The following is a 57,671-nucleotide window of genomic DNA, read 5'->3' as shown; positions in this document are numbered from 1 at the left end:
TTCACCCCAGGAAGTGGTTCCCCGGTTCCCGCGGACGGGATTCGGCAAGCGCACGGCGCCGCCCTGGCGGGCGACGGGTGACCGCGCTGCGTTATCGAACGTTAATAGAGGCGGCACCCAATTCCAAGCCGCTTCGGCGAGTTCACAGCGGGAATCTATGCGGATGGAACGGGCATTTCTCCACATTCCACTGTGACTGCCGTGACCTACGGGAGATGTGAGTGTGCATCAGTCGTTATGCGGAAGGGAGTGCTCTGCTCACGAGGAGTGAGGGTCGCCCCGGACCCCGAGCGCCCAACACCCCCTCCCGGCGGGCGCCGAGACCCCGCGCCAGGTCCTCCGCGGTGCCGTCCGCCACGAGTCTGCGGTGCACTTCACGCCACTGGGCGCGGCCGAAAGCGGGTCGGCGGACGGCGGCCGCGGGGGCCGTGGCGGAGCGCGGTGCGCGCGACGGCGGGACACGGCGGACGGCGACAGCACGGAGGGCTTCGGCACCGCGGCCCCTCACGCACCCCCCGCACCACTCGACGGCGGGGTGAGGATCGTCACCCTTGACACCCGCGGCTGCCGCGTGCTGGCTTCGGGGCAGGTGCCAAAACCCAAGCGAAGCAGGGCAAGTCGGTCGCCCGGCGGGCCGCATGCTGATGCGCCGTCAACCGCAGGGCCTTCGAGGGGCCGTTGTCACGGTCGCCGGCCACCGTCCCGCAGGGCGGCCCGGGGCGTACGGCCGGAACCGGCCGGGAGCGGCGGGGAGCCCCCATGCCCCCTGTGCGACGGCCGCGAGGGTGCGTCATCATGCCCGAGTACGGCGGATTCGCCCGATCTTGGAGGCTGGCATGAAGCTGGGTAAGGCACTGGCCAAGGGCTACGCGGAGGAGACCGGCGAGGAGCCGGCCGGGGTCGCGAAGGAGATCGACGTCGCGACGGCCGTGACGGCCCGGACGGCCTCCGGCGCGGACGAGGCGGCCATGGGGGAGCCCGAGAGCGCCGAGGCCGCGGTCCGGTGAGGTACGGGCGCCGCTTGCCGGAGGAGCGGCCGGCGGTGCCGCCGACCGGCTGGAAGCTGGCGTTCCCGATGCTCTCCGCGGACGGCACACGCGTCGGCTTCCGGGGCGTGTCCCTCGGCGGGCGCATCGTGTACGGCGTCCTGGACGACGCCCGGTGCGGCTACGGCAGGCGGCACGCCAGCCCCGCCAAGGGCTGTGACTGCGGCTTCTACTGCCTGCACACGGCGGCCGAGGCGCAGGCGCTGACCTGCGCCACGGACTGCGGTGACGCGGTGATCCTGCAGGTCGGGGTGCTGGGTGCGTACACCCGGTACGAACGCGGCATGCGCTACGCCCGGCAGCGGGTGCGCACCGTCCGTATGGCGGCCTGCCGCTGCGGCCGCCCGGCACGGGTCTTCGTGCGCGACGGGACGGGCCTGCCGGGCTGGCGCGGGCTCCAGGCCAACTGCCACGTCTGCGCGGCGGGCCTGAGGGTGCTGACCCCGGCGGAATTCGGCCGTCTCGCGGGCCCCGGCGTCCACGTCACCGGCGAGGCGCCGCACCCTGCCGACAGCACCCCTCCGCTCCGTCAGGAGCTCGCCGCCGAGGCCGCCGCCCTGCGCGCCCGCCTCGACCACTTCCAGGAACGCCTCCGCCGCCTGGAGGAGGGCGCCCAGTGACTCCTGAGGGGCTGCCCCGCCCCGCATCGGCGGCCCCGCGGGCCCGCGACCCGGGCGGGGACGCGGGGCCGGGCGGAGGTATGACCGGCCGCCCATACTGGAGGACATGGAGCACAACGCCGAGCTCAGGGAGTTCCTGCGGACCCGCAGGGCCCGGCTGAGCCCTCAGGACGCGGGGGTGGCGGTCAGCGGCACGGCGCGCCGGGTGCCGGGGCTGCGGCGGGAGGAACTGGCGCGGCTCGCCGGTGTGAGCACCGACTCCTACACCCGTTTGGAGCAGGGCCGGCACCAGAATGTCTCCGACGCGGTGCTGGACGCCGTGGCCCGGGCCCTGCGGCTGGACGCGGACGAACGGGCGAACCTCTTCGAGCTGGCGCGGCCGCGCCGCGCCGCCCGCCGACGCCCGCCGCACCGGCCGCAGCGGGTCCGGCCGGAGGTGCACCGCGTGCTGAATCTGCTGGACGGCCGCTCACCGGCCCTCGTACTGGGACGCCACGCCGACGTCCTGGCGTCCAACCGGCTGGCCCGGGCGCTGATCACCGACTTCGACGCGCTCCCGCACCGGGACCGCAATCTGGCGCGCTTCCTGTTCCTCGACGAGGCCGCGCGGGACCTGTACCGGCAGTGGGCCGCCTACGCCGCCGAACTCGTCGGCGCCCTGCGGGCACAGGCCGCGCGGTATCCCGACGACCCCGGCCTGACCGAGCTGGTCGGCGAACTGACGATAAAGAGCACGGAGTTCCGCGACTGGTGGGCCGACCAGGGCGTCCGGGAGCGGACCCACGGCGTCCAGCACTACCACCACCCGGTCGTCGGCGACCTGACGCTGGCCTACGAGAACGTCGTCTTCCCCGCCGACGCCGACCAGTCCATGTGCATCCACACCGCCGAGCCCGGCTCCTCCTCCGAGGCCGCGCTGCAGCTGCTGGCCACCTGGACCGGCGACGAGGCGCTCCGCAACGGCGTCCCGCACCACGAGCGCGACCACCGCTGACACGTCCGGTACGCGCAAGGGGGGCGGTGCCGGCCGGCACCGCCCCCCTTCCACGTGATCACACGACCGTCGGGGACCGTCAGTCGTCGGCCTGGGCGCCGCTCAGGCGCATCCGGACGATCTGCGGGTCGTGGTCGCTGGCCTGGTCGGCGAACTCGGCGTTGATGTGCACGACGTCGTAGTCGTAGCGCCGCAGGTCGGGGCTGAGCAGGATGTGGTCGAGGGACTGGGAGTTGCCCTCGTACACGTAGGTGTAGCGCTGCTCGGCGGGGAGCGTGGTGAGCAGGTCGGTCAGCACACCGCCGGAGGTGAGCGTGGACAGGGCGTCGGAGAACTCGTAGTCGTTGAGGTCGCCGAGGACCACGACGCGCGCGTTCTTGTCGACGTCCAGCAGCGACTTCACGAACGAGTTGACCTCGGTGGCCTGCTGCTTGCGCTGCGCCTCGGAGGTGCGGTTGGGCTGCTGGTCCTTGCTGTGCAGGGGCTCGTCGCCGCCCTTGGAGTTGAAGTGGTTCGCGACGACGATGACCTGCTTGTCGTTGAACTCGAACTCGCCGACCAGCGGCTTGCGGCTGCTGGTCCACGCCGTGCTTGCCGGGTCGATCCGGCCGGGCGAGACCGAGAGCCGGACGCCCTTCTTGGTCGCGACCGGCGCGACCGCGGTGGAGGCGTCGCCGCCCGGGCGGTCCTTGAAGACCACGCGGTCGGGGTTGAAGAGGAAGACCTGACGGATGTTGCCGCCGGGCTCGCCGCCGTCGGTGTCGTTCGTCGGGTCGACCGAGCGCCAGTCGTAGCGCGGGCCGCCGGCGGCGACGATCGCGTCGATGAACTTGCGCACCGTCTGGTCGGCGGCCACGGTGCCGTCGTCGACGGCGCCGTTGTTGTCCTGGATCTCCTCCAGCGCCACGATGTCCGGCGAGGAGAGGTTGGTGACGACGCCCTCGGCGAGCCGCGCGAACTTGTCGGCCGGGTCGGAGGGGTCGAGGTTCTCCACGTTGTACGTGGCGACCGCGAGCTCGGCGTCCTTCTGCTTGCGGGTGACCTCGCGCTTCAGGCCCATGTCGACCCGGGTGCCCACGGTGGTGGCCTGGAGGTTGTAGCCGCCGTAGCTGTCGTAGTCGACGGGGCCGGTCGTGTCGCCGGTGAACGTGTCGCCGACGTTGGCGACCGGGACCGGGGCGCCGCTGTTCAGCGACATCACCTTGATGCGGCCGGTGTTGGGCTGCGCGTAGGAGCCGTACACGGTGCCGCCGCGCTCGGAGGGGTTCTCGTTCGGCTTCAGCGTCAGCCACACCTCGCCGAACTCGTTGGTGCCGCCGACGACCCTGCCGCCGGTGAAGCGGGCGAGCTCGCCCTCGTGGGCCTCGTAGAAGTCCAGGGCGTAGACGTCGGGCTGCAGCGGCAGGTTCTCGATGCTGCCGCCGGCGGCGTCCGGCCCGTAGGTGTCCGGGATGGTGGTCTGGTCGAGGCGGACCGCGGCGGGCAGGGTGTTGCCGCTGGAGAGCACGGTGGCGGTCGGGCCGGTGATCTCGGTGACCGACTGCGAGCCGGTGCCGGGGTAGTACTCGGAGACCTTGCCGGTCACCAGCACCTTGTCGCCGACCGCGACGGTCGGGTTGGCCGAGCCGGTGTAGACGAAGACGGCCTCGCTGGTGCGCGGGTCGGCGTCGACGTCGGTCCCGGTGGACTGGATCCAGTAGCCCTTGGAGCCGGTGGTGCGCACGCCGGTGACGATGCCGGGCACGCCGGTGACGGTCTGGCCCTTGAGCGGGGAGACCCGGGTGGTGCCCTGGATGTCGTGGATGCGGGTGGTGCCGGGCTCCGTGGGGCCGCCGTCGCCCGGGTCGCCTCCGGGGCCGCCGGGGGTCTGGCCCGCCGTGTTGACCGGGCTCGGGGTGCCGGCGGTCAGGTCGGCCGCGTTGTTGTCGGTGTCGGCGAGGGAGGAGCCGCGCGACACGGAGGCGGTGTTGCTCGCGCCGGAGACCGGGCTGCCCTCGCGGACGGTGGCGGTGCCGTAGCCGACCACGTCGACGATGCGCGTGTCGGCGGCGCAGTCCGCGGCGCTGAGGCAGGTCAGCGGGGTGGTGCCGGAGACCAGGGCGATGGTGCCGGTGGTGCCGCTCATCGCGATGTTTCCGCTGGCGTCGGCGGCCGGGAGGGCGGTCGTACCGCCGGTGCCGGCGGCCTCGGAGACCAGGTAGCGGCCGCCGGGGGCGATGGACCCGGTCAGCGGCGTCACGCCCCACTTGGAGGAGGCGGAGGGCGAACCGGGCAGGTACTGCACGCTGTAGCCGGAGAGGTTGTACGCGGCCGTCCCGGCGTTCGCGAGCTCGACGAAGTCGTTCGTCAGCGTCGCACCCGAGTTGCCGCCACCGCCGTACACCTCGGCGACGACCGCGGACGAGGACGGGGCCGCGTGGGCGGCGGGCAGTCCGGTCAGGGCGACGGAAGTGGCGATTCCGGTCGATATCAGAGCGAATGCCGCGGTGCGGCTGCGGTTTCGGCTCGGTCTTGCGATCGGCACGAGGTTCTCCTTCAACGGCCGTCGGCCCGTCGGATTCGGGCCAACGTACGGCGGCCTGCGTCAAGTTACGCGCGTAGAAAGGGGCAAGGCAAGAGAGTTCAGGTGAAATCTGGAAGTCGCCCCCCAATCCGATCACGTCGCTGAACGCACATACAGACATGCGAACATGGCGCGGTTGTTCGACGTACGGCACGACGTTTCCACCGCGGGGGGCACCTTGACGATGATCCCGACGGAGCACGCGGGCGGCGGCGAAGCCCTCCGGACCGAGCGGGACCGGCAGCCGCGCCGGGACCGCCGACGGCGGAGGAGACCCCACGCCCGCGATCTCGAACTGCTCGTCGGCGGCATGCTCCTGGTGCTGGCCGCCCAGGGCCCGCTGGCCGGCCGCCTCGACGCGCCCTGGCTGCGCGCCTGGGCCTCGGTCTTCCTGGCCGTCTGCGTGCAGGCGCTGCCGTTCCTGGTGCTGGGCACCGTGATCTCGGCCGCCATCGCCGTCTACGTGCCGGCCTCCTTCCTGGAGCGGGCGTTACCGAAGCGGGAGGCGCTCGCGGTGCCCTTGGCCGGGGTCGCCGGGGCGGTGCTGCCGGGCTGCGAGTGCGCCTCGGTACCCGTCGCCGGGCGGCTGATGGCCCGCGGGGTGGCGCCCTCGGCGGCGCTCGCCTTCCTGCTGTCGGCGCCCGCCGTGAACCCCGTCGTGCTCACGGCGACCGCGGTCGCCTTCCCGGGCCGGCCCATGGTGGTCCTCGCGCGCTTCGCCGCCTCCCTGGCAACGGCCGCTGCCATGGGCTGGCTGTGGGCCCGCTTCGGACGGCCGGAATGGCTGCGCCCGAAGGCCCGTGGTGAACTGCCGGGCGGCACCGGGCGGGAGAGCCGTCGGCAGCGGTACCGGGAAACCCTGGAGCACGACTTCCTGCACGCGGGCGGCTGGCTCGTGGTCGGCGGGCTGACCGCAGCCACGCTCAATGTGCTGGTGCCGCGCGGCTTCCTGGAAGGCCTCGGCGGGGTGCCCGTGGTCTCCGTCCTCGTCATGGCGGTGCTCGCGGTGCTGCTCGCGGTCTGCTCCGAGGCCGACGCCTTCGTCGCGGCGAGCCTGACCGCCTTCCCCATGACGGCCCGGCTGGCCTTCATGGTCGTCGGCCCGATGGTCGACGTGAAGCTCTTCGCCCTGCAAACGGGCACCTTCGGTCGTGATTTCGCGTGGCGCTTCTCGGCGGCCACCTTGGTGACGGGAGTAGTGATGGCGTCGCTCGTGGGGTGGTGGCTGCTGTGAGGCGCGAGACCAGAGCCCTGCTGCTCGTCCTCTTCGGCGCGTGCGTGCTGCGCATCTCCCTGCTCGGCACCTCCTACCTGCGGTACGTACGGGAGTCCATGCGGCCGTACCTGGTCGCCTCCGGTCTGCTGCTGGTCGCCCTCGGGGTGACGGGTGTGGTCCTGGCCCTCCACGCGCAGCTGCGCAGCCGGGCCGCCCCGGGCGCCGGTGCGGACGGCGGGCAGGACGGGGGGACACCGGAACAGGGGCCGGCGCGGGACCACGCGCAGGTCGGGCCCCGTAGCGCGTGGCTGCTGACCCTTCCCGTACTGGCCGTCCTCCTCATCGCGCCGCCCGCCCTGGGCTCGTACACCGCGCAGCGCTCGGAGAGCACCGCCGTCGAGCCGTCGCGCGCCGGCAACGCCGCCTTCCCCCCGCTCCCCGCGACGGACCCGCTGACGATGACCCTGGCCGACTTCACCGTGCGGGCGGTGCGGGACGACTCCGGGTCGCTGGCCGGACGGCGGGTGGTGCTCACCGGCTTCGCGACCCCGGCCAAGGGCGGCGGCTGGTACCTGACCCGGCTGACCATCAGCTGCTGCGCCGCGGACGCCCTCACGCACAAGGTCCTGATCCGCGGCACCATCTCGGCGCCCGCGGCGGACACCTGGCTGCGGGTCGAGGGCACATGGCACCCCAACGGGCAGACCGGGCGGGAGGACGCGATCCCCGCCCTCGACGCGAAGAAGGTGACCCGTGTGACGCAACCTCTCGACCCCTACGCGTAGTCAGTAAGGCGTAGGGCTCTTGGGGGCGTGGGGTTCGGGGCGTGAGGCGGTCGTGCTGGCATGGCGAAAACCGGACGCGGCACGGCCGTGCTCACGGCTGTGGGGACCGTCGCGGCGCTGTTAGTCGGGCTGTCCGGGGTGAGCCGGGGGCCGGACACCGGCGGCGGCACGTCGCCCGCGGGCGCGGCGGAGTACCCCACGATCCCGGGCATCAAGGACCGCGCCAAGAAGGACCGCGCCAAGAAGACCGTGAAGCCCTGGGACGGCAGGACCCGGGTGATCGGCGACGGCTCCACCGCCTACACCGGCCCGCAGCCCGGCCAGCTCAAGCCCGAGAAGCTCGAACCCGGCGAGAAACCGCCGCAGTTCGTCGTCTTCTCCTGGGACGGCGCCCTGCAGAACCAGGACCACCTCTTCTCCCACTTCCGGAGGGTGGCCCAGGACACCCACGCCCACATGAGTTTCTTCCTCACCGGCATCTACCTGGTACCCGAGTCGAAGCGGGCGCTGTACCACCCTCCGCAGCACGGCGTCGGCAGCGCCGCCATCTCCTTCCCCACCGACGAGCACATCCGGCAGACCCTGGAGCAGCTGCGCGGTGCCTGGGAGGACGGCGACGAGATCGGCACCCACTTCAACGGGCACTTCTGCGGCGCCAAGGGCGGCGGCGACTGGAGCGTCGAGGAGTGGAAGAGCGAGATCAGGCAGGCCTACTCCTTCGTGGAGCGTTGGAAGACCAACACCGGTTACAAGGACATCGCCCCGCTCCCCTTCGACTACGCCAAGGACCTCGCCGGCGGCCGCGCCCCCTGCCTGGAGGGCCAGAAGAACCTGCTGAAGGCCGCGAAGTCCTTCGGCTGGCGGTACGACGCCAGCTCCCCCGGCGACTTCCAGATATGGCCCGCGAAGAAGAACGGCATCTGGGACTTCCCGCTGCAGCTGGTGCCCTACGCCGACAGCGACTTCCAGGTGCTGTCCATGGACTTCAACTTCCTCGCCAACCAGTCCGGCGACAGCACCGAGGGCGACCCGGCCGAGTACCCGGAGTGGGAGGAGAAGACCCGCCGGGGCTACCTCAACGGCTTCCAGCGTGTGTACAACGGCAGCCGGGCCCCGCTGTTCATAGGCAACCACTTCGAGACCTGGAACGGCGGGGCGTACATGAAGGCCGTCGAGGACGTCATGCGCGACGTCTGTGTCCGCAGGGACGTGCGCTGCGTCTCCTTCAAGGAGCTCGCGGACTGGATGGACGCGCAGGACCCCGAGGTGCTGTACAAACTGCGGCTCCTGGACCCCGCCCAGGCACCGGACTGGACGACGTACCTCAAGTGACGCGCGGGGTCCCCCGTCCGGCCCCGGGTCCCCGTGGGCTCACCCCCTGGAGGACATGACCCGCGTCCAGACCCGCGTCGGGCTGATCCCGGAGACCCCCGGACCCTTCAGCGCGACCAGTTCCTGCTTCTTCGGGTCCACCCGGAAGAACGCCACCGCCGTCGACACCTCGCCGCGGTAACCCGCGAACCAGGACGCGACGGGGGCGCCGATCACCTCGTCCTCCGCGACACCCGGCTTCCCCGCGGCACCCGGCCCGGCCGCCGCGGCGGCGTGCCCCGCGCCGTGCTCGACCGAGTCGCGCAACCCCTCGGTCACGGTGGCCGCGGTCGCGGCCGCCATCACGCGCGTGCCCTTCACCTCTTGGTGGAAGACCGTCGCGCCGTGCCGGTCGATCCGGTCCACGGAGAACGGCTCGACGTGGACACCGCGGTCGGCGAAGGTCCCGTACGCGCTCGCCAGGCGGATCGGGCTCGGAGTGGAGTTGCCGAGCGAGAACGCGGGCACCCGCGCCCCCATGCCGGCGGGCCGCAGGCCCGCGCGGGTCGCGGTCGCCGTCACCCGGTCCAGCCCCACGTCCATGCCGAGCTGCATGAAGGGGGCGTTGACGGACTCGGCCAGCGCGTCCCGCAGGGAGATCTGCCCCCAAGACCGGCCCCCGTCGTTGGCGCCCTTGACCACCCGGCCGCCCCGGTCCCAGTACGGCCCTTCAGGGGTGCGGATCGCCACCTTGTCGTCGCCGTCGTAGAGGGTCGAACCGTCGACCGGCGTACGGGGCTCGCCTCGCTGCTTCAGGACGCCGTTCTCCATGCCCGAGGCCAGCACGAAGGGCAGGAAGGTCGTGCCCGCGGGGACGATCGTGATGTTGGCGTCGTTGAAGCCCTGCTCCACATAACCCGGTCCCCCGTACAGCGCGAGGATGCGCCCGCCGGTACTCACCGACGCCGCCCCGGCCCGCACGCCGGCCGTGCCCCGGACGCCCTTCAGCTCCTTCTTCACCGCGCCCGCCATGGCGGCCACCCTCGGCTTCTCGAAGGTGGTGTGGACCTGGTACCCGCCGAGGTCGAACTCCTTGTCCGAGATGGGCGAGTGGGCGCTGACGTACGCCCGCGCCGTGTCCACGAGGTAGCCCGTCTGACCGTCCAGGCCGGCCGACTTGGGCGGGTCGTGCGGCTCGGGGAAGGTGCGGTACGCCGCGCGTTCCCGCTGCGACAGATGACCGGTGGCCACCATCCGGTCCAGGACCCAGCCCCACCGCTCCACGGCACGCCGGTGGTTGGCCCTGCTCACCGCCGGGTCGTAGAGGCCGGCGCCCTTGAGCAGGGAGGCGATGAACGCGCCCTCGCTCGGGGTCAGTTCCGACGCGTCCTTGCCGTAGTACGCCCAGGAGGCCCGCTCGATGCCGTAGGCGCCGCGGCCGAACCAGCTGGTGTTCAGATACCGCTGCAGGATCTCCTTCTTGCTCATCTTGTTGTCGAGCTTGATCGCGATGAACATCTCGGAGAACTTGCGGGTGAACGTCTGGTTCTGGTTAGGCGTTCTTCACGTACTGCTGGGTGATCGTGGAGCCGCCCTGCGTGTCACCGCCGCCCGCCATGTTCAGCGCCGCGCGGCCGATACCGCTCATCGACACACCCGAGTCGGAGTAGAAGGTGGCGTTCTCCGCGGACAGCACGGCCCACTGCACCTTCTCCGGGATCGTGTCGAGCGGCATGTCCTGGCGGTTGACCGGGCCGGTCCTCGCCATCTCGGAGCCGTCGGCCCAGAAGTAGACGTTGTCCTGCTGCGTGGCGAAGTCGTTGAGGTGCTCGGGGATGTCGGTGGCCGCATAGGCCACGCCCACCACGGTGGAGACCCCTGACAGGCCGAGGAGCACCAGCCCCAGCACCTGCCGCCACGACGGCACCCAGCGGCGCGGCCCCGTCCGCCCCGGACGCGGGTACGCCGGGCGCATCCGCGACACGAGACGGCGCGCGGTCGCCACGCCCACCGGGCGCGACGGCTGCCTCGCCGCCGCCCCCGGACGCTCCGGCGGATTACGGCGGTCTCTGCTCATGGGTCCCCCCGCGCGGGTCGGGGCGTGCTTCTTCCCGCGGTCCTCGGCTCTGCCCCCAGGGGAACGTACATCGCACGGATGTGTGTGCGACGAAGGCACGCACGTGGCGCTCGCCCCGTCCGGAAAACGCCCGTGGGGGCACTTTCCCTGGCTGGAAAGTGCCCCCACGGAGCGGCATGCGCCGCCGTGTCCCGCCTTCGCGGCGCGGTCAGGCCCGCGCTGTGGCGACCGCCGCGCCCAGCGCCTCCTTGATGCGCGGCCCGAGCCGGGCGAACCCGAGCTCCTTCATCGCCGCGCGCAGCAACTCGTCGTCCGTGCGCTTCACGCCGTCCGTGTCGATCCAGCGCACGAGCGCGGCCAGTTCCTCCGGCGCGTACGCCGTCACGGCCTTCCCGGCCACGATCGCCGGCTTCGCCAGCCGCCCCACGCCGGGCTCCTCGGGCGCCTCGGACCGGACCGCTTCGACCGCTTCCGCGGCCGCCGCCTCGGGCTCCGGGGCTTCCGCCACCGGCTGCGCTGGGGCGAGCCGGGGCTCAACTTCCGCCGGAGCCGGGGGAGCCTCGGCCGCCGGCTCGGGCTCGGCAGGGGTCAGGGTCTCCGGCTCGGCCGGGGCTGCCACCTCGGCCTCGGGCTCCGACGTCACCGCCTCGGCGGCGGGCTCAGCAGCAGCCACGGGCTGGGGCTCGGGCTCGGATACCGCCTCGGCCGCCGGCTCGGGCTCGACAGCCGCTTCCGGCTCACCTGCCGCAGGGACAGCGGCATCCGCCACGGGCTCGGCCTCAACCTCCGCCGGAGCGACGGGCTCCGACTCCGCAACAGCCTCGGGTTCCGGCGCGGGGGCCTCCGCCACGGGCTCGTGCTCGGGCTCAACATCCGCCGAAATCACGGGAGCCTCGGGCTCCGCAAGCGTCAGGGCCTCCGGCTCAGGCTCGGCCTCAACCTCCGCCGGGGCCACGGGCTCCGACTCCGCGACAACCTCAGGCTCCGGCGCGGGGGCCTCCGCCACGGGCTCGGGCTCGGGCTCGGGCTCGGGCTCGACAGCCGCTTCCGGCTCAGCTACCGCAGGGACAGCGGCATCCGGCTCCGGCTCCGCTTCCACGCTCACCTGCGACCGCGGTTCGACCACCTCGACGTCGGCCACGGGCGCGACGACCGGCTCGTCGGCAGCAGGCTCCGCCTCGACACCGGACTCGACGGCCGGGTCCGCCGACGACCGGGGCGCGGGCACGGACGCCGTACCGGTGGCCGCGGTCTCGCCCAGGAGGGCCGCAAGTGCGGCGGAGTCCGTGCGGTGCTCCGTGAGGTCCGCGAGGAGATCGGTGAGGCCACCCTCGGTGAGGCGGTCACGGGTGGCGCGGAGGGTGGGGAGGCGGAAGAGTGTGCCCTCGTCCGCGGCGAGGCGATCGAGGAGTTCGGTCAGCTCCGTGAACGGGAGGGCCGCGAGGTCGCCCTCGGCCCCCAGAAGGCGGCCGAGTTCGCGCAGGCCCTCGACGGCCGCCTGCGATGCGCGGGCGCCCTCGTCGAGGAAGTCCGCGTCGGCTGGGAGGGTCGGGCGGCCGGGGACCTCGAGCGCGGCCCATTCGGCGCGGTCGGCGGAGGTGGCGGTCAGCGCGGCGTGGAGGGCGTCGCGCCGGGCCCGGCCGGCAGCGAGGGCACGGGCCCGCTTGCCGGGGGCGCGGCGGCGCAGCCAGGACACCTTGAGGCCGCGCTCGCGCCGCCACGCGCCGTTCGCGGTGGCGGCGATCAGTTCGTCGAGGTCCTCGTCGGACAGCCCGTACGCCTCGGGGCTCAGCGTCCGCAGCGTGGACCGCACGCGCAGCAGCAGCGCGACGATCCGTTCGGTCTCCTCCACGGTGCCGGGGGCGACGAAGTCCGTGCCCTCGCCGATGCGGCTCGCGGCCTTGGTGACCGCGGGCAGGTCACGGACACGCAGTTCCGTGAGAACGGTGGAGGCGGCGCGCGCCTCCTCGGGGCCGCCGACGGTCTCCGCGGCGGCGTACCAGGCGTGGGTGGCGGCGGTCAGCGTGAAACCGCCGAGGTCCGCGTAGCCGCGCAGGTCGTCCCGGAGTTCGGGGCTGAGGGAGGCGAGGTCGGCGGAGCTGTGCAAGGAGGGTGCGGTCATATGAGGTCCGGTTCCTGGCAAGTGCGATGGGCGTCGGCGGCGCGAGCGTCGCGGGACGAGCCGCGCGGCGGCGCTCGCGGTGCCCCACGATACGGGCGCGCCGTACTCCGGCGCACACGCCCCATCCGTTACGGAGCCCCGCCCCGCGCCCTGGACCCGCGCCCAGCGGCCCGGCCGTCCGCTTCCAACTGACCGGCGTACGGCGGACGATCCGTCTCGTACGCCCGACAATGAGCGATCCGTCCCCATACGGTCACGGCCGCGTCACGGAGTTCGTGGTGGCATGCCCCGTCATACGCCGCTCTGCCACGTTTGCACCCACACGCACCACGACTCAGGGGGACGCCATGTCGCAACCTCAGTACCCGCCGCCGTCCGGACCTCCGCAGCCCGGATGGGGCGCGCCGCCGCCGGCCCCGGCCCCGGCCCCGAGGAAGTCCGGCGCGGGGAAGATCGTCGGCTTCGGATGCCTCGGCATCGTGCTGCTCTCCGTCCTCTTCGCGATCATCGCGGTCGCGGCGAGCGGGGGCGGGGGCGGGGGTGACGACCCCAAGCCGGGGGCGGGCATGGCGTCGGCCGACGCGCCCGCGACGCACGGAGACGACGGCGCGCGGGAGGCGGCGGCAGGCCCGACTGGCGACGTGAGACTCACCGCGTGCGAGATCGAGGCCTTCACCACGTGGCCGAGCGCGAAGCTCACCATCACCAACCGCAGTTCGAAGACGTCGAACTACATGGTGCAGGTCGAGTTCGTCGACGCGAAGGGCACGCGGATCAGCGAGGGTTTCGCCGCGACGAACAACCTGCGCCCCGGCCAGATCGCGGAGGAGGAGGCGCAGGGCACGGCGGAGGCCACGGGGAAGGTGACGTGCCGGGTGACCGACGTGACCCGCTACGCGTCCTGACCCGGGCGGCCGCCGTCCGCCAGATCCCGGGGTCACCGATTCGGGGCGGCATGGCCCTTCCGTGCCTTGCCTATGGCGTGGCCCACGGCCAAACCGCTGAGGATCAGGTGCCCGGCACCGATGACCACGTCACCGAACCCGCTCCGGAACCCGGTGACGATCTCGACCAAGCTGGACACGGCGAGAGCTCCGAAGAAGAGTCCGGCCAGCGTCCAGAGCACGGTTCTCATGGGGGAACGGTAGGGCCACTCGAGTCGCGTCGTCACCCCTTCAACCGCTCGACGGCGGGAGCGCTCATCGCTTGGGATCCGCCGCTGACGGCGGGCCCAGGAAAACGCGGCGCAGTCGCGCCAGCAGTTCAGGTGACGGCGGTGCGGTCCCGATCGCGCGGCGGGCCGGGGCCCGGACGGTTTCGGCACCCCCTCCGCCAAGGAGGGCGCGGGCGTCTGCGGTGTTCATGGCTGCACCTCCAGGACTGGGCTCTGCTGCCCTGGCTCTTGTCCGGCCCCGCGCCGGGCAAGCAGGTGCGCACGGCAGCACCGCGGGATCGCCACTTCTGGCGGAAACGGTGAAGGCCGTGCTTCTGGGGCGGGGGCGCGGCTCGCCGAGCACGTCGGGGAGGCCGGCGCCCGGTGGCCACGCACTCGCCGCAGGTCAGCGGGGGGCAACCCGCGTCCAGCGGGCCCCGGCGTCGCGGGCGCGCACCTGGTCGAACCGAACCATGCCGGCGCCGGGCCCCGCGTCCTGAGACTGCCGGGCGCCCGACGGCGAGGGCCACGGACGGACGGCACGGGCACCCACCGCGCACCCGCGGTGGGTGCCCGCACTTGTCGGACGGACCTCGGCCCCCGCCGCTTCGCCGCGACGGAGGCCGACCAATGGCGCGAGGACCTGGCGGGTTCCGGACCGTGGCCCTCGGGCTCGCACCGCCATCCTGCCCCGCCTTGGCCGCAGGCGCGCGCGTGGCACGCTCAATGGGTGACGGCGTCCGGCGTGGCCCTAGCGTGGAGGATGAGAGCCGCGCCGGACCGCTTCCCCGGGCGACCCCGCCGCGCGGGCAAGTGCCTGCCGGGGTGTGCGAGCGGGGCCGCACTTCCAGGATGCGACCGTTCCTGCCCCGGGTCATCCCGGCCAGGTGGCATGCCGAGTGGCCGGCTGCCCGCCGACGGGCACCGGGGGCCGCGGCGTCCGCATCGACGGCACGATCCTCGGCATCGCCCACAGCCCGATCGATCTGCCGGGGTTCCTGCGCCGCGAGGCCCTCTTCGGCCGGCGCGGAGCGGGCCGGGCGTCTGGCTGTGACGAAGGACCGCCGCGTCCGCCTCGAGCGCGCTTTCGCACGCCCGTACCATGGTTTGCGGGTGAGGCCGGACCGTGCCGCACACAGGCGGGCACGTGCCCCTGGCAAACGAGGTGGCCGGATGTCGTCGCTGCTGGTCTACGCGATCTACCTGATAGTCGCGGCGCTGTACGTGTCCGCTGTGGTCGACTGCATCAGGACGCCCGAGGCGCGCATCCGCATACTGCCCAAGGCGGGCTGGCTGGCCGTCCTGATCCTCTTCCCCGTGCTCGGCGCTGTCGGCTGGCAGAACCTGGGCAAGCGACCCGCCCAGGCCGCGGGACAGCCGTCCGCGGTCTGAGTCCGGCTCACCCGCGGAGAGGACCGGCCCCGCACGAGGACCGGCACCCGCGCGTGATCTGAGGCACAGTCGGCCGTCCCGCTCCGCAACAGGCAGGCTGTCCCGGGGGATTCGACGCCCGGCGGGCGGGACGTGATCGCCGGACTCCCGGGCCGGCAGCGGGCCGGCCCTCGGTCCCCGCGCCCCGCGAACGGGCTGCGGCCCCACCGGTCGGAACCGGTGGGGCCGCATTCACGCAGGACAGCGGTGGCGAGACCAACCGCCTGCGGGTAGGCCGTGTGGGACTCGAACCCACAACCAATGGATTAAAAGTCCACTGCTCTGCCAATTGAGCTAACGGCCCGCACACCGCAGCATAGCCGGACGTCGGCCGTCGCTCCGAGCGCATTGGGCCTGTTGGACGCGGTCGCCGTCGCGGAGGGGACGACGACGACCGCCGGCGGCGTCAGCCCGGGGTGTCCGTGGGGGCCGGAGCGTGGTCGCGGAGGAACCAGTGCCGGGCGGACGCGAACCACCAGGCGGCGGCGAAACCGAGCACGACCAGGACGGCGATGGGCGCGTAGTTGAAGGTGTCGACGGTGACGGGACTCACCTGGGGGAGCATGAACAGGACCGTGATGAAGCCCACCCACACGACGGCGACGACGCCGATGGGCCGGGACCAGCGGCCCAGGTGCCAGGGTCCGCGGTCGAAGGCGTCGCCCTTGCGGATGCGCAGCAGCGTGGGGATGACGTACGCGATGTACAGGCCGATGACGGCGATGGACGTCACGGCGGCGTACGCGGTGAGGTTGATCAGGTAGGGCAGGCCGAGGACGAGTGCGCCCAGGGCGGCGAGCCAGACCGCGTTCGTAGGGGTCTTGGTGCGGGGGTTGATGCGCCGCCAGGTGGCGGAGAAGGGCAGGGCGCCGTCGCGCGAGAAGGCGTAGATCATGCGGCTGTTGGCGGTGACGGAGGCCATGCCGCAGAAGAGCTGGGCGCCTATGACGACGAGCAGCAGCAGCTTGCCCCCGACCGCGCCGGCGCCGTCGATGAGGATCTGGGCGGGCGGCACACCGGTGGCCGTGCCGAGGGTCTTGTCGTACGACTGGATGGCGTACGTGAAGCCGAGCAGCAGCACGAAGCCGGCGATCCACGAGATCCAGATGGAGCGGACGATGCCGCGCGGGCCGGCGGTGGCCGCGTCGTGGGTCTCCTCGGTCATGTGGGCGGAGGCGTCGTAGCCGGTGAAGGTGTACTGCGCCATGAGCAGGCCCAGCAGCACGACGTACACGCCGCTGCCCCAGCCGGTGTTGTTGACGAAGTGCGTGAAGACGAACGAGGTCGACTGGTGCCGGTCGGGCACGAGGGCGAGCACGCCGACGATCAGTGCGACGCCGAGCACGTGCCACCAGACGCTGATGTCGTTGAGGAGCGCGACGACGCGCACGCCGAAGGTGTTGAGCAGCCCGTGCAGCAGCAGGATCGCCGCGAACAGCACGATGGTGTGGCCGGGGGTGCTGGCGAATCCGAACTGCAGGTCCAGGTACGCGTTGAGGAAGCTCGCCGCACCGAAGTCGATGCCCGCGGTCACGGCGACCTGGCCCAGCACGTTGAACCAGCCCGCGAACCACGCCCAGGCGGCGGCGCTGCGCGCCGGGGCGAGCTTGTGGGCCCAGTAGTACAGGCCCGCGGAGGTCGGGTAGGCGGAGCAGATCTCGGCCATGGCCAGACCGACGACCAGGGTCATCAGCCCCACGCCGACCCAGCCCCAGGTGATGACCGCGGGGCCGCCGGTGTTCATGCCGAACGCGTAGAGCGTCAGGCAGCCGGAGAGCACCGAGATGATCGTGAAGGAGACCGCGAAGTTGGAGAACGCGGACATGCGGCGGGCCAGTACCTGCGTGTAGCCCAGCTGGGCGAGGCGTTCCTCGTCGGTGACCGGGGCGGCGGGCCCTTCGGCCGCGTCCGTTCCTTTTGGAATTGTCATGCCCCCAGCGATTCCCTCGCCGGGGGCACGGCATGCGTCGGCCGCTGGCTGAAATTGACCGTATTCGCCCCGTGGACGACTGGGGTGTTGCCGCCACGTTTCCGCCAGTCGCCGAGCGGCACGGAGACCGCCCGGTCCCGTACGTCAGGAACACCGCACGCCGCGCGCCTTCGAGGCGGCGGACCGGGAGTTCGAGGACGAACCGCCACGCCGGCGCAACCGGTGAGCGTCGGCAGGGCGGCCCCCCACGACCACGTTCCTCATCGTCTCCCCTCCATCAGGAGACTGCGCCGTAGCCCGTCATGGCGGACCAGATCAGCACCCGTCCGCCGAAGGTGCCCTTGCCGGTCCCGCCGTAGCGGTAGAGGTTGTGGGAGTTGTCGCGGGCGACCAGGTCGGCGTTGCCGTCGCCCGAGATGTCCCCGACCCCGACGACCGCGTTGTACTGGGCCCCCCAGTTCTTCGCCAGCAGGACACGGGGCTTGAAGTGGCCCTTGCCGTCCCCGGAGAAGCGCCACAATTCGTTCGACTTGTCCTGCGCCAGCAGGTCGCCGAACCCGTCACCGTTGAGATCACCCACGCCGACAAGCTTCTTGAACACGCTCCACTTGGACGCGATCCGCTTGCCCGCCGCCAGCTTTCCGCTGCTCGTCGCGGCGAAGAGGTAGATGTCGCCGGTGGAGGACCTGCGGGCAATGAGGTCCGCGCGGCCGTCACCGGTGAGGTCTCCGGGCGAGGTCAGCACGTTGTAGGCCTGGAAACCCTTCCCCAGCAGGATTCGGGGGCTGGTCGTGGTGATGGGGCCCTTGCACCGGCCGCTGTAGCGGTAGAGCTCGCCAGCCGTGTTGCGCATCAGGGTGTCCATGCAGCGGTCGCCGTCGAGGTCGCCGAAGGGGACGAAGCGGTTTGTGGGGTTCCAGCCCTTGGAGTAACTGGTCAGCACGACGCTCTGCCCGCCGGGCGCGAAGCCGTCGTAGTCCAGCACGCCCTGCGGCCGCAGGCCCAGCATCTCCCCCATGCCGTCGCCGTCGCTGTCGCGCCACGCGCTCTTGGCGCCGGCCAGTTGCATCGCGCCCGAGGCGACCGTGCGGAAGCCGGTGCCGTCGCCCGGGTCCGTGGCCAGCGTCCAGGTGTGGAAGCCCCCGACCGCCACCGCGCCATGGTCGTCAGTGCCGTTCCAGGTGGTGCTGACCTGCGCACCCTGGTGCGCCGTGCCGCGAATGGTCCGCACGGCCTTGCCCGCCCGGTTCCGGAAGGTCAGGGCCCAGACCACGGGCGGGCGGGACAGCAGCCAGGTGCCGTGCCAGGTGTTGTCGCCCACGTCGGGAAGGCGCAGGTTCGTGAAGGTGTCCGCCCGCGAATCGAGGAGGGCGACGGGGGAACGCGGCACGGTGACCGGCTTGATGTGGATGCGTTGGGCGGAATCCACGTAGGCCACGTTGCCGGCGTACTTGTCGACGGTCCACGTGATCCGGCGATCCGCCTGCGGATCGCCGGCCGGCAGATCGGCGAAGGCGGCCGTGACCGCCGCCGTCCCCCCGCCCTTGTGGAAGTCGGTCAGCAGCAGCTCGCCCGCGGCCCGGTCGTGACGGACGAGGTATCCGTCGCCGAGCAGCGCCTCGCCGGACGGGACCGGGATGTTCTTCCTCGCCGTCAGGTCCCACACACCCGCCTTGGCCGTGGGACCGCAGGACCAGTACAGCCAGCGGCTTACGGCCTGCAGTTCCTGGGGGACGCAGCCGGAGCCGAGGGCGATGTCGGCGGAGGTCTTCTTCGTCTTCAGGTCGTAGGAGTTGACGCTGCCTTTCGCCGCCGCGGGCTTCCACAGCTTGCTGCCCCAGACCGCGACCGCGGTGACCGGGCGCGTGAGGATCGGCCGAAGGTTGCTGTGGACAGCGAGGTCGCCGACGACTTGCTTGGTGGGCGACGTGCCGTTGACGATCGCGTAGCGGCCCGAGACGTCGACGAGAGTCGCGGAACCGGAGTAGGTGTAGAAGAAACCGGCGTCGTCGTCCTCGTCGATCGACTGCACAGAGGAACCGGGATCACCCCACGGATCGTCGGTGACCCGGACCGCACGGCCGTCCCCGGTGGCAACCGGGCCGTCGGAGTCCGGAAACGACCAGTCCCTCAGGACCGGGGCACTCACCGAGAGCGACCCGTCCCCGCTGACGCGACGGACGACGTCTTCGGCCATGAAGCTGCTGTCCTCCTCGTCCGTGGCCAGGGTGCCGTTGGCGAGGGAGAGGCGATTGATCCTCGCGGCCACGGGAGCGAGGGCGGTCACCTCGGTGGTCTCCGGTGCTGCCGCACCCTTGGCGGTCAGCTTGCGCACCGACCAATGGGCCGAGTCCGCTCCTCCCGCCACCAGAAGACCGCCGTCCGGAAGGGGGACCAACCCGGTGCCCGCGTGACGCAGCACGGTCACCGGATCGCCGCCGGAAAGAGGCACGGCGCGCAGCGGCTGGCCGGAGGCGTCCGCCATGTCCCCGTGACCGTCGTAGGAACGCGCCACGATCAGCCAGTCGCCCGAAAGCCCGAGGAACGGGACGCCCGAGGTACCGGGCAACCCCACCGGCTTCTCGGGTGCCGTCAAGTCGTTCCGCCACAGGACATGAGCCGTGTTCCCGGCAGTGAACCAGGCGAACCGGTCGTCGCTCAGCGCCACGGCGGTCGGCATGGCGGAAAGGGCCAGATCACGGGTGACCTTACCGGCGACGAGGTCCACCAGCGCCAGATGGTAGGAGCGGGCCTGAAGGTACCGGACGACGGCCGTACCTTCGTCGCCGCCCATGACCACGGGGAGGGACGTGACACCGGACGGCCACCCGGCGACCGGCCTGCCCTCGGCGGGCGCGTCGCCGCCGTACACCCGCAGTGCCCTGCTGCCGCCGGCTTCACTGACCTGGCCGAGCACGTGGCCGCCGAAGGCGCCGAGGTAGGAGCCCCCGGTGATCGGCACCTCAGTGGTGGTGCCGGCGGCCATGTCATGGAGGACCACGGCCTCGTCGGGGGACGTGACGTGCTCGACCACGATGTCCGAGGACGAGCCGAGAAAAACCGCGGAAGAACCCTCCGCCCACTGCCCCAATTCCGTCGTCGCGCCCGTGTCATAGCGCGTCCACAGAAGGCCCTCACGGCCCTCCTGGATGTGCAGGTACCCCGTCGGGCCCGCACTCAGCAGGCTGTCCGAACGCGGGTAGTAGCGATCCGCCTGGAAGACCGTTTCCGCGGATCCGACGGGATCGGCGGCTGCCAGGGGCATGAGCGAACCGAGGGCCACGGCGGTGGCGACTGCGGTGACGGCGGCCGCGCCGCCACGGACGAGGGCACGTCTGGCCACCCGTTCCTCCTGGAAGTCACGAAGAAGCGGAGCGGCACAGCGGTCACTGGTGTCGCGGCGTCCGGCGCCGCGGAATCCCCCAAGCCCCCCGGCTTGTACCCCCCACGCAATTACCACGGACCCTAACAGCCGCCTCTCAGGCCCCGGAAGCCCAGGTGGCAACGCGAAGGGGCCCGGCAGGTGGTGTCCACCTGCCGGGCCCCTTTACGTTCAGGCGCGGTTCACACGGCGTCAGCCGTTGCGCTTCCAGCGCGGCTTGTCGTCACGACGGCCGAAGGAGCCGGTTCCCGTGCCGGTACCGGTGGTGCCGGGGCGGTGGTCGTCACGACGGCCGTACGGACGGCGGTCGTTGTTGTCGCGGTCGCGGCCGAAGGACGACGGGCGGTCGTCACGACGGTCACGGTTGAACGGACGGTCGTAGGAGCGGGCCGCCGGGCGCTCGTCGCGGTTGTACGCGGGGCGGTCGTCACGGCGCTCGTAGGACGGGCGGGCCGGGCGGTCGTCGCGGCGGTCACGGCTGTTGTACGACGGGCGGTCGTCACGACGGTCGCGGTTGCCGTACGCGGGACGGTCGTCGCGGCGGTCACGGTTGCCGTAGGACGGACGGTCGTCACGGCGGTCGTGGGACGGGCGGGCCGGGCGGTCGTCGCGGCGGTCGCGGTTGCCGTAGGACGGGCGGTCGTCACGACGGTCGTCGCGGCGCTCGTAACCGCGGTCGCGGTCACGGTTGCCGTACGACGGGCGGTCGTCACGGCGGCGCTCGTAGTTGCCCCGGTCGTCGCGGCGCTGGAAGGTGCGCTGCTCGGCCGGCTCGGCGGGGGCCTCGGCCTGCGCCGGGACGGCGGCAGCGGCGGCGACCGCCTCGGCGGCCTCGGCCTGGGCGGCGGCGACGGCCGCCTCGGGGTCGTCACCGCGCTCGCGGGCGGCGCGGGCGGTGAGGCGGTCGGCCTCGTCGCGCAGTTCGGCGGCCCGACGCTGCGCGCGCTCCAGGGACTTGGTGAGGTCGGCGACCTCACGCTCGGCCTGCTGGGCGGCGTTGCCGGCCGCGTCCGCCTGGACCTCGGTCAGCGAACGGGCGCCGGTGATCTTGGCGACGTCCTCGTCGAACGCGCCGGCGCCGCCGACGATGTGGCGCGAGGCGTCGACGCCCGCGTCCTCCATCAGCCGGAAGATCTGCTTGCGCTGGTGCGGCAGGGCCAGGGAGACGACCGTGCCGGACTCGCCCGCGCGGGCGGTGCGGCCCGAGCGGTGCAGGTAGTCCTTGTGGTCGGCGGCCGGGTCCACGTTCAGCACCAGGCCGATGCCGTCGACGTGGATGCCGCGCGCCGCGACGTCCGTGGCGACCAGGACGTTGACGTAACCGTCCTTGAAGTCGGCCAGCGTGCGGGTGCGCGCGCCCTGGGTCATACCGCCGTGCAGGGCGTCGGCCTTGACGCCCGACTCGCGCAGCTGCTCGGCGACGCGGTCCGCGCCCATCTGGGTGCGGACGAAGATGATGGTACGGCCCTTGCGGGCGGCGATGGCCGCGGTGACCGGCGCCTTGTCCTTGGGCTTCACGATCAGCACGTGGTGGGTCATGGTGGTGACCGCGCCCGCCGAGGGGTCGACCTCGTGCGTGACCGGGTCCTTCAGGTAGCGCTTGACCAGCGTGTCGATCTCGTTCTCCAGCGTGGCGGAGAACAGCAGCCGCTGACCGCCCTTGGGAACCAGGTCGAGGATCTCGGTGACCTCGGGCAGGAAGCCCATGTCGGCCATCTGGTCGGCCTCGTCGAGGACGGCGATCTGCACCTGGTCCAGCGCGCAGGCGCCGCGGTCGATCAGGTCGCGCAGCCGGCCCGGGGTGGCGACGAGGATGTCGACGCCGCGCTCCAGGGCGTAGATCTGGTTCTGCATCGACGTACCGCCGCAGACGACCTTCATCTTCAGGCCGAGCACGTCGCCGTACGGCTGCAGGGCGTCGGCGACCTGCATCGCCAGCTCGCGGGTCGGGGTGAGGATCACACCGCGCGGACGCTTGCGTTCGGTGTGGCCGCCGGAGAGCTGCGTGAGCAGCGGCAGGCCGAACGAGAGCGTCTTGCCGGAGCCGGTGCGGCCGCGGCCGAGGATGTCCTTGCCGGCCAGGGCGTCCGGGATGGTCGCGGCCTGGATCGGGAAGGGGGTGGCGACACCGTTCTGCGCCAGCTTGCGGACGATGGCCTCGGCCAGGCCCAGGTCGCCGAAGGTGGTCCCGGGGGCCTCGGCCTCGACGGCCTCGGGAGCGGTGTGCTCCTCGATGACGGCCTCGTCGATGACGTCGGTGGTGTCGTTGCTGTCGAAGGGCATGGCGGAACGGTCGGCAGTGTCAATAGACATGCTGAAGCTAAAACCTCTCGGAGATTTCGGCACGCGCCAGCTCCGGAGGTTGCTTACAACCGCCTCTATGCGGTCAGCCACAGGAGAAAAGGAACGCGCCAACGCGGCGCGTCTCGGTTCGGCGCCGGGCAATGGGATCAAACGATCTACCAGCATACGCATAGGTGGCCGCTTTGGCCAATTCGGTCCGGGAGGCCTCAGGCGGCCCCGTTGGCGGACGGTGCGCTGGAGGGCGACGGCTCGGGCGAGGAGCCGCCGGAGGGCGGCGCGGACGACTCGCCGCCACCGGGCGACGACGAGGGCGAGGGCCGGTCGGAGGGGGACGCGGGCGTCGAGGGCCGGGGCGAGGACGACGGCCGTCCCGACGGCTTGCCGCTGTGCGGGGCGCCCGGACCCTGGGTCGGCCCCGGCACCGATTCCTGCGCGCTCGCCGACGGCGACCGCGAGGCCGACGGGGAGTGCCCCGGCCGGCCCGGCCGGCCGCCGGGGACGCCCGGGGCGACGCGGGGCATGCCCAGACCGCCGTCCGAGCCGGCGCCGCCGGCCCCGCCGTCCTCACCGGAGATCCCCGAGGAGATCCCGTCGGGCTTGGCGTCGCTGCCCGTGCCGCCGACGGTCATGCAGCCGGTCAGGGACCCCAGGGCGAGTACGGGGAGAAGCAGTGCGGCCGCCGTGCGCGCGCGGGCTGTGGCAGGGGTCACGGGAGCACCTCGGAAGGTCTGAGGACGTCTGAAGAAGGTCCGGAGATGATCAGGAATGGGTCTGCGGGCGGGTCGTCCCGCTGAGCGGGTTCCGCGCTGCCCAACGGGCCCGCGGCCCCCGGGGACACGCCCGCGGCCGCACGCCGCCCGGCCGGCCCTCCCCCGGCCCCTCTCGGATACCGCCCAGGGCATGGGCAGTCGGCGGGCACGGGCAGCGGGCGACCCGCCGCGCTCCCGGTGGAGGGCACCGCTGCGCGACCAGGGTCCGGTGGTCGCCGTCGTCGCACTCGGCGGGGTCGCCGGGGCGTTCGCCCGCTACGGCGCGGGGCTGCTCCACGCCACCGCGGCCGTGACCTTCCCGAGGACGACCTTCCTGGTGAACGCGGCCGGTTGCGCGGCGATCGGCGTGCTGATGGCGGTGGTCGCCGAACGCCTTCCCTCGCCGCACCGCCTCGTCCGGCCGTTCCTGGGGACCGGCGTGCTCGGCGGCTTCACGACCTTGTCGACGTACCCGGTCGACGTGCAGCGACTGCTGACCGCCGGCCGGGTCGCCGTCGCCCTGCTCTACCTGGCGGCCACACCCAGGACCGCCCCGCCGCCCTGCCGCCCTGCTCTGCGTGTGGTCCGCGGCGGCGCTGACCCGCCGTCTGTGGAGGACGTGATGATGCTCACCGGTCCGGCGCTCCGGCTCACCGTCCACGTGGGGGAGCACGACACCTGGCACCACCGGCCGCTGCACAGCGAGATCGTGCGCCGCGCCCACGCACCTGCCGATGATCGTCGTCGTGGACAGCGCCGAGCGGGTGAGGGCCCTCCTGCCGCGGTTGCGGGAGGTGCTGACCACGGGTCTGGCCACGGTCGAGGAGGTGGAGGTCGTGCACGGCACCCGCGGGGGTGACGAGGGGTGAACCGGCCGCTCGTCGCCGTGGGCGCCGCGATCGGCGCGCCCTGCGCCATCTGACGAACCGTAGGTCCAGTCGCGGCACGACGGCGTCTTCCCCTGGGGACACCCTCACCGTGAACGTCGCCGGGTCGCTGATCCTGGGCGCGGTCACCGGCGCGGTGGCGGCCGGCGCGTCCACCCGGCTCCAACTCCTGCTGGGCACCGGACTGTGCGGCGCGCCGACCACGTACTCGTGGTGGGGAGCATCGCCGCGGGAGCGGCCGCCGCCTTCGCCGGCGCCGCACCCGTGTGACCCGATCCGCGTCGGACGCTGTCCTGTCGCCCCGCCGTCCCGGACAATGGGCGGTGTGCTGGAGATGTCGCGCGAAGCGTTCGAGGAACTGGTCAGCGACGCGCTGGACCGGATCCCGCCCGAGCTGGCCCGGGTCATGGACAACGTGGCGGTGTTCGTCGAGGACGAACCCGACCCGTCCGACCCCGGGCTGCTCGGCCTGTACGAGGGCACTCCCCTGACCGAGCGCGGCGAGTGGTACGCCGGGGTGCTCCCCGACCGCATCACGATCTACCGGGGCCCGACCCAGCGGCTGTGCTCCACCACCGAGCAGATCGTGGAGGAGGTCGCCACGACCGTCGTCCACGAGGTGGCGCACCACTTCGGCATCGAGGAGGAACGCCTCCACGAGCTGGGCTGGGGGTAACGGGGCTTACGCGAGGGAGGAGGCGGGCATACGTCGGCAATGCTCCGAGATCTGCCGCACCGCGTCCGGTCCGTGCTGCGTCGTGCCCTTGGGCGTCGTCCCTCCCCCTCCGCGGGCGCCTCTCGTCCAACTCCCGCCGCTCCCGCCCTCGGCACGCCGCACCGCCCCTGGCTCACCGCGCTCGCGCTGGTCGCGGTCACGCTGATCGGCGGCTGGCTCGGACTGGTGGTGCTGGGGAGCATCAAGGAGCCGGTGGGGCCGATGAACACCCGGATGTCCCTGCACCCGGCGTGGACCGGGGACACCAAGGTGAACGTGGCACCGCTGGGAGCCCTGCAGCTCGACAGCCACGACGGCCCGCTGCGGCTGGTGGTGGACGTCGACACCCTCGATCCCGAGCGCGCCCAGGCCCTGGTCCGGCACCCGGAGCGGCTGAGCGGGCTGCAGGACGAGGTCGCCTCGGACGTGCGCAACAGCACCGCGGAGCTCGCGCTGCGCTCGTCGCTGGCCGTACTGACCGGCGCCACCGCCCTGGGCCTGGCCGTCTACCGCAGGCCCCGCAGGGCCCTGGCCGCCGGCGGCCTGTCACTGGTGGTGCTGGCGGCCTGCGCGGGCACGGCGTACGGGACGTGGAACCCGCGCAGTGTCCTGGAGCCGAAGTTCTCCGGGCTGCTGAGCAGCGCGCCGTCCGTGGTCGGCAACGCCCGCAGCATCGTCAGCGACTTCGACGTCTACCAGCAGGAGCTGGCACGCCTGGTCACCAACATGACCCGGCTGTACGACGCGACCTCCACGCTGCCCGCGTACACCCCCGACCCGTCGACCCTGCGGGTGCTGCACGTCTCGGACATCCACCTCAACCCGGCGGCCTGGCAGATCATCCAGTCCGTCGTCGCCGAGTACCGGATCGACGTCATCGTGGACACCGGCGATCTGATGGACCACGGCACCGCCGCCGAGAACGGCTTCACCTCCGCCATCCCCGACCTGGGCGCGCCCTACGTCTTCGTGCGCGGGAACCACGACTCGATGGACAGCCAGCGCGCGGTGGCGGCGCGCAAGGGGGCCATCGTGGTGGACAACGGGGACTCGGCGGTCGTGAAGGGGCTGCGGATCGCCGGCATCGGCGACCCGCAGTTCACCCCGGACCGCTCGGTCGAGGCCGCCGGCGACGCCGCGGAACGCCGGGCCGGCCAGCGGCTGGCCGACTCCGTCCGGCGGCAGGACGCGGCCGGGCACACGGTCGACATCGCCATCGCCCACAACCCCGTCGCGGCCGCCGAGGCCGACGGCACCGTCCCGCTGATCCTGGCCGGGCACACCCATCAGCGGAACGTCAGCGTCCTGGAGCACGGCAGCCGGCTGATGGTGCAGGGCACGACGGGCGGCGGCGGGCTGCGCGCCGTGGAGGGCGACACGCCGCAGAAGGTGGAGGCCTCGGTGCTCTACCTGGACCGCGACACCCACGCCCTGCAGGCCTGGGACGAGATCACGCTGGGCGGTCTGGGTCAGTCGACGGCCGAGGTCTCCCGCCACCTGCCGGCGGAGGTGGCACCCGGGCGGGAGCCGTCCCCCGCGGTCCGCCCGACGGGCGCGGGCTAAAGCGTTTTGGCGATCTCCCGCCGCATCCCATATGCTTCTCACGTCCCCGACGGCCGAAACACCGCCCGGCGGGCCATCAGCCCTCATCGTCTAGTGGCCCAGGACGCCGCCCTTTCAAGGCGGTAGCACGGGTTCGAATCCCGTTGGGGGCACGCACTGACCTGTGCGAGACTGTGTCTCGCACAGAGAAGCGCAAAGCTGGGTCCTGTGGAGCAGTTTGGAGTGCTCGCCACCCTGTCAAGGTGGAGGCCGCGGGTTCAAATCCCGTCAGGACCGCGCTGGCTGGGTAGCTCAGTTGGTACGAGCGATCGCCTGAAAAGCGATAGGTCGCCGGTTCGACCCCGGCCCCAGCCACAGCAGCCCGCAAGGGCAGGAACCCCCGCCGAGATCCTCGGCGGGGGTTTCGCGTTGTCCCGGGGCGTTGTCCCCGGCCTGCCGAGCAGGCGGACGACGCGCGGGGTCAGCCGACCGGGAAGAGCGGCCAGCCGGCCATCAGCCCGCCGTCCAGGGTGAGGGTCTGCCCGGTGATGTAGGAGGCCTTCTCCGAGCCGAGGAAGAGCACCGCGTCCGCGATCTCCTCCGGGGTGCCGGGGCGGTGCATCGGCAGGACGGAGTCCACCGCCCGGCGGAACCCGTCCGAGGCGGTGACCCGCTCGTACATGGCGGTCCGGGTGAAGCCGGGAGCCACCGCGTTCACCCGGATGCCGACCAGCGCGCCCTCGATGGCGGCGACCTTCGTGATGCCGATGACGGCGTGCTTGCTGGCCACGTACAGGCCCGCGCCGGGAAAGCCCATCTGGCCGTAGGTGGAGCTGATGTTGACGATGCTGCCGCCACCGGTGTTCTTCATGGCGAGGAACTCGTGCTTCATGCTCAGCAGCGTCCCGCGCACGTTCGTGTCGAAGACGGCGTCGTACTCCTTGTCGGTGATGTCCTCGATGCCGCCGGGGGTTCCCTCGGTGCCGGCGTTGTTGAAGGCGACGTCGATCTTCCCGTAGGTCTGGACGGCGTGCTCCATGAGCCGCTGCACCTCGGCCTCGAGGCGCACGTCGGTCCTGACGAAGTCCGCCCGGCCGCCCAGCGCCCCCAGTTCCCCGGCGAGCTGCTCGCCGGCCTCCTGGTGGCGGCCCGACACCACGACGTTCGCGCCCTGGCGCGCGTACGCCTCCGCGGTGGCACGGCCGATGCCGGTGAGCGCGCCGGTGATCACAACGGTGGGAGCGGCCATGGTGAGGTCCTTCCTGCGGACGTGCCGGGGTCGTGGATCACGCGCGCGGAGCCCCGGACCGCGGGGAGCGAGGGCTACGGCCCGCTTCCCGGGAGGACTCCGCTCCTCGATCGTCTCCCCGGTCCGGGGATGCCGCACGTCGCGCGCGGCATCCCCGTGTACCGGCCCTCCGGCCCCGCCGGACATCGCACGGACATCGCACGGGCATCGCGCCCGGGGGTCCGCCGACCGAAATGGGTTCGCCCGTGGGCCGTACCGAATGCGATGCTGGAACGCGCTATGTCTACGCAGCCCCCCACCCCCGCATTCGCCGAGCTCGGCACCCGGCTCACCGAGCTCACCCTGCGCGACGCGCAGCGCCTCGGCCGCCGCCTCGACGGCGCCCGCCGCATCCGCAAGCCGGAGGCCCGTACGGCAGTGCTGGCGGAGATCGGGACCGAGATCGACAAGGCCGCCCTCAAGGTCGAGGCGCGGCGCACGGCCATACCCGCGATCTCGTACCCGGAGCAGTTGCCGGTCAGCCAGAAGAAGGACGAGATCCTCGCGGCGATCCGGGACCACCAGGTCGTGATCGTCGCGGGCGAGACCGGCTCCGGCAAGACGACCCAGATCCCGAAGATCTGCCTGGAGCTGGGCCGCGGCGTCCGCGGCCTGATCGGGCACACCCAGCCCCGCCGGATCGCCGCCCGCACGGTCGCGGAGCGCGTCGCGGAGGAGCTGCGCACCCCGCTGGGCGAGGCGGTCGGCTGGAAGGTCCGCTTCACCGACCAGGTCGGCGACGGCACGCTGGTCAAGCTGATGACGGACGGCATCATGCTCGCCGAGATCCAGACGGACCGCGAGCTGCTCCAGTACGACACGATCATCATCGACGAGGCGCACGAGCGCAGCCTCAACATCGACTTCATCCTGGGCTACCTCGCCCAGCTGCTCCCCCGCCGCCCCGACCTCAAGGTCGTGATCACCTCCGCGACCATCGACCCGCAGCGCTTCTCCCGGCACTTCGGCGACGCCCCGATCGTGGAGGTCAGCGGGCGTACGTACCCGGTCGAGGTGCGGTACCGGCCGCTCCTGGCGGAGGGGGACGGGGACGCCGACGAAGCGGACCGCGACCAGATCACCGCGATCTGCGACGCGGTCGACGAGCTCCAGGCCGAGGGCCCCGGCGACATCCTGGTCTTCCTCTCCGGTGAGCGGGAGATCCGCGACACCGCCGACGCCCTCAACAAGCGGCAGCTGCGCTTCACCGAGGTACTGCCGCTGTACGCGCGGCTGTCCTCCGCCGAGCAGCACCGGGTGTTCCAGCGCGGCACGGGCCGGCGCATCGTGCTGGCCACCAACGTCGCGGAGACCTCGCTCACCGTCCCGGGCATCCGGTACGTGATCGACACGGGCATGGCCCGCATCTCCCGCTACAGCCACCGCACCAAGGTGCAGCGGCTGCCGATCGAGCCGATCAGCCAGGCCAGCGCCAACCAGCGCAAGGGCCGCTGCGGACGGCTGGCGGACGGCATCTGCGTCCGGCTGTACTCCGAGGACGACTTCCTGTCCCGCCCGGAGTTCACCGACGCGGAGATCCTGCGCACCAACCTGGCCTCCGTCATCCTGCAGATGACCGCCGCGGGCCTCGGCGACATCGCCCGCTTCCCCTTCATCGACCCGCCGGACGCCCGGAACATCAAGGACGGCGTCCAGCTGCTCCAGGAACTGGGCGCGCTGGAGGGGCAGAAGCTCACCCAGACCGGCCGCAAGCTCTCCCAGCTGCCGGTGGACCCGCGGCTGGCCCGCATGGTGCTGGAGGCGGAGCGCAACGGCGTGGTCCGCGAGGTGATGGTCATCGCGGCCGCACTGTCCATCCAGGACCCGCGCGAGCGCCCCCAGGAGAAACAGCAGCAGGCGGACGAGAAGCACCGCCGCTTCGCCGACGAGACCAGCGACTTCATGGCGCTGCTCAACCTGTGGCGGTACGTCCGCGAGCAGCAGAAGGCGCTGTCCTCCTCGGCCTTCCGCCGGATGTGCCGCACGGAGTTCCTCAACTACCTGCGCATCCGCGAGTGGCAGGACATCTACAGCCAGCTGCGGACGGTCGCCAAGACGATGGGCATCCACCTCGCCGAGGGCGACCACGAGGTCAACGCCCAGCACGTGCACCAGTCCCTGCTGGCCGGCCTGCTGTCGCACGTCGGCCTGAAGGACACCGACAGCAAGAACGAGTACCTGGGCGCCCGCAGCGCCAAGTTCGCGGTCTTCCCCGGCTCGTCGCTCTTCAGGAAACCGCCGCGCTGGATCATGTCCGCCGAGCTGGTGGAGACCTCGCGGCTGTGGGCGCGGGTCAACTCCCGCATCGAACCGGAGTGGATCGAACCGCTCGCCCAGCATCTGGTGAAACGGTCCTACAGCGAGCCGCACTGGGAGAAGGACCAGGCCGCGGTCGTGGCCCTGGAGAAGGTGACGCTGTACGGCGTGCCGATCGTCGCCGACCGCAAGGTCAACTACGGGAAGATCGACCCGGAGACCAGCCGCGAGCTGTTCATCCGCAACGCGCTGGTCGAGGGCGACTGGCGGACCCACCACCAGTTCTTCCACGACAACCGCAAACTGCTCGCGGAGGTCGAGGAGCTGGAGCACCGGGCGCGGCGCCGCGACATCCTCGTGGACGACGAGACGCTCTTCGACTTCTACGACCGCGTGGTGCCCGAACACGTGGTGTCCGGCGCGCACTTCGACTCGTGGTGGAAGCAGCAGCGCAAGGAGCGGCCGGAGCTGCTCAGCTTCGAGCACTCCATGCTCATCAACGAGAACGCCGAGGCCGTCACCAAGGACGACTACCCCGACTCCTGGCGGCAGGGGAAGCTCAAGCTGCGGGTGACCTACCAGTTCGAACCCGGCGCCGACGCGGACGGCGTGACCGTCCACGTCCCGCTGCAGGTGCTCAACCAGATCACCGCGGACGGCTTCGACTGGCAGATCCCGGGCCTGCGCGAGGAGGTCGTCACCGAGCTCATCCGCTCGCTGCCCAAGGCGATCCGGCGCCACTACGTACCGGCGCCCAACTACGCGAAGGCGTTCCTGGACCGCGTCGTGCCGGTGCAGGACCCCCTCCCGGAGACGCTGGCGCGCGAGTTGCAGCGGATGGTGGGCGTGCCCGTCACGGCCGAGGACTTCGACCTCGCCAAGGTGCCCGACCATCTGAAGATCACCTTCCGGGTGACCGACGAGCGGCGCCGCAAGCTGGCCGAGGACAAGGACCTGGAGGCACTCAAGCTCAGCCTCCGGCCGAAGACCAAGGCCGCCATCACCAAGGCCTTCGACGCGGCGGGCTCCATCGGCATCGAGCGGCGCACGGGCCTGAAGCAGTGGACCGTGGGCACCCTGCCGCGCACCTTCGAGACCCGGCGGGCCGGCCAGCCGGTCAAGGCGTACCCGGCGCTGGTGGACGAGGGCGAGAGCGTGGGCGTGCAGCTCTTCGACACCGAGGCCGAGCAGGCCGAGGCGATGTGGCGCGGCACCCGCCGGCTGATCCTGCTGAACGTGCCCGCCAACCCCGCGAAGTTCGTCGCGGACCGGCTGTCCAACCAGGACAAGCTCGCCCTGTCGCGCAGCCCGCACGGCTCGGTGGCCGCCCTCTTCGACGACTGCGTCACCGCCGCCGCCGACCGCCTCGTCGCCGACCACGGCGGACCGGTCTGGGACGAGGAGTCCTTCCGCAAGCTCTACGACTCCGTGCGCGCGGACCTGGTCGAACTGACCATCAAGACGGTGGGGCAGGTCCGCCAGGTGCTGGCCGCCTGGCAGGCCTGTGAGCGCCGTCTGAAGGCCACCCAGAGCCTGGCGCTGGTCGCCAACCTCGCGGACGTCAAGGAGCAGCTGGCGGCCCTCGTGCACCCCGGCTTCGTGGCCGCCACGGGCGTGCGCCGGCTGCCGGACCTGATGCGCTACCTGGTCGCCGTCGACCGGCGGCTGCAGCAGATGCCCAGCGGCGCCCAGCGCGACACCACACGCATGGAGAAGGTCCGGGAGATCCAGGCCGAGTACGCCGAGCTGCTCGCCGCCCGGCCGGCCGGGCGGCCCGTCCCCGAGCGGGTGCGCGACATCCGCTGGATGGTCGAGGAGCTGCGCGTGAGCTACTTCGCGCACGCCCTCGGCACCGCCTTCCCCGTCTCCGACAAGCGCATCTTCAAGGCGCTGGACGAGGCCTGGGGCTGACCCCGCGGCAACCCCCGCCGCCCGCCGCGAGGCCGCCCGGTATCCGGTTCGCTTTCACCCTCTGACCTGCTGTACAGTCTTCCTCGTCGCCAGGAAAGAGGGCGGCGGAACGAGGTCCTGTGGAGCAGTTTGGAGTGCTCGCCACCCTGTCAAGGTGGAGGCCGCGGGTTCAAATCCCGTCAGGACCGCAGTAAAGGAAGGCCCGGATCCTCTGGATCCGGGCCTTCGTGCGTGGTACGCCTGGCTCATGGCTTCACCGGACATCGGCACCTGCGGGGCGGCACCCGCGCCCTCGGCCGGCCGTGCCCTGCCGCCGGCGCCGGCAGCCGGGCACGGGCGCGGCGCGAGGGCCGCACACGCCACCACCCGGTCCGCCACCGACTGTTGGGGCCGGCGCCGGAACGGGCGGCAGAAGTGCGGAAAGTCACTACCGCACAGGGAACACTGAGGGCAAGACCCGTGCATGTGACGGGAGTCACGCCAAGAGTTTCGACTCTGGGGGAACTTGAGGCCTCCTGGGGGACCGTCAATTTAATATGTGCAATTGCACCGTGCCCATGAGCCGCACGTCTGCACAAGACGGACACATCACGCGCACAAAAAAGATCGCACCGGAGCCGGCGGACTCCGGTGCGATCAAGGTTCCCTTGGGCTTCCCTGATGGGGGCAGGGACCCGTTGGAGCGGACGTTTCGGCAGGTTGGGGGCCCTGCGCGAGCGCCCGTTGGATCAGGTCAGGCCTCGCTGCGCTGCTGCGGAATGCCCGCCAGCAGTGCACGGACCTCCGCCTCGCGGTAGCGGCGATGCCCGCCGAGCGTGCGGATGGACGTGAGCTTGCCAGCCTTGGCCCAGCGCGTGACCGTCTTCGGGTCCACGCGGAACATCGTGGCGACCTCAGCGGGGGTCAGCAGCGGCTCGGCATCAGGGGTGCGAGCGGTCATGAGCGGCCTCCTCGAGAGAACCGAACCAACACGGTTCTTTCCTCTAAATTCTGCACCTTGACCCGCGTTGCCCGAAATGGCGGACGCGGGCCGAGTCGGTAATAGGACGAACGGCTTGTCCTCGGCACTACAACTACACCATCTGTCCAGCCGTGTCGGCCAAACCGATGGATTTGCCCTCTGAGGTGTCTAAGCTCGACGGAAGCCGATGGACCGGGCCATAACGGACAGTCACACCAGAGTGACGATCAGTCACAGCCAACCCACGAGCAACAGCCCCACCTCAAGGGATGCAAGATCGGACATTCCGTCCTAAGCAGACGGAATAAGGTCCTTACGGACCCGATGTCCCATATTGTCATGGGGGGTAGGGATGAGGGCAAGCCCCCCAAAGGTGCTTTACGTCACCCTTAGGCCAAAGGTACCGGTCGACCGCACTCGGGACCAAGGTCCCCGCGCCAAAGGACTTCCGACGGTCCCTCAACTCGCGTACTGCAGCTCCCGGACGGCCCGCCAGCGGTCGGTGAGACGCTCGTACGCCTCGCCGGCCCGCGACCCGTCCCCGGCGCGCAGTGCCGCAAGCGCGTCCGCCACGTCGGTGGCGGAGTGGTCGTCGGCGAGCCGGTCCTCGGGGATGACGTGGACGAGACCGCCGTAGTCGAGTTCGACCAGCGACCGCGGGTGGAACTCCTCCAGCCAGCGCCCTACATCTACCAGGCCGTCGATCAGGACTCCCTCATCGAGTGAATCCTTCAGCACCCGAAGGCCCCGCGCCGTACGCCGGCGGGCCTGCACCATGGGGGTCCGGTAGCGCATCACCGGCTGCTTGGACTCCCCGGCGCCGGCCGGCTCGTACTCCCGCTCGGAGTCGTCGAACAGCGTGAACCAGCGCACCGGCACGTGCCAGGTCGCACTGCGGATCCACGGCCGCGCGTCGGCGTTCTCCGGCTTCTCGGCCCGCCACGCCTCGTAGTCGGCCGCCGCCTGCTCCCGCACGACCTTGGGCAGCACGGCGTCCAGCACCGCGGTGGGGAACTCCTCGGCGAGGTCCTCCAGGGCCAGCCAGCCGCGCAGCCGGGTGCGCCAGGGGCAGACGTGCGTCACGCCGTCCACGACGGTCACGAAGGCGTCCGGGCTCTCGTGCACCGGAACGGGCACCGGGGGGACGGGCAGGAGGTTGGCCAGGGACTGGCGCAGTTCGTCCTGTGCGGTCCGTTCCGCGCCCGCCGCGGCATAGCGGTACCAGCGGCTTCGTTCGGGCTCCGGGAAGGCCGCCAGCGGCTCGTACACGCGCAGATACGACGCGTACGGGACCAGTACCGAAGACAAGCCCACACCCGCTCCCTCACGACGGCATCCGCCCTGGCATCGTCCCACGTCGCTTCCCCCACCGGGAGTGATCCACGACACTGGAAGCATGCACAGGACCAGGTGGCTCTACTCTTCTCGCAACCGGCCCTCCCCACCCGCTCGGAGGGCGACCTCTGGACATCGGGAGTCACCACAGTGACCGACGTACGTCAGACATCCGGCATCGTCTCCCCCTTGTGGACCCTGTTCCGATCGGATCAGGGAGGACACGAGCAGGTCGTCTTGTGCCAGGACCGCGCCACCGGCCTCAAGGCCGTCGTCGCGATCCACTCCACCGCCCTGGGCCCGGCCCTCGGCGGCACCCGCTTCCACGCCTACGCCTCCGACGAGGAGGCCGTCGCCGACGCGCTCAACCTCGCCCGCGGCATGTCGTACAAGAACGCGCTCGCCGGGCTGGACCTCGGTGGCGGCAAGGCCGTGATCATCGGTGACCCGGACACCGTCAAGTCCGAGGAACTGCTGCTGGCCTACGGCCGCTTCGTGGCCTCGCTCGGCGGTCGCTACGTGACCGCCTGCGACGTCGGCACGTACGTCGCCGACATGGACGTCGTGGCCCGCGCCAACCCGCAGTGGACGACCGGCCGCTCGCCCGAGAACGGCGGCGCCGGCGACTCCTCGGTGCTGACCGCCTGGGGCGTGTTCCAGGGCATGCGGGCCGCCGCCCGGGCCAAGTGGGGCGAGCCCACGCTGCGCGGCCGCCGGGTCGGCGTCGCCGGCGTCGGCAAGGTCGGCCACCACCTGGTGGAGCACCTCCTCCAGGACGGCGCCGAGGTCGTGATCACCGACGTTCGCGGCGAAGCCGTCGAGCGGATCACCTCCCGTCACCCCCAGGTCACCGCCGTCACCGACGCTGACGTCCTGATCAGGACCCCGCTGGACGTGTACGCGCCCTGCGCGCTCGGCGGCGCGCTCAACGACGACACCGTGCCGGCCCTCACCGCGACGATCGTCTGCGGTGCGGCCAACAACCAGCTCGCGCACCCCGGTGTCGAGAAGGACCTCGCCGACCGCGGCATCCTGTACGCGCCCGACTACGTGGTGAACGCGGGCGGCGTGATCCAGGTCGCCGACGAACTGCACGGCTTCGACTTCGAGCGGGCCCGCGGCAAGGCGACGAAGATCTTCGACACGACGCTGGCCATCTTCGAGCGCGCCGCGGCCGACGGCATCCCGCCCGCCGCCGCGGCCGACCGGCTCGCCGAGCAGCGCATGGCCGAGCGCACCCCCTCGGACCGCTGGCTGCGGCCCTCGGCCGCCAGCTGACGGCACGGGAGGACACGCCCCCGCCCGGCCGGGCGGGGGCGTGTCCTCCATCACAAAGCGGACACCGGACCGCCCCGCCGTCGTACGGTGTGCGCGCGCCCGTCGTTCACCCGTGCGGCCTTCGCCGGCCGCCCGGGACACGGGCCGCAGACTGGAGATTCGGTCGTTACCACGCCCCGGCAGCCAGACCGCGGCGGAAGAAGGTAAAATCACGACTGACCAGCCAGGACGGGCCCTCGGCGGGCCTCTGCTCCGACGCGCGTCGTGCGGGCGACGTACCGTGCGGCCTCGGAAGCAGGTACCGTTGAAGCCCTACGGACCGGGACTCTCCTGCGAGGGCCCGTTCCACATCGTGAACGCGTGTCAAGACTCGGGGCCGTCGAGCCCCACGTTGAGGGGGTCGAGCCAATGGGGCGCGGCCGGGCCAAGGCCAAGCAGACGAAGGTCGCCCGCCAGCTGAAGTACAACAGCGGCGGCACTGACCTGTCACGTCTGGCCGAAGAGCTGGGCGCATCGTCACCACTGCCGGTAAATCCGCCGGAGGTACAGCAGGACGACGATGACGACGAGCTGGAAGACGACCCGTACGCACGGTACGCGGATCTCTACGGCGACGATGAGGACGACGAGGACGAAGACGAGTCCGAGCCCTCGTCCCAACGTCGTCGCGCTTGACGCTGCACAATCCAATCCAGCTTGACCACTGACCCGGTCCGGGCACGCCCGGACCGGGTTTCGTGATGCCCGTTCCGCGGGGCGCGGGGCGGGCCTCCGACCTGGCCGTGCCGGCCGCCCCGGGCTCCCTAGTCCGCGTACTCACCGGTGAGCTCGACGGCCTCGGCGCGCTCGCCGCGCTCCAGGACCTCACCGGCCACCCAGGCCTCCAGGCCCCGGTCGGCCAGCGTCGCCAGCGCCACGTCCACCGACTCCTCGGGGACCACGGCGACCATGCCGACGCCCATGTTGAGGGTCTTCTCCAGCTCGTGCCGCGCCACCCCGCCCAGTTCGCCGACGGTCCGGAACACCGCGCCCGGTGCCCACGTCGAACGGTCCACGGTGACATGCAGGTGGTCCGGCACGACCCGGGCCAGGTTGTTGGCCAGACCGCCGCCGGTGACGTGCGAGAACGCGTGCACCTCGGCCGTGCGGGTGAGCGCGAGGCAGTCCAGCGAGTAGATCCGGGTCGGCTCCAGCAGCTCCTCGCCGAGGGTGCGGCCGAACTCCGCGACCTCGCGGTCCAGCGCCCAGCCGGCCCGGTCGAAGAGCACATGACGCACGAGCGAGTACCCGTTGGAGTGAAGACCGGAGGACTCCATGGCGATCACCACGTCACCCTTACGGATGCGATCGGCGCCCAGCAGCCGGTCCGCCTCGACCACGCCGGTGCCGGCGCCCGCGACGTCGAACTCGTCCTCGCCGAGCAGGCCGGGGTGCTCGGCGGTCTCGCCGCCCACCAGGGCGCAGCCGGCCAGTACACAGCCCTCCGCGATGCCCTTGACGATGGCGGCGACCCGGTCCGGGAAGACCTTGCCGACGCAGATGTAGTCGGTCATGAACAGCGGCTCGGCGCCGCACACGACCAAGTCGTCCACGACCATGCCGACGAGGTCGTGGCCGATGGTGTCGTAGACGCCCATCCGGCGGGCGATGTCCACCTTCGTGCCCACGCCGTCGGTGGCGGAGGCCAGCAGGGGGCGCTCGTAGCGCTTGAGGGCGCTGGCGTCGAAGAGGCCGGCGAAGCCGCCGAGCCCGCCCACGACCTCGGGGCGGGTGGCTTTCTTCACCCATTCCTTCATCAGCTCGACCGCGCGGTCGCCCGCCTCGATGTCGACTCCCGCCGCGGCGTAGCTGGCACCGGTGTTCTCGGACATGACTGTGAGGTGTCCTTGCGTCGTGTGCTTACGGGCGACGGAGCGCGTCGGCGGCGTCGGGGCCGCCGGCCAGCTCGGTCTCCAGGAGGTGCTTGCCGAGCAGCTCGGGGTCCGGCAGCTCCATCGGGTACTCACCGTCGAAGCAGGCGCGGCACAGATCCGGCTTGGCGATCGTGGTCGCCTCGACCATCGCGTCGATCGAGATGTACGCCAGCGAGTCGGCGTCCAGCGACTTGCAGATCTCGTCGACGGTCAGCCCGTTGGCGATCAGCTCGGCGCGGGTGGCGAAGTCGATGCCGAAGAAGCACGGCCACTTGATGGGCGGCGAGGAGATCCGGATGTGGACCTCGGCGGCACCGGCCTCGCGGAGCATCCTGACCAGCGCACGCTGGGTGTTGCCGCGGACGATCGAGTCGTCCACGACCACCAGGCGCTTGCCCCGGATGACCTCCTTGAGCGGGTTGAGCTTCAGGCGGATGCCCAGCTGCCGGATGGTCTGGCTGGGCTGGATGAACGTCCGGCCGACGTAGGAGTTCTTCACCAGGCCCGAGCCGTACGGGATGCCGCTGGCCTCGGCGAAGCCGACGGCGGCCGGCGTGCCGGACTCCGGAGTCGGTATCACCAGATCGGCGTCGGCCGGGGCCTCCTTGGCCAGCCGGCGGCCCATCTCGACCCGGGACAGGTAGACGTTGCGCCCGGCGATGTCGGTGTCGGGGCGGGCCAGGTAGACGTACTCGAAGACACAGCCCTTGGGCCTGGCCTCGGCGAAGCGGGAGGCGCGCAGCCCGTTCTCGTCGATGACGACCAGCTCGCCGGGCTCGATCTCCCGGATGAAGCTCGCGCCGACGATGTCCAGGGCGGCGGACTCCGAGGCGACCACCCAGCCGCGCTCCAGGCGGCCCAGCACCAGCGGGCGGATGCCCTGCGGGTCGCGGGCGGCGTAGAGCGTGTGCTCGTCCATGAAGACCAGGCTGAAGGCGCCCTTGACCTTGGGCAGCACCTGGCGGGCGGCCTCCTCGACGGACATCGGCTTGCCGTCCGCGTCGGCCTGTCCGGCCAGCAGCGCCGTCACCAGGTCGGTGTCGTTGGTCGCGGCGACCTTGGTGGCCCGGCCGTTGCCCTGCGGCAGCGCGGCGACCATCTCGGCCAGCTCCGCGGTGTTGACCAGGTTGCCGTTGTGGCCGAGCGCGATGGAGCCGCTGGCCGTGGCACGGAAGGTCGGCTGGGCGTTCTCCCAGACCGACGCGCCCGTGGTCGAGTAACGGGCATGGCCGACCGCGATGTGGCCCCGGAGGGAGCCGAGCGAGGTTTCGTCGAAGACCTGGGACACCAGTCCCATGTCCTTGAAGACCAGGATCTGGGAGCCGTTGCTCACTGCGATGCCCGCGGACTCCTGTCCGCGGTGCTGCAGGGCGTACAGCCCGAAATAGGTGAGCTTGGAGACCTCTTCGCCGGGGGCCCAGACACCGAAGACGCCGCAAGCGTCCTGGGGGCCCTTCTCGCCGGGGAGCAGGTCGTGGTTGAGTCGTCCGTCACCACGTGGCACGTCATCGAGTCTAGGGCAGGTTGCGGTGTCGTCCGAACGAGGGAACCCGACAAACCCGTGTTCTATGCGCGTAAACCCATGGGGCGCATGGGCATGTGACCTTCGTCCTGACCGGTCCTGAACGGTCCTGACCGACCTCAGGGGCGCAGTTCCGGGTCGCGGATCATGGCGGTCAGCTCGGCCGCGGCGCGTGTCGCGGGGGACGGGCGGCCGCGCAAGCGCTCCCACCGCGGGTCGCCGACGCTGCCCAGGCGAAGGTCGTCCAGGCCGTTGGTGCGGCGCACGACCAGGTCGCCCCCGGAGGTGCGGTCGACCCGGGTCACCTCCGACCAGGGCACATGCCGGGTCCTCCAGGAACGGCGTACCCACAGCCCGTCCGCGTCGGCCGTGACGCGCCACCTGATCAGGCCCACCGCATCGCTGCCGATCGTTACTGTGCCCACGACGCAGAGAATCCAGTGCCACCAGTTGTCGCCGAGGAAGCCGGGGACCGCCGGGACGGCGCCGAGAGCCAGCAGGGTCAGCCCGCCCCCCGCCCGGGCCACCGGACCGCCCTGCCAGCGGACGGGGCCCGTGGCAGGCTTCATCGCGGCCACCGCCTCGGCCACCCTCGCCTCCGCCGCACGGCGGTGCCCGGCGTTCCAGTGCGGCCGGGGATCGGCGGCGGGCTTCGACCACCGCAGTGCGGGAGAGGCGCTCACCTCCGTCACGACACGGCCGGACTTCCCGGAGCCGACGAGGACGAACTCGCCCGCCTCGGCGGGCAGGCCGAACAGCACGCTCTCCCCCTGGGGCGGCCCGCCGAGCTTGACCGGGTCGTACATCAGGACCGGCTCGCCGGCCCTGCCGTCCAGCGGGCGGATCACGGTGAAGCCGTGCTTGCGTCGCGCCAGCACCCGCAGCGCGGGCGCCGGTCCACGACGCACCGCCCGGACGCGGATGATCGTGAGGGCGGCGGACAACAGCAGGGTGAGCCCCGCGCCGCCTGCCCCGAGCACCAGGAGCTGCGACCCGGTCCGGTCCCGGTAGGGCTCCGCGGCCAGCCGCATCCAGCCGCCGTCGACGAGGACGGCGGCCTCCGCGCCGGGCTCGTAGTCCTCCGGGTACGCCACACCGACGTGATGGCGGGTGCCGTCGGCGAAGCGCACGACGAGATGGTCGTCGGCGCCATTGGCGACGACGACCGCCGGGACACGGTCCGCCGCCGCGGCGTGCGCCTCGTCCGCGCGGTCACCGGTGACCGCGACCACGGCGGCCACCACCGCAACCACCAGCGCCGCGGCACCGGTGACCGCACGGAACATGCCGCGCCGCACGGGGACGACCAGCGACGGGACCGGCAGCGCGACGCCACCGGCCGCCTCCAGGGCGAGCGCCCGCTGGCGGCGCCGCATCCGCAGGCGCGCCGCGACCGCCGCCCAGCTCCAGCACAGCGCGGCCACCACCGTGGCGGCCGCCATGTGCTCACCGGTGCCGCCGGACCAGTTGGCGGGATCGGCGGTCCACAGCAACAGCAGGGGCGCCGACAGCAGCGCCGCCTCGGGCAGCGCGAACAGCCAGACCGCGTGGACGAAGAAGCCGGCCGTACCGATCGCGTCCAGCCACATCGGCCCGCAGGGCGCGTCCGTAGTGCACAGCGGGTAAGGCGAGGACGCGATCGCGGTGATCACCGCCACCAGCAGCACCGGCGCGCACCACAGCGGGCGCGCCCAGCCCGGCAGGCGCACGGCGGCCCAGCGCTGCGCGTCGGCGGAGAGCCAGGGGCGGGCCGGTATGTCCGCCGGTGCGGTCGTCGAGGTCACCGGCGCATTATGCGGGCGCCCCCGCCGCCTCAGCCGAGCAGGGGCAGATAGGGGGCCAGGTCGGCGCGCTCACCGCTCGCGGAGACGGCGCCGGCGGCGAGGGCGGCGTCCCAGGACGTGCGTCCGGTGACCAGGCGCACCCAGGTGACGGGGTCGGTCTCGACGACGTTGGGCGGGGTTCCGCGGGTGTGCCGGGGCCCGGCCACGCACTGGACGGCCGCGTACGGCGGCACGCGGACCTCGACGGAGTTGCCGGGCGCGGTGACGGCCAGGGTGTCGGCCAGCAGCCGCACGACGGCGGCCAGGGCCTGCCGGTCCAGCGGAACGGGGACACCGGTCGCCGTGGCCAGGTCGTCGCTGTGCACGACGAGTTCGACGAGGCGGGTCACGAGGAAGTCCGGCGCGCGCATCGCGCCCAGAGTGATGGCGATCACGCGGGCCGGGTCGACCGCCTCGGGCAGCGCGGCCCGCAGGTCGCCCGCCGCCGCTTCCAGACGCCCGACGACGTCGGCGGTGCCGAGCGCGGCCTCGCGGGTGTCCGCGTCCAGGTTGACGGCGATGCGGTTGGTGGAGCGGGCCCAGCCCGTCAGGTCCAGGTCCGCCTTGGCCGGGGCCGGTTCGGCCAGTACCCGGGGGACCACCTCGATCTGGCGCGCCGTGTGCACCAGCAGGTGGAGCACGTCCCAGCCCGGCAGGCCCGAGGACGCCGACAGCTGTTCCGCGCTCAGCGTCCGCGCGGCGTCGAGGACATGCCCCGCCTGCGCGGTGAGCGCGGCGGCGGTCCGCGCCGGGTCGTAGGTGCGGGGGCGGCGGGCGGCGGGCGGCATGGCGTGCAGCCTACGCGCCGGCCGGCCCCCGCACCGGGACCGGGACCGGGGCCGGGGCGGTCAGGCCTGGCGCGGCCGCTCGAGGGTGATCAGCAGACCCTCGACGGCGCCGGGACCGATGCGGCCCTTGACGTCGGCGGCGGTGATGGCCTTGAGCTGCCAGCCGTCCTCGGCGTGCTTGTTGAGCGTCTTCTCCAGCTTGTCGCTGTCGATCGCGTCCCCTATGAGCGACTCACGGAAGTTGACGACCTTGTACTCGAACATCGATCAGGACCCCTCGTCGTGGCGATGGTTGCCTTGCGGTCGCAGGTTAGCCCCCCACCGGGCGCACCGGCCCGGCCACCCGGTCGATCAGCGGTCCGTGTTCCACATCCGCGGAGAGCAGCGCCAGTTCGGCTCCCTCGCAGGGCGCGCCGAAGAGCAGCGTGTCGCGCAGCCGGCTGTCGCCGGGCGCGTGGTCGTCGTCGGGCATCGCGGAACCGGGCCGCACCGGGCACGAGAAGAGCGGCACGCGGCCCGCGGTGTCGTCGGCGGCGTAGACCCACACCCGGGTGTCCTCGTCCTCGCGGGACAGTACGCGCAGCACCGGCAGTTCGTCCCGGCGCAGCGCGGCGGCCCGCCGCCGGGTCAGCAGCCCGGTGACCAGGAGCGTGAACCCGAGCAGGGCGACCGGGAGAAGAAACGGTACGGCGGCGGCGGCGCACAGCGGCAGCCCGGCGACGAGCGGCACGAGCCCGCGGCGCGGCGCGGGCAGCGGCGCCGGCAGCCGCAGGCGTACGTCACCCGCGGCGTTGGCCGCGAGCAGGCGCTGCCGGCCCCGGACCGCGAGACGGTGGCGGGCCCCGGCCCAGCACAGGGCGAGCGCCACGGAGACCGGCAGGGCCACCGCGGGCTCCGCGAGCCACGCCGGCAGGGCCACGAGCAGGGGCGCCGACACCAAGGTGAGCTGGGGCAGCCGGAACAGCCAGTACACCTGGGCCGCCGCCAGCCAGTAGTGCGGTGCCCCGAGGGCTCCGGGCGCCACGGCGACGGCCGCACCGACGGCGACGGCCAGCGCCAGGGCTCCCCATCGCGGCCGGGACCACGCGGCCGGCCGGCAGGCCGCCCAGCGCCTGGTGTCACGGGCACGCCACAGGGGCAGTTCGCCGGGGGCTCTGCGCTCGCTCACGCCTGGAGTATGGGCCAGCCGTTCGCGCGTGCGGTTACCGAAAGGTCAACGCGCCCCCGCGCCCAGCGGCACGGGGGCGCGTCGGCAGCGCCGTGCGATCAGCCCAGCAGCGCCGGGATCGTGTCCTCGTGCGCCGTGCGCAGTTCGTCCAGCCCGATCGTGAACTGCCCCTGCACCTCGACCGATTCGCCGTCCACGACACCGATGCGGGTCGCGGGCAGACCACGTGCTCCGCACATGTCGGTGAAACGGAGCTCCTCGCTGCGCGGGATCGAGACGATCGCCCGGCCGGCGGACTCCGAGAACAGGAACACGAACGGGTCCAGACCGTCCGGCACCACGAGCCGCGCGCCGTTCCCGCCGCGCAGGCAGGACTCGACGACGGCCTGCACCAGACCGCCGTCCGACAGGTCGTGGGCCGCGTCGACCATGCCGTCCCGGGAGGCCGAGATCAGGATCTCGCCGAGCAGCCGCTCGCGCTCCAGGTCGACCTTCGGGGGCAGCCCGCCGAGGTGGTCGTGGACGACCTGCGACCAGGCAGAGCCGCCGAACTCCTCGTGGGTGTCGCCGAGGAGGTACAGCAGCTGGCCCGTCTCCTTGAACGCGACGGGCGTGCGGCGGGCGACGTCGTCGATGACGCCGAGCACCGCCACGACCGGCGTCGGGTGGATGGCGACCTCGCCGGTCTGGTTGTACAGCGAGACGTTGCCGCCGGTCACCGGCGTGCCCAGCTGCAGGCAGCCGTCGGCGAGACCGCGGACGGCCTCGGCGAACTGCCACATGACGGCGGGGTCCTCGGGCGAGCCGAAGTTGAGGCAGTCGGAGACGGCGAGCGGCTTGGCGCCGGTCGTCGCGACGTTGCGGTACGCCTCGGCGAGCGCGAGCTGCGCGCCCGTGTACGGGTCGAGCTTGGCGTAGCGGCCGTTGCCGTCCGTGGCGATGGCGACGCCGAGCCCGGTCTCCTCGTCGACGCGGATCATGCCCGAGTCCTCGGGCATGGCCAGCACGGTGTTGCCCTGCACGAAGTGGTCGTACTGGGAGGTGATCCAGGACTTGGATGCCTGGTTCGGGGAGGCGACCAGTCGCATGACCTGGTCCCTCAGCTCCTCGCTCGTCGCCGGGCGGGGCAGCTTGTTCGCGTCGTCCGCCTGGAGCGCGTCCTGCCACGACGGGCGGGCGTAGGGGCGCTCGTAGACCGGGCCCTCGTGGGCGACGGTGCGCGGGTCGACGTCGACGATCTTGCCGCCGTGCCAGAAGATCTCCAGCCGGTCGCCGTCGGTGACCTCACCGATGACGGTCGCGATGACGTCCCACTTCTCGCAGATCTCCAGGAAGCGGTCGACCTTCTCCGGCTCGACCACCGCGCACATGCGCTCCTGCGACTCGCTCATGAGGATCTCCTCGGGCGAGAGCGTCGAGTCGCGCAGCGGTACGTCGTCGAGGGTGACGCGCATGCCGCCGGAGCCGTTGGAGGCGAGCTCGGAGGTGGCGCAGGACAGTCCGGCGGCGCCGAGGTCCTGGATGCCGACGACGAGCTTCTCCCGGAAGGCCTCCAGGGTGCACTCGATGAGCAGCTTCTCCTGGAAGGGGTCGCCGACCTGGACGGCCGGACGCTTGGACGGCTTGGCGTCGTCGAAGGTCTCGGAGGCCAGGATGGAGGCGCCGCCGATGCCGTCGCCGCCCGTGCGGGCGCCGTACAGGATGACCTTGTTGCCCGCGCCGGACGCCTTCGCGAGGTGGATGTCCTCGTGCCGCATGACGCCGATGGCACCGGCGTTGACCAGCGGGTTGCCCTGGTAGCAGGCGTCGAAGACGACCTCGCCGCCGATGTTGGGCAGGCCCAGGCAGTTGCCGTAGCCGCCGATGCCCGCGACGACGCCCGGCAGGACGCGCTTGGTGTCGGGGTGGTCGGCGGCGCCGAAGCGCAGCGGGTCGACGACGGCGACGGGCCGCGCGCCCATCGCGATGATGTCGCGCACGATGCCGCCGACGCCCGTGGCCGCGCCCTGGTAGGGCTCGACGTACGAGGGGTGGTTGTGCGACTCGACCTTGAAGGTGACGGCGTAGCCCTGGCCGACGTCGACGACGCCGGCGTTCTCGCCGATGCCGACGAGGAGGGCGTCCGACTGCGGGGCCTTCTCGCCGAACTGGCGCAGGTGCACCTTCGAGGACTTGTACGAGCAGTGCTCGGACCACATCACGGAGTACATGGCGAGTTCGGCGCCCGTGGGACGGCGGCCGAGGATCTCGACGACGCGCTCGTACTCGTCCTTCTTCAGGCCGAGTTCGGCCCAGGGCAGCTCGACGTCGGGAGTCACGGCCGCGTTCTCGACCGTGTCCAGAGGAGTGCGGCTCATGCGGTGACCAGCTTCTTGAGGATCGAGGTGAAGAATCCGAGGCCGTCGGTGCGCCCCGTCCCGATGAGGGACTCCACCGCGTGCTCGGGGTGCGGCATCAGGCCGACGACATTGCCCGCGGCGTTGGTGACGCCGGCGATGTCGCGGAGCGAGCCGTTGGGATTGCCGTCGGCGTAGCGGAACACCACGCGGCCCTCGGCTTCCAGCTCGTCCAGGACGCGCTCGTCGGCGACGTAGCGGCCGTCGATGTTCTTGAGCGGGATGCTGATCTCCTGGCCCTGCTCGTAATCCGCGGTCCAGGAGGTCGCGTTGTTCTCGACGACCAGCTTCTGGTCCCGGCAGATGAAGTGCAGGTGATTGTTGCGCAACATCGCGCCCGGCAGGAGATGCGTCTCGGTGAGCACCTGGAAGCCGTTGCAGATACCCAGGACCGGAAGACCGTCCTTGGCGCCCGCGATGATCGAGTCCATCACGGGCGAGAAGCGGGAAATCGCCCCCGCGCGCAGATAGTCGCCGTAACTGAATCCGCCCGGCAGGACGACGGCGTCGACCTGGTGGAGATCCTTGTCACGGTGCCAGAGCGCGACCGGCTCGGCGCCGGCCAGGCGCACGGCGCGCTGGGTGTCCCGGTCGTCCAGCGTGCCGGGGAAGGTGACGACGCCGATGCGTGCCGTCACGACTCCACCTTCACACTGAAGTCCTCGATCACGGTGTTGGCGAGGAAGGTCTCGGCCATCTCGCGGATACGGGCGAGGGCGGCGTCGTCGACCGGACCCTCCAGTTCGAGCTCAAAACGCTTGCCCTGGCGGACGTCGGCGATTCCCTCGAACCCGAGGCGCGGCAGCGCACGCTGCACGGCCTGGCCCTGCGGGTCGAGGATCTCCGGCTTGAGCATGACGTCGACTACGACGCGTGCCACGGTCACTCCCGGTGGTGTGCTGCGGTGATGTCCCCAACCGTACCCTGCCAGAAAGTCTACGCGGGTAGATAAGCCGGAATGGTCCAGGAATATCGGGTGGCCCGATTGCCGGGGGACACCCGAAGAAATTCTCCGGGCGCGCTCCCGGGAAAAGATTTCCGGATGTAAAAAGGGAAAGCATTGACCCCGGGCCGCCGACTTCGGTAGAACAACGGGGCCAAGGCAGGTTCCCAGCCTTCTCCATGAAAGGACCGGCATCCATGGCGCAGCGCGTAGTGGTCACCCTCTCCGACGACCTCGACGGCGGTGAAGCAGCGGAAACGGTCACTTTCGGCCTCGACGGGAAGTCCTACGAGATCGACCTCTCCTCCGGGAACGCCGAGCGGCTCCGCACCGCACTCGCGCCGTACGTCGAGGCCGGACGCCGCCACAGCCGGCTCGGCAAGACCTACAAGCACACCGCGCTGACCTCCGACCCCGCCACCGTCCGCGCCTGGGCGCGTTCCAACGGGTTCGACGTACCGCCGCGCGGCCGCATTCCGAAGAAGGTCTACGAGGCGCACGCCGCCGCCAACTGATGGCGCCGGCCGGCCCCCGGCCGAACGGATTGGACAGCCACCCCTGTTGATCCGCTAGAGTCAGAAGCGCGCCGAGGGCGAGGCCGAAAGGCCGGACTCACGGATCACGCGGGTGTAGTTCAGTAGTAGAACATCCTCCTTCCAGGGGGAAGGCGCAGTGTGCGATCCCTGTCACCCGCTCTGACTGCTCGACCGGTCTTCACGATCGGGTAGAGTGGTCGCGCCACGCGGACGTGGCTCAGTTGGTAGAGCATCACCTTGCCAAGGTGAGGGTCGCGAGTTCGAATCTCGTCGTCCGCTCGTGAAAGAAGGCCCCGGTCATTCAACCGGGGCCTTCTTCGTACGCGTCCGCCTTTCCGGACGTCCGCACCCGTGTGACGGTCCCCACATCGCGGCCGCCCGGCGCCGCGGCACCGGGCGGAAGCCGAAACGCGGACCCGCCGGAGCGCGCGGGCCCGAGACCGTTGCCGGGCTGCGGAATTGACGCCCGGCCCCCGTGCGCCGGCGGGCGGCGCGCGGGGGACCCGACACGCCGGGACGGCCGGGGGCGCACGCCGCGTCGAAACGACAGGGCGTGGTGCGTGCCGAGCACTCCCCGGGTTGGCTATAGTGGATGACGCACCGCACGGGAACGCGCGGGGCATGCGGACGTAGCTCAGTTGGTAGAGCGCAACCTTGCCAAGGTTGAGGTCGCGAGTTCGAGCCTCGTCGTCCGCTCGCGAGAAGAAGGCCCCGGTCGTCAGACCGGGGCCTTCGGCGTTCCCGGACTCCGGGCGAGCTCGCCCGGAAGCTTCCGGGAGGGGGACGCGGCGCCCCGTCCGAGCGTGTCGCGGTGCGGCCACCGGTGCGCGGCGCCGATCCTGACGGCACCGCGCACGCCCGCCGCCCTCCGTGGCCGGGGTGCCCGATCAGGAGGTCCCCCATGCGCAAGTCCCTCCGGGCGTCCGCCGGCGAGGCCCTGCGGGCCGTGTGCCGGCTCCTCGCCAGGGAACTGGTCGCGCTGGGCGAGCTGCACTTCGCGATCGACGTTTGGCCGGAGACGCAGACGTCCCGCCGCTCCGGGCCGCCGGCCGGGCATCCGGAACGCCTGTGCCCCGAGGTGCCGCTGAGCCCCCTGGAGCGGTGGTTGTCCCGCGAGCTGCGGCTCGGGCCGGACCTTGCCGGGCGCTGACGGCGGCTGACGTGCGGGGCCGGCGCCCGGCGACCCGCCCATGGGCGGCGTACGGCTGACGCCGTGTCGGCCGCGTCCGGTCTTCTGTCCACAGGCTGTGGACAGAAGACCGGATGACCACGGGAGCGACGGCGGAACGACGACACAACGGCAGCGGGCCCCGGCCGGGAACGGCCGGGGCCCGCGTCGCCGGGCGGCAGGCGGCTACCAGCTCTGGCCCGTGAGGCGCTCGTACGCCTCGATGTACCGGGTCCGGGTCCGCTCCACGACATGCGACGGGAGGGCCGGCGGGGGCTGCTCGCTGCGCCGGTCCCAGCCGGACGCGGCGGAGGTCAGCCAGTCGCGCACGATCTGCTTGTCGTAGCTCGGCTGGGCCCGGCCCGGCTCCCACTCGTCGACCGGCCAGAACCGGGACGAGTCCGGGGTCAGCACTTCGTCGGCGATGGTCAGCGTCTCGCCGTCGAAGCCGAACTCGAACTTGGTGTCGGCCAGGATGATGCCGCGCTCGCGGGCGATGTCACGGGCCCGCGAGTAGACCGCGAGGGTCGCCTGGCGCAGTGCGGCTGCGGTGTCGGCGCCGACCTGGCGGGCGACCTCCTCGTAGCTGACGTTCTCGTCGTGCTCGCCGACCGCGGCCTTGGTCGCGGGGGTGAAGATCGCCGCGGGCAGCTCGGAGCCGTCGACCAGGCCCTCGGGCAGCGCCACCCCGCACACCGTGCGGTCGGCCCGGTACTCCAGCAGCCCGGAACCGGTCAGGTAGCCGCGGGCGACGCACTCGACCGGGACCATGCTCAGCGACTTGCAGACCGTCGTGCGGCCCTCCCACTCCGGCGGGGCGCCCGCGGGGAGTTCGCTGGACAGCACGTGGTGCGGCACGAGGTCGGCGATCTTGTCGAACCACCACAGGGACAACTGGGTCAGCACGCGGCCCTTGTCCGGGATCTCGGTGGGCAGCACCCAGTCGTACGCGGAGAGCCGGTCGCTGGCGACCATCACCAGCTCACCGGCCTCGTTCTGGTAGAGGTCGCGCACCTTGCCGGTGTGCAGGTGCACGAGCCCGGGCACCTGCACCGGCTCTGGCTTCTCGACGAATCCGGACATGGGGCCTCCCCGATCGGTGGTTCGGCTCCCGATTCTCCCGCACACCGCCCGGGAGGGCGCGACGCGGGGGTGTCAGCCGTGTTTGCAGATGCGGTCCAGCAGGTTGGCGGTGGCCCGCTGCACTCGCTCGTCCACGTGGCCGGGGCGGTCCAGCGCGGGGGACCAGGCGAAGGTGCCGGAGGCGAAGACGTACGCGCCGGACGGCGCCCGGTACAGGGAGGTCTCCTGGTGCGCCCGGCGCCCGGCGGAGTCCTCGTACGGGGAGTGCGCGAGCAGGATGCGCTCGGTGCAGCCCGGCAGTTGGGTGCGCGGGAAGTAACGGTCCGCCTCGCCGGCCACCAGGCCCTCGATCTCGTCTCCCTCGCCGGCGCCGGTGGCCTCCCACAGCCAGTGGCCGGCATTGCGCACCACCAGGGGGGACGGCTCGGGCACCCGGCCCGCGTACTGCACGCCCAGCACCAGTTGCTCCGGCTCGCCCATGTCCCGCCACAGCGCGCTGCGGCCGGGCGGCGCGTCGCGGCGCTTGCGGCAGCTGAGCAGCCGGTCGGGGTCACCGGACGGGGACGGGCCCAGCTCGGTCTGCCAGTACATGGTGTTGGCGGAGAGGAAGACCAGTGAGGTGCCGCCGTCCCGGGCGTCCTCGACGGCGCGCCGCATGGGGACGGTCCAGTACTCGTCGTGGCCCGGGAAGACCATCCCCCGGTAGCGGGAAGGATCGATCCTGCCCGCGTGCAGGTCGCGGGCGTCGGCGTAGGCCAGGTCGTAGCCGTAGCGCTCGGCCCAGCGGATGAAGTCGTAGGCGTGGCCCACGTGCAGCGGCAGCCCCGCGCCCGCGTACGGCCGGTCGAAGGAGACCGTGACCGCGGCCTCCTCCTCGCCCAGCAGCCTGCCCTGCTCGTCCCACGCGTGGTAGAGGCTGGCGCCGGTCCTGCCGTTCTCGGGGTAGAGGTTGTACGCCTGCCAGGTCACGTCCGGCAGCAGCAGGAGCAGATCGGCCGGCCGGTCGTCGCGCACGGTGAAGGGGGCGTGGCTGCGGTAGCCGTCCTGCGTGGTCAGCACGGCCACGTAGGCGCCGGGGTTCCAGTGGGAGGGGACCTGCAGCCGCCAGGACTGCCACCAGTGGTGGCAGGAGACCGTGCGGCCCGCCGTGAGCGGCGCCGGCTGCACGATGCCGGACAGCCGCGGGCTGGTGCCCACCTGGGCGGCGCCGTCACCGCCGTAGTGGCCGATGCGGTAGACGTCGACGTTGTAGTTCTGCGGCGGGTCGACGGTGACCCGGAAGTCGATCGCGTCGCCCGGGGCCACGGAGGCGCCCGTGGCGAAGCCCTTGATCTGGCAGCGCACGTCGTCCGCGGACCGGGGTCCCGGGACACGCGGCGCGGCGTGCGACTCGCCGCGGGACGCGGTCAGATCGACGTACCAGGGGACGACCTGGCCGGTGTCGTCCAAATACTGCTCGGCCCCGCGCAGCCATGGCACCGGGCCCTGTCCGAACGGGTCGGTGACGCCGTGCGCGAGTGCCCCGGACTGCCAGCGGTGGACCTGCTCCCTCACCACGAATCTTCCCCTCCTCGCCGTCCCCCGAGGTGGTGTACGCGTGCCCAGCTCAAGGACATCACACAATGCGCTGTCCCGGTCACTGTTCGTGGTGTTTTATTCAAAGGGATTCATGTCGACGGGACACACCCGGTCAACTTCCGGTCAGACAAGCCGTATCGGCTTCTCGGGACGCACGCCCACGGCCGTGAGCCAGGAGCGCAGCGGGGCCGCGTCCCCGTTCTCCACGAGCCGGAGCACCGGCCATGACAGGTCGCCCCTGCGGACCCCGCCGACCAGCAGGGCCGGGCCGTCCAGCCAGTCCAGGCCGGGGGCCGCGCCCGCGGTGTCCACCGCGGCGCAGCAGACCATCGCCGTGACGTGATCGGTGAGCAGTTCCCGGCCGGTGCGGGGCGGCAGCAGGTGGTAGACGGGGGCGAACGCGCCGTCCACGGCCGCCTGGGCGGCGGCCTCCTCGCGGGTGGTCTCCTCGCGCGCGGCTTCCTCGCGGGCCACGTGCCGGGTGATCCGGGCGGCCAGCTCCTCGCTGCCGCCCGCGGACAGCCGGTCCAGCACCCGGGCGAGGGTCGCGCGGCCGGGCTGGTCGGGAGTGCCGGTCAGTCCCGCGGCGGCGCCGGTGGGGACGGACACCCGCCGGGGCCCGAGCGCCTCCGCCGGGTCGTGCGCCTCGTCCAGGACGGTGATCAGCCGGGCCGCGTCGCTGCGCCAGATGCGGTCCACGACCTCTTCGGGATAGGTGTCCCAGGCGACCGGCGACCAGTCGGGGCCCTGCCGCCGCGGACCTCCGTGGAACAGCCGCGCCGCCAGCAGCGAGGCGGCCTCGTCGACGGTGCCCGGCTCCTCCAGCAGGTCGCAGGCGGGACGCTCGCCCAGCCGCGACTCGAACCCCTCGGCCAGCCGGTCCCGCCGCGACAGCTCGGTCAGCGCCGCCACCACGCCCGCGTCCAGCCGGGACGGCCAGCGCCCCATCCGCCAGGCCGGCAGCGCCACCCGGGTCAGCAGCCGGTCCCAGCCCGCGTAGGCGAGTCCCACCTGCTCCTGGGCCACGATCCGCAGCCCGTAGTCGACCGCCTGGGCCCGCTCCGACGCGGCGCCGGCCACCGCGCGCTCCATCTCCGCGGCATGCACCCGGCAGCCGCGCAGCAGCAGTTTGGCGACCCAGCCGAGGAACCCGTACGCGGGCCTGCGTATCCATCCGGTGAACGAGGGCTCGTACGCGGCCGTGGCCACCCCGACCGCCGCGTCCAGCCCGCGCACGAAGCGGCGGGCCGCGGCGATGTCCGGATCGGCCGCCGGACCCGTGCCCGCCACGACCGGCGCGAGCAGCGCCCGCAGCTCGGCGACCCGCATCCACCACATGAAGGGCGAGCCGATCACCAGGGCGGGGGCCTGCGACGGGGCCTTGCGGCGCGTGCCGTGCGTGCGGTCCTCCAGCCAGCTGTCGCAGTCCGGGGTCAGCTCTATCGCGGAGGGCACCGGCACCTGCAGGCGCACCGCGAGGTCCCGCACCATGCGGTAGAGGTCGGGGGCGGCCTTCTCGGTGACCGCGACCGTGGGACTCACCGCCGGCCTGGCCCGGACGACCACGGCCGCGACACCGCCCGCGAGCAGCAGCACCAGCAGCGCGCCGGCGACGACCAGCCAGCGCAGGATGTCGGAGGTCTCGCCGACGATCCGGCCGGTCGCGCCGCCGACCAGCAGCACGACCGCCAGCGCGGCGGGCAGCAGCGCCACCGCCAGCGCGGTACTGCGAATCCGCAGCACGGCCAGCGCGCGTGCTCGCGCGACTCCTTCACCTGCTTCCCCGGCCAACGGTGTGCTCACCCCCAAGCTGCTGACGCGACTGCATGCCCCCACTGTCGCACCGCACACCGACACCGCAATGCCGGTAGGGCCGATTGTGCGGCGGTGGTGTGTTCTCGCAGTGCGCTTGCGCGGCACCCTAGTTGGGCCCCGGGCTCACGTCAGCAGGATGGCCAAGCCATCACCCCTTGGAGTGGCCTTGCCCAGGGTTCAGCCCCTGGCGGCCTTTTCCGCGATATCCGAACGGTGGTGCGAGCCCTTCAGCCCGATCCGGGCCACCGCCCGGTACGCGCGGTCGCGGGCCTTGGCGAGATCCGGCCCGGTCGCCGTGACCGACAGGACGCGGCCTCCGGCGCTCACCACCCGGCCGTCGGCGTCCGCCTTGGTGCCGGCGTGCAGCACGTAGGCGTGCTCGTCCTCGGCGGCCACTTCGTCCAGGCCGGTGATCGGGTCGCCGGTGCGCGGTGTGCCGGGGTAGTTCTCGGACGCCACCACGACCGTCACGGCCGCGCCCTCGCTCCAGCGCAGCGCCGGGAAGGCGGCCAGCCGGCCGCTCGCCGCCGCGCGCAGCAGCCCTGCCAGCGGGGTCTTGAGCCGGGCCAGCACGACCTGGGTCTCCGGGTCGCCGAAGCGCGCGTTGAACTCGATGACCCGCACTCCGCGCGAGGTGATGGCCAGGCCCGCGTAGAGCAGCCCGGAGAAGGGGGTGCCACGGCGGCGCAGTTCGTCGACGGTCGGCTGGAGCACCGTGCGCTCCACCTCCTCGACCAGCCGGGGATCGGCCCACGGCAGCGGGCTGTACGCGCCCATGCCGCCGGTGTTGGGGCCCTCGTCCCCGTCGTGGGCGCGCTTGAAGTCCTGCGCGGGCTGCAGTGGGACGACGGTCTCGCCGTCGGTGACGGCGAAGAGCGAGACCTCCGGGCCGTCGAGGAACTCCTCGATCACCACCCGCTCACAGGCGTTGGCGTGTGCCCGCGCCGCCTCCAGGTCGTCGGTCACCACGACGCCCTTGCCCGCGGCCAGGCCGTCGTCCTTGACGACGTACGGGGCGCCGAAGGCGTCCAGCGCCTCGTCCACCTCGGCGGGGGTGGTGCACACGTACGCGCGCGCGGTGGGCACCGCGGCCGTGGCCATCACGTCCTTGGCGAACGCCTTGGAGCCCTCCAGGGCGGCCGCCTCCCGCGACGGGCCGAAGGTGTCGATGCCCCGGGCGCGCACCGCGTCCGCGACCCCGGCCACGAGCGGGGCCTCGGGGCCGACGATCACGAGGTCGGCCTCCAGCCGGACGGCGAGCTCCGCGACGGCCTCCCCGTCCAGGGGGTCCACCGCGTGCAGCCGGGCCACCTCGGCGATGCCGGCGTTCCCGGGGGCGCAGTGCAGCGCCACCACGTCGGGGTCGAGGGACAGAGCGCGGCACAGGGCATGTTCGCGGGCACCGCCGCCGATGACAAGGACGTTCACGGCGCCAAGGGTATCGGCTGGGTACCGGCTCCTCCCGTGCCCCTCCCGTACCCCTCCCGGCGCCGGTCGCGCGCCGGGCCCGTCACCCGGCACCGGCGGCGTCACTCGATCGGGTGCTGCCTGCGGGGTCCCATACCTGATCAAGCACCTCGTAAGGGCGGAATTACCCTCATCCACTTCGCAAGCTCAGCCGTTCGGCGGTAAGAAGGGGGCTCCGTCATCGAAGTCGCGAGGGAGCGTGCAGGTGAGCCAGCCGGACATGTATCCCGAGGAGGTACCTCGGGAGGAACCGAAACGGCGGGCGCTCCACCGGCAGCGGGAGGACCTGCGGGCGCCCTCGTTCCCGCTGGGCGACTGGGGCGAGCCGGCGGAGCGGCTGGAGGAGCTCTACCGCTGGGCCGAGGCGGAGGCGGTGCGCACCGTGGAGTGGTACCTCGCCGACCGCGTGCGCAAGCGGCTGTGGGCCAGGGGGCTGCGGATCGCCGCCGCGCTGGCCGCGACCTCCGGCGCCGTGCTCGCCGTGACCGGCGCGGGGGTGCGCGACCGCTGGGCCTACGCCGCGCTGCTGCTGGCCGTCGTCTGCGTCGGCCTGGACCGCCATCTCGGCCTGACCGCCGGGTGGATGCGGGACGTGGCCACCGCCCAGGCCGTGCAGCGCCGCCTGGAGGCGCTGCGCTACGACTGGGCGTCGGAGTCCGTGCGCGAGGTGCTCGGCCCCACCGAGGGCACCGCGGCCGAGGCGGCCGAACGCTGCCTGACGGTGCTGCGCCGGTTCTCCGAGGACGTCTCGGAGCTCGTACGGTCCGAGACCGCGGACTGGATGCTGGACTTCCGGGCCGGTGGCGCCCCGTTGCGTACGCAGTCCCTGACCTGGGGAGGGGGCGCACGCAGCCCGGAGGGCGGTGCGCCCGGCACCGGCGGGCGGTTCCCGCTGCTGCCGGGCGGCCGGCCGAACATGCCGCGCCAGCGGCCCCCGGAGGGGCCCCGCGCGGGCTGAACAGCGCCCTGGGGGACGCTAGCTGAAGACGATCATCGAGCCCTGGCCGAGCGAGCGGGTGGCCGCCGCGTGCAGCCCCAGCCACACGTGCCGTTCCCGCCCGAAGGGGCTGCCGTCGTCGGGGGCGGGCGCGGCGGCCGGCTCCTCCAGATCGGTGGGCCCGGCCGGCGGCACCGGCGGGGGCGGCGGGTTGAGCGGGTCGATGCCGATGACGGGCGCGACGAAGTCCAGCTCGCGCAGCAGCCCGTGGGCCGAGCCCAGCGGGCCGCCGCCCTCCAGCAGTTCGTCGTTGACCAGCGGGAAGGGGAAGTCCAGCGGCACGTACGCGCCGGCGTGGTCGTAGTGCCACACCAGGTGCGACTGCTGGGCGGTGGTCTCGAACATCTCCAGCAACTGCTCGTAGTCCCCGCCGAGTTCGTCGACCGGGGTGACGGCCAGGCCCTGGATGTGCAGCAGGTACGCCCGGCGCAGGAAGTGCAGTGCGTCGTAGTCGAACCCGGCGACCGGCGCGACGTCGCCTGACAGGCCCGGCATGTAGCTGTACACGGGTACCGGCGGCAGACCGGCGTCGCTCAGCGCCTTGTCGTAGCGGGCGATTTCCTCGGCGAACGGGTTGTCGGGGCTGTGGCAGAGCACGTCCACCAGGGGAACCAGCCACAAGTCGCAGGCCACAGGCGCTCCAAGTCCTTCCGTGCGTGGTCGGGCCAGCGTAGTGGGCTAGGGCCCGGGGGGCCGACGCATCAGCCCGAGAGAGTGGTCGTTGAATTCCTCCATGATCCGCTGGGCGGTCTCCGGATCGCGCTTCTCCACGGCACCCACCAGCTCCACGTGGTCCGCCCAGCACACCCCCTCCAGGGAGGCGCGGGCACGCAGGAAGGGCACCTCGTACGCCCAGGTCTGCATGCGGATGCGGTCAAGGAAATCGGCCACGTGGGCGTTGCCGGCCAGCGCGGTCAGCTCGCGCCAGAAGCGGATGTCGTGGCCGATGAGCACGTCCAGCTCACCGGCGCGGGCGGCCGGCGCGGCGGCCTCGGCACGGCGTCGGACGGAGGCGAGCGCGGCGGGTTCGACCTCGCGCATGCCGCGTGCGGCGATCCGGCGGAAGATGCCCTCCACGACCAGGGTGCGGGCCCCCACCATGGAGCGGAACTCGGAGTCGGTGAAGCGGCGGACCTGGAAGCCGCGATGGTGCTCGACCTCCAGCAGCCCCTGCGCGGCGAGGTCGACCAGCGCCTCGCGCACGGGTGTCGCGGAGACCCCGTACAGCTCGGCGATCTCCTTCACGGTGAAGTGGCGTCCGGCGACCATGCGGCCGGTGAGCACCTCGTCGCGCAGTGCGTCGGCGATCTGCTGGCGCAGACTGCTCCGTCTGACGGGACCGCCTGCATCTGCACCATCCCGCATGCCCGGTGCCTCCCTCGGATGTGCGTGCGCCTGGATGCGCCTCACCCTATGCGAGGGCCGGCCGCGGGTGGCCCGCGCCTGTGGCACGGGTCACGCGCGGCCGGTGGGTTCAGCGCGTGTGCTCGTCGGCGACGGACAGGGCCGCGTCGAGCAGCGCGAGGCCCTCCTTGGCCTCGGCCTCGGTGATGTTGCAGGCGGGCACCACATGGGTGCGGTTCATGTTCACGAACGGCCACAGCCCGCTCTTCCTGCAGGCCGCCGCGAACGCCGCCATGGGGGCGTTGGCCTCGCCCGAGGCGTTGTAGGAGACCAGCGGCTCACGGGTCTCCCGGTCGCGGACCAGCTCCAGCGCCCAGAAGGCGCCCAGGCCCCGCACCTCGCCCACCGACGGGTGGCGCTCGGCCAGCTCGCGCAGCCCGGGGCCGAGGGTGTGCTCGCCGAGCTCGGCGGCCCGGCCGACGACCCCCTCGTCCTCCATCACCCCGATCGTGGCGACGGCCGCGGCGCAGGCCAGCGGGTGGCCGGAGTAGGTGAGCCCGCCGGGGTAGGGCCGGGTGGCGAAGGTCGCGGCGATCTCCTCGCTGATGGCGACACCGCCGAGCGGCACGTAACCGGAGTTCACGCCCTTGGCGAAGGTCAGCAGGTCGGGGACGACGTCGAACTGCTCCGCGGCGAACCAGCTGCCGGTGCGGCCGAAGCCCGCCATGACCTCGTCCAGGACCAGGACGATGCCGTAGCGGTCGCAGATCGCGCGGACACCCGCCAGGTAGCCCGGCGGCGGCACCATGACGCCCGCCGTCCCCGGCACGGTCTCCAGCACGATCGCCGCGACGGACTGCGGTCCCTCGAAGACGATCGTGTCCTCCAGGTGCTGCAGCGCGCGGTCGCGCTCCTGCTCCTCGGTCTCCGAGTGGAACGGCGAGCGGTAGAGGAACGGCGCCCAGAAGTGGACGACGCCGGCCGAGCCGTTGTCGGACGGCCAGCGGCGCGGGTCGCCGGTCAGGTTGATCGCGGCGGAGGTGGCGCCGTGGTACGAGCGGTAGGCGGAGAGCACCTTGGGGCGGCCGGTGTGCAGCCGGGCCATCCGTACGGCGTTCTCGACGGCCTCGGCGCCGCCGTTGGTGAAGAAGATCTTGTTCAGGTCGCCGGGGGTGCGCTCGGCGATCAGCCGGGCGGCCTCCGAGCGCGACTCCACGGCGAACGCGGGCGCGAACGTGACGAGCTTCGCGGCCTGCTCCTGGATCGCTGCGACG

General features: G+C 72.3%; 45 protein-coding genes, 8 tRNA genes, 2 pseudogenes and 1 riboswitch (2 of these 56 cut by a window edge). Of the genes and pseudogenes, 26 read left to right on the top strand and 29 right to left on the bottom strand.

All coding sequences use genetic code 11. The features are described from left to right. Positions 1–57: riboswitch (cyclic di-AMP (ydaO/yuaA leader) on the bottom strand (it extends 83 nt beyond the left edge of the window). 779 nt (positions 58–836) lie between these two features. The 3 genes from PV364_RS14385 (at position 837) to PV364_RS14375 (ending at position 2,660) form a co-directional block, all read left to right on the top strand. Beyond that, the gene (locus tag PV364_RS14385) at positions 837–1,007 is read left to right on the top strand and encodes a hypothetical protein (protein ID WP_319660303.1); all 171 of its coding nucleotides are present in this window, start codon (positions 837–839) and stop codon (positions 1,005–1,007) included. A gap of 14 nt (positions 1,008–1,021) precedes the next feature. Further along, a complete protein-coding gene (locus tag PV364_RS14380) occupies positions 1,022–1,666 on the top strand; it encodes a hypothetical protein (RefSeq protein ID WP_319660302.1) in 645 nt (214 codons plus the stop codon). Positions 1,667–1,772: 106 nt separating this feature from the next. Then, the gene (locus PV364_RS14375) at positions 1,773–2,660 is read left to right on the top strand and encodes a helix-turn-helix transcriptional regulator (protein WP_319660301.1); all 888 of its coding nucleotides are present in this window, start codon (positions 1,773–1,775) and stop codon (positions 2,658–2,660) included. Positions 2,661–2,739: 79 nt separating this feature from the next. Here the strand turns inward: PV364_RS14375 and PV364_RS14370 are convergent, their stop codons facing one another. Next, positions 2,740–5,184, bottom strand: a complete 2,445-nt coding sequence (locus PV364_RS14370) for an endonuclease/exonuclease/phosphatase family protein (RefSeq protein ID WP_319660300.1) — start codon at positions 5,182–5,184, stop codon at positions 2,740–2,742. 166 nt (positions 5,185–5,350) lie between these two features. On the opposite strand from PV364_RS14370, the gene PV364_RS14365 reads away from it, so the two are divergent. Genes PV364_RS14365 through PV364_RS14355 form a run of 3 tightly spaced genes read left to right on the top strand, consistent with a single transcriptional unit; the run spans position 5,351 to position 8,556 of the window. Beyond that, positions 5,351–6,457: a permease gene (locus PV364_RS14365; RefSeq protein ID WP_319660299.1), complete on the top strand. Its 1,107-nt coding sequence runs from the start codon at positions 5,351–5,353 to the stop codon at positions 6,455–6,457. After that, positions 6,454–7,224 carry a TIGR03943 family putative permease subunit gene (locus tag PV364_RS14360; protein ID WP_319660298.1) on the top strand — a complete coding sequence of 257 codons (771 nt, stop codon included), beginning with the start codon at positions 6,454–6,456 and terminating at the stop codon, positions 7,222–7,224. Before PV364_RS14365 ends, PV364_RS14360 begins: the two co-directional genes overlap by 4 nt. A gap of 60 nt (positions 7,225–7,284) precedes the next feature. Next, the gene (locus PV364_RS14355; RefSeq protein ID WP_319660297.1) at positions 7,285–8,556 is read left to right on the top strand and encodes a hypothetical protein; all 1,272 of its coding nucleotides are present in this window, start codon (positions 7,285–7,287) and stop codon (positions 8,554–8,556) included. Positions 8,557–8,595: 39 nt separating this feature from the next. Here PV364_RS14355 and PV364_RS14350 read toward each other — a convergent pair whose 3' ends face one another. From PV364_RS14350 to PV364_RS14340, 3 genes are all read right to left on the bottom strand, one after another. Continuing rightward, positions 8,596–10,053, bottom strand: a complete 1,458-nt coding sequence (locus PV364_RS14350) for a transglycosylase domain-containing protein (protein WP_319660296.1) — start codon at positions 10,051–10,053, stop codon at positions 8,596–8,598. A gap of 34 nt (positions 10,054–10,087) precedes the next feature. Continuing rightward, a complete protein-coding gene (locus PV364_RS14345; protein ID WP_319660294.1) occupies positions 10,088–10,612 on the bottom strand; it encodes a transglycosylase domain-containing protein in 525 nt (174 codons plus the stop codon). 208 nt (positions 10,613–10,820) lie between these two features. After that, positions 10,821–12,734 carry a hypothetical protein gene (locus tag PV364_RS14340; protein WP_319660293.1) on the bottom strand — a complete coding sequence of 638 codons (1,914 nt, stop codon included), beginning with the start codon at positions 12,732–12,734 and terminating at the stop codon, positions 10,821–10,823. A 347-nt stretch (positions 12,735–13,081) separates the two neighbouring features. Between PV364_RS14340 and PV364_RS14335 the strand changes: the two genes are divergently transcribed. Further along, positions 13,082–13,639 carry an FxLYD domain-containing protein gene (locus PV364_RS14335; protein WP_319660292.1) on the top strand — a complete coding sequence of 186 codons (558 nt, stop codon included), beginning with the start codon at positions 13,082–13,084 and terminating at the stop codon, positions 13,637–13,639. 32 nt (positions 13,640–13,671) lie between these two features. Here the strand turns inward: PV364_RS14335 and PV364_RS14330 are convergent, their stop codons facing one another. Beyond that, positions 13,672–13,869, bottom strand: coding sequence for a hypothetical protein (locus PV364_RS14330; protein ID WP_319660291.1), 198 nt, complete (start codon positions 13,867–13,869; stop codon positions 13,672–13,674). Positions 13,870–15,060: 1,191 nt separating this feature from the next. Here PV364_RS14330 and PV364_RS14325 point away from each other — a divergent pair. Continuing rightward, positions 15,061–15,279: a PLDc N-terminal domain-containing protein gene (locus PV364_RS14325; RefSeq protein WP_319660290.1), complete on the top strand. Its 219-nt coding sequence runs from the start codon at positions 15,061–15,063 to the stop codon at positions 15,277–15,279. A gap of 270 nt (positions 15,280–15,549) precedes the next feature. Here the strand turns inward: PV364_RS14325 and PV364_RS14320 are convergent. The 5 genes from PV364_RS14320 to PV364_RS14300 form a co-directional block, all read right to left on the bottom strand. Further along, a tRNA-Lys gene (locus PV364_RS14320) sits at positions 15,550–15,622 on the bottom strand. A gap of 102 nt (positions 15,623–15,724) precedes the next feature. Further along, the gene (locus PV364_RS14315) at positions 15,725–17,248 is read right to left on the bottom strand and encodes an amino acid permease (RefSeq protein WP_319660289.1); all 1,524 of its coding nucleotides are present in this window, start codon (positions 17,246–17,248) and stop codon (positions 15,725–15,727) included. A gap of 277 nt (positions 17,249–17,525) precedes the next feature. Beyond that, positions 17,526–20,591, bottom strand: coding sequence for an FG-GAP-like repeat-containing protein (locus tag PV364_RS14310; RefSeq protein ID WP_319660288.1), 3,066 nt, complete (start codon positions 20,589–20,591; stop codon positions 17,526–17,528). Positions 20,592–20,822: 231 nt separating this feature from the next. Continuing rightward, the gene (locus PV364_RS14305; RefSeq protein WP_319660287.1) at positions 20,823–22,943 is read right to left on the bottom strand and encodes a DEAD/DEAH box helicase; all 2,121 of its coding nucleotides are present in this window, start codon (positions 22,941–22,943) and stop codon (positions 20,823–20,825) included. 197 nt (positions 22,944–23,140) lie between these two features. Continuing rightward, on the bottom strand, positions 23,141–23,644 hold the full coding sequence (locus tag PV364_RS14300; protein ID WP_319660286.1) for a hypothetical protein: 504 nt from the start codon (positions 23,642–23,644) through the stop codon (positions 23,141–23,143). Between the two features lie 190 nt (positions 23,645–23,834). Here PV364_RS14300 and PV364_RS14295 point away from each other — a divergent pair. The 8 genes and pseudogenes from PV364_RS14295 (at position 23,835) to PV364_RS14260 (ending at position 27,202) form a co-directional block, all read left to right on the top strand. Continuing rightward, positions 23,835–24,306: pseudogene (locus PV364_RS14295) on the top strand (fluoride efflux transporter FluC). A 111-nt stretch (positions 24,307–24,417) separates the two neighbouring features. Continuing rightward, positions 24,418–24,552: a DUF190 domain-containing protein gene (locus PV364_RS14290; RefSeq protein ID WP_319660285.1), complete on the top strand. Its 135-nt coding sequence runs from the start codon at positions 24,418–24,420 to the stop codon at positions 24,550–24,552. Then, positions 24,549–24,781, top strand: a pseudogene (locus PV364_RS14285) (fluoride efflux transporter FluC); the annotation flags it as partial. The gene PV364_RS14290 and the pseudogene PV364_RS14285, both read left to right, overlap by 4 nt. Before the next feature lie 114 nt (positions 24,782–24,895). Then, positions 24,896–25,246: a metallopeptidase family protein gene (locus PV364_RS14280; RefSeq protein WP_319660401.1), complete on the top strand. Its 351-nt coding sequence runs from the start codon at positions 24,896–24,898 to the stop codon at positions 25,244–25,246. A gap of 39 nt (positions 25,247–25,285) precedes the next feature. Next, the gene (locus tag PV364_RS14275; protein ID WP_319660284.1) at positions 25,286–26,848 is read left to right on the top strand and encodes a metallophosphoesterase; all 1,563 of its coding nucleotides are present in this window, start codon (positions 25,286–25,288) and stop codon (positions 26,846–26,848) included. Between the two features lie 79 nt (positions 26,849–26,927). Then, positions 26,928–27,000: transfer RNA gene (locus PV364_RS14270), tRNA-Glu, on the top strand. A 49-nt stretch (positions 27,001–27,049) separates the two neighbouring features. Then, positions 27,050–27,124: transfer RNA gene (locus PV364_RS14265), tRNA-Asp, on the top strand. A 4-nt stretch (positions 27,125–27,128) separates the two neighbouring features. Then, positions 27,129–27,202, top strand: a tRNA-Phe gene (locus PV364_RS14260). Positions 27,203–27,308: 106 nt separating this feature from the next. Here the strand turns inward: PV364_RS14260 and PV364_RS14255 are convergent. Beyond that, positions 27,309–28,076: a glucose 1-dehydrogenase gene (locus PV364_RS14255; protein ID WP_319660283.1), complete on the bottom strand. Its 768-nt coding sequence runs from the start codon at positions 28,074–28,076 to the stop codon at positions 27,309–27,311. 279 nt (positions 28,077–28,355) lie between these two features. Here PV364_RS14255 and hrpA point away from each other — a divergent pair, with 279 nt between their 5' ends. Both hrpA and PV364_RS14245 read left to right on the top strand, forming a co-directional pair. Further along, positions 28,356–32,282 (top strand): ATP-dependent RNA helicase HrpA, encoded by a 3,927-nt coding sequence (gene hrpA / locus PV364_RS14250; RefSeq protein ID WP_319660282.1) that lies wholly within the window; start codon positions 28,356–28,358, stop codon positions 32,280–32,282. A 113-nt stretch (positions 32,283–32,395) separates the two neighbouring features. Further along, positions 32,396–32,470 (top strand) — tRNA-Asp (locus PV364_RS14245). Positions 32,471–33,015: 545 nt separating this feature from the next. Here the strand turns inward: PV364_RS14245 and bldC are convergent. Together bldC and PV364_RS14235 are read right to left on the bottom strand one after the other, a co-directional pair. Beyond that, positions 33,016–33,222 (bottom strand): developmental transcriptional regulator BldC, encoded by a 207-nt coding sequence (gene bldC / locus PV364_RS14240; protein ID WP_003949541.1) that lies wholly within the window; start codon positions 33,220–33,222, stop codon positions 33,016–33,018. A gap of 480 nt (positions 33,223–33,702) precedes the next feature. Next, the gene (locus tag PV364_RS14235; protein WP_319660281.1) at positions 33,703–34,557 is read right to left on the bottom strand and encodes a hypothetical protein; all 855 of its coding nucleotides are present in this window, start codon (positions 34,555–34,557) and stop codon (positions 33,703–33,705) included. Between the two features lie 171 nt (positions 34,558–34,728). Here PV364_RS14235 and PV364_RS14230 point away from each other — a divergent pair, with 171 nt between their 5' ends. Continuing rightward, on the top strand, positions 34,729–35,856 hold the full coding sequence (locus PV364_RS14230; RefSeq protein ID WP_319660280.1) for a Leu/Phe/Val dehydrogenase: 1,128 nt from the start codon (positions 34,729–34,731) through the stop codon (positions 35,854–35,856). Between the two features lie 360 nt (positions 35,857–36,216). Further along, positions 36,217–36,531, top strand: coding sequence for a DUF3073 domain-containing protein (locus tag PV364_RS14225; RefSeq protein WP_319660279.1), 315 nt, complete (start codon positions 36,217–36,219; stop codon positions 36,529–36,531). Between the two features lie 128 nt (positions 36,532–36,659). On the opposite strand, the gene purM is transcribed toward PV364_RS14225, so the two are convergent. The 9 genes from purM to purS all read right to left on the bottom strand — a co-directional run bounded on the left by purM (position 36,660) and on the right by purS (position 46,346). Beyond that, positions 36,660–37,727 (bottom strand): phosphoribosylformylglycinamidine cyclo-ligase, encoded by a 1,068-nt coding sequence (purM, locus tag PV364_RS14220; protein WP_319660278.1) that lies wholly within the window; start codon positions 37,725–37,727, stop codon positions 36,660–36,662. A 28-nt stretch (positions 37,728–37,755) separates the two neighbouring features. Beyond that, entirely contained in the window at positions 37,756–39,273 is a 1,518-nt protein-coding gene (gene purF / locus PV364_RS14215; RefSeq protein ID WP_319660277.1) for an amidophosphoribosyltransferase, read from the bottom strand. 137 nt (positions 39,274–39,410) lie between these two features. Continuing rightward, on the bottom strand, positions 39,411–41,075 hold the full coding sequence (locus PV364_RS14210; RefSeq protein WP_319660276.1) for a hypothetical protein: 1,665 nt from the start codon (positions 41,073–41,075) through the stop codon (positions 39,411–39,413). 29 nt (positions 41,076–41,104) lie between these two features. Further along, positions 41,105–41,902, bottom strand: a complete 798-nt coding sequence (locus tag PV364_RS14205; protein ID WP_319660275.1) for a maleylpyruvate isomerase family mycothiol-dependent enzyme — start codon at positions 41,900–41,902, stop codon at positions 41,105–41,107. A 60-nt stretch (positions 41,903–41,962) separates the two neighbouring features. Further along, positions 41,963–42,166, bottom strand: a complete 204-nt coding sequence (locus tag PV364_RS14200) for a DUF4177 domain-containing protein (protein ID WP_319660274.1) — start codon at positions 42,164–42,166, stop codon at positions 41,963–41,965. A gap of 46 nt (positions 42,167–42,212) precedes the next feature. Continuing rightward, entirely contained in the window at positions 42,213–43,070 is an 858-nt protein-coding gene (locus PV364_RS14195) for a hypothetical protein (protein ID WP_319660273.1), read from the bottom strand. Between the two features lie 98 nt (positions 43,071–43,168). Further along, positions 43,169–45,427, bottom strand: coding sequence for a phosphoribosylformylglycinamidine synthase subunit PurL (purL, locus tag PV364_RS14190; RefSeq protein ID WP_319660272.1), 2,259 nt, complete (start codon positions 45,425–45,427; stop codon positions 43,169–43,171). Continuing rightward, positions 45,424–46,104 carry a phosphoribosylformylglycinamidine synthase subunit PurQ gene (purQ, locus tag PV364_RS14185; RefSeq protein WP_319660271.1) on the bottom strand — a complete coding sequence of 227 codons (681 nt, stop codon included), beginning with the start codon at positions 46,102–46,104 and terminating at the stop codon, positions 45,424–45,426. The genes purL and purQ overlap by 4 nt, the downstream gene beginning before the upstream one ends. Then, positions 46,101–46,346 (bottom strand): phosphoribosylformylglycinamidine synthase subunit PurS, encoded by a 246-nt coding sequence (gene purS / locus PV364_RS14180; protein WP_319660270.1) that lies wholly within the window; start codon positions 46,344–46,346, stop codon positions 46,101–46,103. The genes purQ and purS overlap by 4 nt, the downstream gene beginning before the upstream one ends. Positions 46,347–46,606: 260 nt before the next feature. On the opposite strand from purS, the gene PV364_RS14175 reads away from it, so the two are divergent. The 5 genes from PV364_RS14175 (at position 46,607) to PV364_RS14155 (ending at position 48,095) form a co-directional block, all read left to right on the top strand. Beyond that, the gene (locus PV364_RS14175) at positions 46,607–46,924 is read left to right on the top strand and encodes a histone-like nucleoid-structuring protein Lsr2 (protein WP_319660269.1); all 318 of its coding nucleotides are present in this window, start codon (positions 46,607–46,609) and stop codon (positions 46,922–46,924) included. A 108-nt stretch (positions 46,925–47,032) separates the two neighbouring features. Further along, positions 47,033–47,104, top strand: a tRNA-Gly gene (locus PV364_RS14170). 47 nt (positions 47,105–47,151) lie between these two features. Beyond that, a tRNA-Gly gene (locus PV364_RS14165) sits at positions 47,152–47,224 on the top strand. A 344-nt stretch (positions 47,225–47,568) separates the two neighbouring features. Continuing rightward, positions 47,569–47,641 (top strand) — tRNA-Gly (locus PV364_RS14160). A gap of 205 nt (positions 47,642–47,846) precedes the next feature. Then, positions 47,847–48,095 carry a DUF6059 family protein gene (locus PV364_RS14155; RefSeq protein ID WP_319660268.1) on the top strand — a complete coding sequence of 83 codons (249 nt, stop codon included), beginning with the start codon at positions 47,847–47,849 and terminating at the stop codon, positions 48,093–48,095. A 204-nt stretch (positions 48,096–48,299) separates the two neighbouring features. On the opposite strand, the gene PV364_RS14150 is transcribed toward PV364_RS14155, so the two are convergent. The 4 genes from PV364_RS14150 to purD all read right to left on the bottom strand — a co-directional run bounded on the left by PV364_RS14150 (position 48,300) and on the right by purD (position 54,017). Further along, the gene (locus tag PV364_RS14150; RefSeq protein WP_319660267.1) at positions 48,300–49,196 is read right to left on the bottom strand and encodes a phosphoribosylaminoimidazolesuccinocarboxamide synthase; all 897 of its coding nucleotides are present in this window, start codon (positions 49,194–49,196) and stop codon (positions 48,300–48,302) included. Between the two features lie 72 nt (positions 49,197–49,268). Beyond that, positions 49,269–50,753, bottom strand: a complete 1,485-nt coding sequence (locus PV364_RS14145; RefSeq protein ID WP_319660266.1) for a N,N-dimethylformamidase beta subunit family domain-containing protein — start codon at positions 50,751–50,753, stop codon at positions 49,269–49,271. 144 nt (positions 50,754–50,897) lie between these two features. After that, complete coding sequence (locus PV364_RS14140; protein ID WP_319660265.1) at positions 50,898–52,577, bottom strand: hypothetical protein; 1,680 nt, start codon at positions 52,575–52,577, stop codon at positions 50,898–50,900. A gap of 189 nt (positions 52,578–52,766) precedes the next feature. Further along, positions 52,767–54,017, bottom strand: a complete 1,251-nt coding sequence (gene purD / locus PV364_RS14135; protein WP_319660264.1) for a phosphoribosylamine--glycine ligase — start codon at positions 54,015–54,017, stop codon at positions 52,767–52,769. Positions 54,018–54,261: 244 nt separating this feature from the next. On the opposite strand from purD, the gene PV364_RS14130 reads away from it, so the two are divergent. Then, positions 54,262–55,014: an SLATT domain-containing protein gene (locus tag PV364_RS14130; RefSeq protein WP_319660263.1), complete on the top strand. Its 753-nt coding sequence runs from the start codon at positions 54,262–54,264 to the stop codon at positions 55,012–55,014. Positions 55,015–55,032: 18 nt separating this feature from the next. Here PV364_RS14130 and PV364_RS14125 read toward each other — a convergent pair whose 3' ends face one another. From PV364_RS14125 to PV364_RS14115, 3 genes are all read right to left on the bottom strand, one after another. Then, a complete protein-coding gene (locus PV364_RS14125) occupies positions 55,033–55,686 on the bottom strand; it encodes a hypothetical protein (protein WP_319660262.1) in 654 nt (217 codons plus the stop codon). A 45-nt stretch (positions 55,687–55,731) separates the two neighbouring features. Then, positions 55,732–56,418: a GntR family transcriptional regulator gene (locus tag PV364_RS14120; RefSeq protein WP_319660261.1), complete on the bottom strand. Its 687-nt coding sequence runs from the start codon at positions 56,416–56,418 to the stop codon at positions 55,732–55,734. Positions 56,419–56,527: 109 nt separating this feature from the next. Next, positions 56,528–57,671, bottom strand: partial view of an aspartate aminotransferase family protein gene (locus tag PV364_RS14115; protein ID WP_319660260.1) — the 3' portion only. The gene runs 215 nt beyond the window's last position; 1,144 of the gene's 1,359 nt are visible here — the last part of the coding sequence; its start codon lies off the right edge, out of view; the stop codon is at positions 56,528–56,530.

Source organism: Streptomyces sp. MI02-7b (assembly GCF_033793585.1).
GTDB lineage: Bacteria > Actinomycetota > Actinomycetes > Streptomycetales > Streptomycetaceae > Actinacidiphila.
This window is presented reverse-complemented; position numbering and strand designations above follow the sequence as displayed.

Coding starts and splice junctions, on each gene's coding strand:
- PV364_RS14385 (WP_319660303.1), top strand. CDS start 837: ATGAAGCTGGGTAAGGCACTGGCCAAGGGCTACGCGGAGGAGACCGGC.
- PV364_RS14375 (WP_319660301.1), top strand. CDS start 1,773: ATGGAGCACAACGCCGAGCTCAGGGAGTTCCTGCGGACCCGCAGGGCC.
- PV364_RS14365 (WP_319660299.1), top strand. CDS start 5,351: ATGGCGCGGTTGTTCGACGTACGGCACGACGTTTCCACCGCGGGGGGC.
- PV364_RS14355 (WP_319660297.1), top strand. CDS start 7,285: ATGGCGAAAACCGGACGCGGCACGGCCGTGCTCACGGCTGTGGGGACC.
- PV364_RS14350 (WP_319660296.1), bottom strand. CDS start 10,053: ATGTTCATCGCGATCAAGCTCGACAACAAGATGAGCAAGAAGGAGATC.
- PV364_RS14345 (WP_319660294.1), bottom strand. CDS start 10,612: ATGAGCAGAGACCGCCGTAATCCGCCGGAGCGTCCGGGGGCGGCGGCG.
- PV364_RS14340 (WP_319660293.1), bottom strand. CDS start 12,734: ATGACCGCACCCTCCTTGCACAGCTCCGCCGACCTCGCCTCCCTCAGC.
- PV364_RS14335 (WP_319660292.1), top strand. CDS start 13,082: ATGTCGCAACCTCAGTACCCGCCGCCGTCCGGACCTCCGCAGCCCGGA.
- PV364_RS14330 (WP_319660291.1), bottom strand. CDS start 13,869: ATGAGAACCGTGCTCTGGACGCTGGCCGGACTCTTCTTCGGAGCTCTC.
- PV364_RS14325 (WP_319660290.1), top strand. CDS start 15,061: ATGTCGTCGCTGCTGGTCTACGCGATCTACCTGATAGTCGCGGCGCTG.
- PV364_RS14315 (WP_319660289.1), bottom strand. CDS start 17,248: ATGACAATTCCAAAAGGAACGGACGCGGCCGAAGGGCCCGCCGCCCCG.
- PV364_RS14305 (WP_319660287.1), bottom strand. CDS start 22,943: ATGTCTATTGACACTGCCGACCGTTCCGCCATGCCCTTCGACAGCAAC.
- PV364_RS14290 (WP_319660285.1), top strand. CDS start 24,418: ATGATCGTCGTCGTGGACAGCGCCGAGCGGGTGAGGGCCCTCCTGCCG.
- PV364_RS14275 (WP_319660284.1), top strand. CDS start 25,286: ATGCTCCGAGATCTGCCGCACCGCGTCCGGTCCGTGCTGCGTCGTGCC.
- PV364_RS14255 (WP_319660283.1), bottom strand. CDS start 28,076: ATGGCCGCTCCCACCGTTGTGATCACCGGCGCGCTCACCGGCATCGGC.
- hrpA (WP_319660282.1), top strand. CDS start 28,356: ATGTCTACGCAGCCCCCCACCCCCGCATTCGCCGAGCTCGGCACCCGG.
- bldC (WP_003949541.1), bottom strand. CDS start 33,222: ATGACCGCTCGCACCCCTGATGCCGAGCCGCTGCTGACCCCCGCTGAG.
- purM (WP_319660278.1), bottom strand. CDS start 37,727: ATGTCCGAGAACACCGGTGCCAGCTACGCCGCGGCGGGAGTCGACATC.
- PV364_RS14205 (WP_319660275.1), bottom strand. CDS start 41,902: ATGCCGCCCGCCGCCCGCCGCCCCCGCACCTACGACCCGGCGCGGACC.
- PV364_RS14200 (WP_319660274.1), bottom strand. CDS start 42,166: ATGTTCGAGTACAAGGTCGTCAACTTCCGTGAGTCGCTCATAGGGGAC.
- purL (WP_319660272.1), bottom strand. CDS start 45,427: ATGAGCCGCACTCCTCTGGACACGGTCGAGAACGCGGCCGTGACTCCC.
- PV364_RS14175 (WP_319660269.1), top strand. CDS start 46,607: ATGGCGCAGCGCGTAGTGGTCACCCTCTCCGACGACCTCGACGGCGGT.
- PV364_RS14155 (WP_319660268.1), top strand. CDS start 47,847: ATGCGCAAGTCCCTCCGGGCGTCCGCCGGCGAGGCCCTGCGGGCCGTG.
- PV364_RS14150 (WP_319660267.1), bottom strand. CDS start 49,196: ATGTCCGGATTCGTCGAGAAGCCAGAGCCGGTGCAGGTGCCCGGGCTC.
- PV364_RS14120 (WP_319660261.1), bottom strand. CDS start 56,418: ATGCGGGATGGTGCAGATGCAGGCGGTCCCGTCAGACGGAGCAGTCTG.